The sequence below is a fragment of the Parabacteroides sp. AT13 genome (assembly GCF_002272965.1).
Taxonomy (GTDB): Bacteria; Bacteroidota; Bacteroidia; order Bacteroidales; family Tannerellaceae; genus Parabacteroides; species Parabacteroides distasonis.
Window position 1 is genome coordinate 1,913,775 of sequence record NZ_NQMH01000001.1, and the last position, 57,671, is coordinate 1,971,445.

The 57,671-nt window shown below is 46.3% G+C and carries 39 protein-coding genes (2 of these 39 cut by a window edge); 14 read left to right on the forward strand and 25 right to left on the reverse strand.

The genetic code is table 11. The features are described 5' to 3' along the window. The 4 genes from CI959_RS08020 to CI959_RS08035 form a co-directional block, all read right to left on the reverse strand. A protein-coding gene (locus CI959_RS08020; protein WP_008773254.1) for a DUF3244 domain-containing protein crosses the window boundary here: on the reverse strand, nucleotides 1–134 show its 5' portion. It extends 70 nt beyond the left edge of the window; 134 of the gene's 204 nt are visible here — the first part of the coding sequence; its start codon is at nucleotides 132–134; the stop codon falls past the left edge of the window. A 237-nt stretch (nucleotides 135–371) separates the two neighbouring features. Then, nucleotides 372–737: a DUF3244 domain-containing protein gene (locus tag CI959_RS08025; RefSeq protein ID WP_008773255.1), complete on the reverse strand. Its 366-nt coding sequence runs from the start codon at nucleotides 735–737 to the stop codon at nucleotides 372–374. A 104-nt stretch (nucleotides 738–841) separates the two neighbouring features. Further along, the gene (locus CI959_RS08030) at nucleotides 842–2,569 is read right to left on the reverse strand and encodes a tetratricopeptide repeat protein (protein WP_095231434.1); all 1,728 of its coding nucleotides are present in this window, start codon (nucleotides 2,567–2,569) and stop codon (nucleotides 842–844) included. Between the two features lie 139 nt (nucleotides 2,570–2,708). Continuing rightward, on the reverse strand, nucleotides 2,709–4,277 hold the full coding sequence (locus CI959_RS08035) for an ATP-binding protein (protein ID WP_057317655.1): 1,569 nt from the start codon (nucleotides 4,275–4,277) through the stop codon (nucleotides 2,709–2,711). A 295-nt stretch (nucleotides 4,278–4,572) separates the two neighbouring features. Here CI959_RS08035 and ruvB point away from each other — a divergent pair, with 295 nt between their 5' ends. Both ruvB and CI959_RS08045 read left to right on the forward strand, forming a co-directional pair. Continuing rightward, the gene (gene ruvB / locus CI959_RS08040) at nucleotides 4,573–5,598 is read left to right on the forward strand and encodes a Holliday junction branch migration DNA helicase RuvB (protein WP_010182716.1); all 1,026 of its coding nucleotides are present in this window, start codon (nucleotides 4,573–4,575) and stop codon (nucleotides 5,596–5,598) included. 11 nt (nucleotides 5,599–5,609) lie between these two features. After that, the gene (locus CI959_RS08045) at nucleotides 5,610–7,106 is read left to right on the forward strand and encodes a lipopolysaccharide biosynthesis protein (RefSeq protein ID WP_057317654.1); all 1,497 of its coding nucleotides are present in this window, start codon (nucleotides 5,610–5,612) and stop codon (nucleotides 7,104–7,106) included. On the opposite strand, the gene CI959_RS08050 is transcribed toward CI959_RS08045, so the two are convergent. Continuing rightward, nucleotides 7,103–9,193, reverse strand: a complete 2,091-nt coding sequence (locus CI959_RS08050) for a sensor histidine kinase KdpD (protein WP_057317653.1) — start codon at nucleotides 9,191–9,193, stop codon at nucleotides 7,103–7,105. The genes CI959_RS08045 and CI959_RS08050 overlap by 4 nt on opposite strands. A 132-nt stretch (nucleotides 9,194–9,325) precedes the next feature. Here CI959_RS08050 and CI959_RS08055 point away from each other — a divergent pair, with 132 nt between their 5' ends. Both CI959_RS08055 and CI959_RS08060 read left to right on the forward strand, forming a co-directional pair. Further along, nucleotides 9,326–10,684 (forward strand): TIGR00341 family protein, encoded by a 1,359-nt coding sequence (locus CI959_RS08055; RefSeq protein WP_009016492.1) that lies wholly within the window; start codon nucleotides 9,326–9,328, stop codon nucleotides 10,682–10,684. Between the two features lie 29 nt (nucleotides 10,685–10,713). Then, nucleotides 10,714–12,846 carry a S46 family peptidase gene (locus CI959_RS08060; protein ID WP_349217380.1) on the forward strand — a complete coding sequence of 711 codons (2,133 nt, stop codon included), beginning with the start codon at nucleotides 10,714–10,716 and terminating at the stop codon, nucleotides 12,844–12,846. A 139-nt stretch (nucleotides 12,847–12,985) separates the two neighbouring features. On the opposite strand, the gene CI959_RS08065 is transcribed toward CI959_RS08060, so the two are convergent. The 12 genes from CI959_RS08065 to CI959_RS08120 form a co-directional block, all read right to left on the reverse strand. Continuing rightward, the gene (locus tag CI959_RS08065; protein WP_057317651.1) at nucleotides 12,986–14,155 is read right to left on the reverse strand and encodes an aminopeptidase C; all 1,170 of its coding nucleotides are present in this window, start codon (nucleotides 14,153–14,155) and stop codon (nucleotides 12,986–12,988) included. Between the two features lie 73 nt (nucleotides 14,156–14,228). Further along, on the reverse strand, nucleotides 14,229–15,839 hold the full coding sequence (locus tag CI959_RS08070) for a dipeptidase (RefSeq protein WP_005860559.1): 1,611 nt from the start codon (nucleotides 15,837–15,839) through the stop codon (nucleotides 14,229–14,231). Nucleotides 15,840–16,086: 247 nt separating this feature from the next. Further along, nucleotides 16,087–17,454 carry a TolC family protein gene (locus CI959_RS08075; RefSeq protein ID WP_005860561.1) on the reverse strand — a complete coding sequence of 456 codons (1,368 nt, stop codon included), beginning with the start codon at nucleotides 17,452–17,454 and terminating at the stop codon, nucleotides 16,087–16,089. A 38-nt stretch (nucleotides 17,455–17,492) separates the two neighbouring features. Beyond that, complete coding sequence (locus CI959_RS08080; RefSeq protein WP_005860563.1) at nucleotides 17,493–20,675, reverse strand: efflux RND transporter permease subunit; 3,183 nt, start codon at nucleotides 20,673–20,675, stop codon at nucleotides 17,493–17,495. A gap of 17 nt (nucleotides 20,676–20,692) precedes the next feature. Next, complete coding sequence (locus CI959_RS08085; protein ID WP_005860565.1) at nucleotides 20,693–21,793, reverse strand: efflux RND transporter periplasmic adaptor subunit; 1,101 nt, start codon at nucleotides 21,791–21,793, stop codon at nucleotides 20,693–20,695. Between the two features lie 133 nt (nucleotides 21,794–21,926). Beyond that, complete coding sequence (locus CI959_RS08090; protein ID WP_005860567.1) at nucleotides 21,927–22,826, reverse strand: AraC family transcriptional regulator; 900 nt, start codon at nucleotides 22,824–22,826, stop codon at nucleotides 21,927–21,929. 152 nt (nucleotides 22,827–22,978) lie between these two features. Continuing rightward, nucleotides 22,979–24,754, reverse strand: a complete 1,776-nt coding sequence (locus CI959_RS08095; protein ID WP_057317676.1) for a DEAD/DEAH box helicase — start codon at nucleotides 24,752–24,754, stop codon at nucleotides 22,979–22,981. A gap of 123 nt (nucleotides 24,755–24,877) precedes the next feature. After that, a complete protein-coding gene (locus CI959_RS08100) occupies nucleotides 24,878–25,933 on the reverse strand; it encodes a tyrosine-protein phosphatase (RefSeq protein WP_005860577.1) in 1,056 nt (351 codons plus the stop codon). Nucleotides 25,934–26,006: 73 nt separating this feature from the next. Beyond that, nucleotides 26,007–26,936 carry a carbohydrate kinase gene (locus tag CI959_RS08105; RefSeq protein WP_005860579.1) on the reverse strand — a complete coding sequence of 310 codons (930 nt, stop codon included), beginning with the start codon at nucleotides 26,934–26,936 and terminating at the stop codon, nucleotides 26,007–26,009. A gap of 17 nt (nucleotides 26,937–26,953) precedes the next feature. Next, nucleotides 26,954–27,565, reverse strand: coding sequence for an SIS domain-containing protein (locus tag CI959_RS08110; RefSeq protein WP_005860581.1), 612 nt, complete (start codon nucleotides 27,563–27,565; stop codon nucleotides 26,954–26,956). A gap of 94 nt (nucleotides 27,566–27,659) precedes the next feature. Next, nucleotides 27,660–29,306: a M20/M25/M40 family metallo-hydrolase gene (locus CI959_RS08115; protein WP_005860582.1), complete on the reverse strand. Its 1,647-nt coding sequence runs from the start codon at nucleotides 29,304–29,306 to the stop codon at nucleotides 27,660–27,662. Between the two features lie 4 nt (nucleotides 29,307–29,310). Beyond that, nucleotides 29,311–30,879, reverse strand: a complete 1,569-nt coding sequence (locus CI959_RS08120; RefSeq protein ID WP_011967059.1) for an ATP-binding protein — start codon at nucleotides 30,877–30,879, stop codon at nucleotides 29,311–29,313. 174 nt (nucleotides 30,880–31,053) lie between these two features. Here CI959_RS08120 and CI959_RS08125 point away from each other — a divergent pair, with 174 nt between their 5' ends. Further along, a complete protein-coding gene (locus tag CI959_RS08125; RefSeq protein ID WP_009275529.1) occupies nucleotides 31,054–32,274 on the forward strand; it encodes a pitrilysin family protein in 1,221 nt (406 codons plus the stop codon). Nucleotides 32,275–32,276: 2 nt separating this feature from the next. On the opposite strand, the gene CI959_RS08130 is transcribed toward CI959_RS08125, so the two are convergent. Both CI959_RS08130 and CI959_RS08135 read right to left on the reverse strand, forming a co-directional pair. Next, on the reverse strand, nucleotides 32,277–33,485 hold the full coding sequence (locus CI959_RS08130; RefSeq protein WP_011967058.1) for an acyloxyacyl hydrolase: 1,209 nt from the start codon (nucleotides 33,483–33,485) through the stop codon (nucleotides 32,277–32,279). Between the two features lie 20 nt (nucleotides 33,486–33,505). After that, complete coding sequence (locus tag CI959_RS08135; RefSeq protein ID WP_005863901.1) at nucleotides 33,506–34,906, reverse strand: sodium:alanine symporter family protein; 1,401 nt, start codon at nucleotides 34,904–34,906, stop codon at nucleotides 33,506–33,508. Nucleotides 34,907–35,081: 175 nt separating this feature from the next. On the opposite strand from CI959_RS08135, the gene CI959_RS08140 reads away from it, so the two are divergent. Both CI959_RS08140 and CI959_RS08145 read left to right on the forward strand, forming a co-directional pair. After that, on the forward strand, nucleotides 35,082–37,409 hold the full coding sequence (locus CI959_RS08140; protein ID WP_009016485.1) for a TonB-dependent receptor: 2,328 nt from the start codon (nucleotides 35,082–35,084) through the stop codon (nucleotides 37,407–37,409). Between the two features lie 39 nt (nucleotides 37,410–37,448). After that, on the forward strand, nucleotides 37,449–37,955 hold the full coding sequence (locus CI959_RS08145) for a flavin reductase family protein (protein ID WP_009016484.1): 507 nt from the start codon (nucleotides 37,449–37,451) through the stop codon (nucleotides 37,953–37,955). A gap of 2 nt (nucleotides 37,956–37,957) precedes the next feature. On the opposite strand, the gene CI959_RS08150 is transcribed toward CI959_RS08145, so the two are convergent. The 3 genes from CI959_RS08150 to CI959_RS08160 form a co-directional block, all read right to left on the reverse strand. Beyond that, the gene (locus CI959_RS08150) at nucleotides 37,958–38,722 is read right to left on the reverse strand and encodes an AAA family ATPase (protein ID WP_005860596.1); all 765 of its coding nucleotides are present in this window, start codon (nucleotides 38,720–38,722) and stop codon (nucleotides 37,958–37,960) included. Between the two features lie 35 nt (nucleotides 38,723–38,757). After that, nucleotides 38,758–39,486, reverse strand: coding sequence for a helix-hairpin-helix domain-containing protein (locus tag CI959_RS08155; protein ID WP_057317649.1), 729 nt, complete (start codon nucleotides 39,484–39,486; stop codon nucleotides 38,758–38,760). A 77-nt stretch (nucleotides 39,487–39,563) separates the two neighbouring features. Beyond that, entirely contained in the window at nucleotides 39,564–40,928 is a 1,365-nt protein-coding gene (locus CI959_RS08160) for a sodium-dependent transporter (RefSeq protein ID WP_005860600.1), read from the reverse strand. Nucleotides 40,929–41,046: 118 nt separating this feature from the next. Between CI959_RS08160 and CI959_RS08165 the strand changes: the two genes are divergently transcribed. From CI959_RS08165 to CI959_RS08195, 7 genes are all read left to right on the forward strand, one after another. Beyond that, nucleotides 41,047–42,006, forward strand: a complete 960-nt coding sequence (locus tag CI959_RS08165) for a site-specific integrase (protein WP_005860602.1) — start codon at nucleotides 41,047–41,049, stop codon at nucleotides 42,004–42,006. Nucleotides 42,007–42,617: 611 nt separating this feature from the next. Next, nucleotides 42,618–43,208 carry a DUF3575 domain-containing protein gene (locus CI959_RS08170; protein WP_005860604.1) on the forward strand — a complete coding sequence of 197 codons (591 nt, stop codon included), beginning with the start codon at nucleotides 42,618–42,620 and terminating at the stop codon, nucleotides 43,206–43,208. 18 nt (nucleotides 43,209–43,226) lie between these two features. Next, on the forward strand, nucleotides 43,227–44,687 hold the full coding sequence (locus CI959_RS08175) for a DUF3868 domain-containing protein (protein ID WP_011967053.1): 1,461 nt from the start codon (nucleotides 43,227–43,229) through the stop codon (nucleotides 44,685–44,687). A gap of 36 nt (nucleotides 44,688–44,723) precedes the next feature. Further along, nucleotides 44,724–46,811: an Mfa1 family fimbria major subunit gene (locus tag CI959_RS08180; RefSeq protein WP_057317648.1), complete on the forward strand. Its 2,088-nt coding sequence runs from the start codon at nucleotides 44,724–44,726 to the stop codon at nucleotides 46,809–46,811. A 166-nt stretch (nucleotides 46,812–46,977) separates the two neighbouring features. Further along, nucleotides 46,978–48,096 carry a FimB/Mfa2 family fimbrial subunit gene (locus CI959_RS08185; RefSeq protein ID WP_057317647.1) on the forward strand — a complete coding sequence of 373 codons (1,119 nt, stop codon included), beginning with the start codon at nucleotides 46,978–46,980 and terminating at the stop codon, nucleotides 48,094–48,096. 24 nt (nucleotides 48,097–48,120) lie between these two features. After that, nucleotides 48,121–49,758, forward strand: coding sequence for a hypothetical protein (locus tag CI959_RS08190; RefSeq protein ID WP_172580094.1), 1,638 nt, complete (start codon nucleotides 48,121–48,123; stop codon nucleotides 49,756–49,758). 46 nt (nucleotides 49,759–49,804) lie between these two features. Beyond that, nucleotides 49,805–55,729 carry a hypothetical protein gene (locus CI959_RS08195; RefSeq protein ID WP_057317646.1) on the forward strand — a complete coding sequence of 1,975 codons (5,925 nt, stop codon included), beginning with the start codon at nucleotides 49,805–49,807 and terminating at the stop codon, nucleotides 55,727–55,729. A gap of 16 nt (nucleotides 55,730–55,745) precedes the next feature. Here the strand turns inward: CI959_RS08195 and CI959_RS08200 are convergent, their stop codons facing one another. The 3 genes from CI959_RS08200 to CI959_RS08210 form a co-directional block, all read right to left on the reverse strand. Continuing rightward, the gene (locus CI959_RS08200) at nucleotides 55,746–56,402 is read right to left on the reverse strand and encodes an ABC transporter ATP-binding protein (RefSeq protein ID WP_008778861.1); all 657 of its coding nucleotides are present in this window, start codon (nucleotides 56,400–56,402) and stop codon (nucleotides 55,746–55,748) included. Continuing rightward, nucleotides 56,399–57,115 (reverse strand): ThiF family adenylyltransferase, encoded by a 717-nt coding sequence (locus CI959_RS08205; protein WP_005860617.1) that lies wholly within the window; start codon nucleotides 57,113–57,115, stop codon nucleotides 56,399–56,401. The genes CI959_RS08200 and CI959_RS08205 overlap by 4 nt, the downstream gene beginning before the upstream one ends. Nucleotides 57,116–57,295: 180 nt before the next feature. After that, a protein-coding gene (locus tag CI959_RS08210; RefSeq protein WP_057317645.1) for a glycoside hydrolase family 97 protein crosses the window boundary here: on the reverse strand, nucleotides 57,296–57,671 show its 3' end. Its footprint extends 1,607 nt past the window's final position; only the last 376 of its 1,983 coding nucleotides appear in the window; its start codon lies off the right edge, out of view; the stop codon is at nucleotides 57,296–57,298.

Genomic DNA, 57,671 nt, shown 5'->3' on the forward strand with positions numbered 1-57,671 from the left:
TCTATTCCGTCCAATGGAATGTTGATAATATCGCCTGTTCCTCCGGAGAGTACATTCTCATACATTATATTACCTGTATTATCCATAATATGGATAGCTAGATCATCTAATGCATCTATGAAATGGACACTCAAGATATTTCCTTCTATAGATTATGTATTAGTTCTTGATTAATGACAAACTTAGTATTTCTGTAAGGTTATACTTAGAGTTCCTAATAACATAATTCAATGCAAGCATCCAGGAAAAACGTATCATTGGGGGCACTGTACAGTGATTATCACGTTTAACGATCTTTTTTGGTTAATAGTGATAGATCAACTATATGATACTGTTTAATCCTGAAGCTTGCATATGATAAAGAATAATACCTAATTATTTTGTATGATGAATTCTCCCATAAGCTGCCCTAGGCGATGTTCTAACACTACATAAAAGCATCCTGTGCCAGCCTGATCTAAAGAGATGGATACACATTCACCTGCTTCGCCGGAGACTACTTCGTTATATAGGATAGCTCCTTGTTCATTTACAACTTGAACAGTCAAATCATCTAGAGCATCGATAAAATGTATGCTCAATAGATTTCCGTCGATGGATACTGTTGGAGGAGCAGGAGTGACAGAGCGATAATAATCGTCATGCCATTTGCCTTTAGTTGGTACATTATCTCCATAAACAGACAGTGGCGAAAAGAGGCCAAATAGCATCAATAAGGTTAATAATTTTGTTTTCATAATATTTTGTTTTTCTTTTTGCAAAAGAAAAGCTTTATTCTCTAATAACAATGAACATGGATGAACAATTGGCATTTTCGTTTTTGTTCATTTTCTAACACTGACTATAGGTCATTGATATATAGATCGAAATCGGAGGCTTTTCCTGTTTTGCCGCTCATCTTCAGATAAAGTCTTTTCCGTAAGACTGATATATTACTATGGTTTAATAACATAGAAAGACGTGAGGGTTTCACATGGATTCTCACTAAATAGCATAACCGTTCCATTTGTATCGGTATTTTAGGGTAAGCTTCTTGAAGTTTTTGTGCAAAAGACGGATAAATAGCGTTTATAAGCTGAAACAGCTCTTCCCAATCCTCGGTAGACGGTTTCCATTCCTCGTTTTCATGAAAGTTTTTATAAACAGATGAATTTTTTAGGTTCTGTAATAATTCAATCTGATGTTCTTTTTGGGCATACAATGCTTGGTTCTTTTGTTCGAAGTCCTGTCGCAGCTTCTTCTTGAGCTCTTGCTGTTCCTGGTCTTTCTCTTGTAAAGATCTGTTTAATACCTCTATGATTTGTTTATTATGCTCTATCTGCTCTTTATATTTTAAGACGGTCTTATCGCAAGAGAAACTCTTTTCCCGATCTTTTTCTTGAATTTTCAATAGGTCTTTTTGTCTTTTCTTATATTTAAACAAAAGATAAGTGGTTGGTAGAACTATCAAAAGGCAAATAAGACTGGTTACAACCATCCGTAGGTTTGCATTGGCCGTTTTTACTCGTTCTTCCGCTAGGGTTTTTTGTTTATCCTGTTCATCATAAAGAACTTGTCTGCCTCTAATCGTATTCGTGACTTCTATCTGGTCGAGTGTATCACGCATCATTTCATATCGTTGACTCAACTCCGCATAAAGGATCCATTGTTTTGTCGATAGGGCTATTTGGGATAGATGATAAACAGCCCCCGCTCTCGTGTCCAATCGCACCGCTTTTTCCAAGCATTGTTCTAAATAGATCTTTGCTGAATCTAATTGACCGCATTGATAATAATATTCGCCTAGTGTCAAATAGAACGGATAAATATCATTTCCCAATGCCTGCTTGTTTGCCATGATCTCACGGAGTAGACGTTCCGCTTCCGGGTATGTCTTTGTTTGTACATATAGACTCGATAATTCGGAATAAACAGAGAGCACCTTCCTGCTCACCATCAAATCGAGAGTTTTAGAATAACAGGCGATAGCGCTGTCTTTTTGGTGGATTATCTCATAAATGCGTCCCAGATCTCGAAGTGCATAGACTTGACCGATAGAATCCGATATTGCCTTGAAATGCATGACCGCCTTTTGCTGATAAAGCAAGGCTCGTTCATATACATCTTGTTGGGTATAAAGCATTCCTATACCGTTATTAATCCTCCCCAGTAATGCATGGTCTTCAATCTGCTCCTCATTCTGTAAGGCATTTAAGAAACACTCTTGCGCTTTCAATGGATGATTTAGGTTTTGATTGATCCGTCCCTTATAGAACCAAGCTTTCGCTTTTCGTTCCAGATCGTCTGTTTCCTCATAATAATCCGTCGCGATCGTGATCAGCGAGTCGGTTTCATGCTTAACAAAAGTCTTGTCTTCTGCTTCTGTTAACAGCAAATAATAATGTGCCTTATCTTTTCGGGATAGGTTTTCTTTGTTCTCTATTTGTTCAAGGAGCATTAAGGCGCTATCCGGATGTTGGGGCATAAGGTTCTCTATTTTTCGGAAGTCTATGGTTTGATGGCCCATTCCGTCGCAAGAGATCCATATAATAGGTATTAGAATTAACAGGAAAACAATGTTTTTCTTCATCTGCGTATTATTTGTTGGGGGTAAAAATAATACAAAAAGACGAGAATATCTTGGCTGGAAATCCCGACTTTTTGGATCTATTTTTATTTCCATTATACTTCATCCGCAAAGTAAGTATATATGGATAAAACAGGCTTTTTTATCCAACCAGCCATCGTTCTATATTCCGGGTCTCAGAGGAGAAGTTCACGCCGATCTTGAAGACCTCCCGATTGTCTCCGGAGAAGGGTAGGGCGTAGCCTTTCTCCTCGATCTGCCGCAGGGCTTCCTCGGCGGTTCCGTTGAGCTTGAACTCCATGATATAGATGTATTGGTTGGTTTGCAATACGAGGTCTATACGCCCGTTCGAGGTATGGTATTCCACTTGCGTGTACAGGCCGACCAGCTTGAAGACGATGAAGAGGACGTTCTGGTAATGCAGCTCCGTGTCTCGCTCCGGCTTTTGCCCGGCGATCACCTCGTAGGGTGTGTCGGCAAAGAAGCTTTGCAGGCGGCGGAAGAATGCGTCGTAATTGCCGCTTTCCACTTCTTGAACAAAACGTCCTATCTCGAAGGGTGTCTTTGCGGCGCTTATGCTCGTGTAGAAAGGCAGGAGGTATTTAACAAAACCTTCCTCTACCTCCAAGTTTGGAAAACCTAGTTTATAAATCCCAAAACGGGGATCATAGCCCTTGATGGTTAGGTATCCGCTTTGGTAGATGACGGGTATAGGATTATTAGAGGCGGAATCGATGCTGTTCAGCACATCGGCGTCGGTTTCCGTGTTGGCCATCTCGTAGAGGTCGTAATGGGTGTGCTTGAGCAACTCCACCAGATAAGAGGGGGTACCGGTCTCAAACCAGTAGTCTCCGAATTCCATCTTGGCGAAGGTGTTCAAGAGACTGAAAGGATTGTACATTCCTGCTGAGTTAGCGGTGAAATGGTATCCGTCGTATCGCTGCTTCAGCTTTAGACAGGTAGCCTCATAGGTCATGGCTTGCGCATCAGCCAATACCCTCAATTCGTTTTCCAAATAAGTATGTATCTCTTTCTCGGTGATGCCGCATATTTCTATGTACCGGTTATCCATTGATATATCCATTAGGTTGTTGAGGTCGCTGAACACGCTCACCTTGCCGAACTTGGTCACGCCGGTCAGGAACGCTAGGCGGATATATCCGTCCATGCTCTTCAGAACGCCGTAAAACGCTTTCAGTATAGAGCGGTAGGCCTCCTGTAACTCCGGATTCCCGATCGCCTGTAGCAAAGGCTTGTCATACTCGTCTACCAGTATGACCACTCTCCGTCCTGTTCTCTCATAGGCACGGCGTATCACGCCGGTGAAACGATCGGATGGTGTTATCTCTCTCTCGTCTTTCCCCCACAGGTCTTCCCAAAGGTTCAGATAACGTCGTAATATGCTCTCTAATGCCCCAGGGTCAGAATATCTCTCCGCATTTAAATCCAAATGTAAGATGGGGTATCTTATCCAATCTTTTTCCAATTTCTCCATGGCCAGTCCTTCGAACAGCTCCTTCTTTCCTTGGAAATAGGCCTCCAGCGTGGACAGCAGCAAGCTTTTCCCGAAGCGCCGGGGGCGGCTGAGGAAGTAATACTGTCCGGTAGTAACCAATTGATAGACCAAGGCTGTCTTGTCAATATAGAGATAGCCGTCCTTGCGAATTTTCTCGAAGTTCTGTATGCCGATTGGATAAATTGTCTGGTTCATATCGTCCTATATTTTATGCGACTTATAAGCAAAGTTACATAAAATATAGGAGAGGAACCGTATCTTTAGAAGTAAATTTTCAACAATAATATCTTACTATGAAGTCGATTTATAACTTACTGATAGTAAGATGAATAAATGTGCTTGTCGGATTTCCGTAAAAACACGTACATGTTTTCACGGATTCACGTACGTGTTTTTGGGAATTCACGTACGTGTTTTCCGAAAAACATGTACGAATAAAAAACAAGTCTGGAAAAATATACATTATCTTTGCAAGTCAATGAACGTGAATATGGAAGATGATTTTGATATAAGGGATGCCCGGATGCCGGAAAACGAGCGAGAGTACGAGAACGTGCTTCGGCCGCTTTCGCTCCGTGACTTCAGCGGGCAGGCGAAGGTGGTGGAGAACCTGAAGGTGTTCGTCATGGCTGCCCGCATGCGTAAGGAGGCGCTGGATCATGTGCTTTTGCATGGACCTCCCGGGTTGGGAAAGACGACGTTGTCGAATATTATAGCGAACGAGTTGGGGGTTGGTTTCAAGGTCACGTCGGGGCCGGTGCTGGATAAACCGGGAGATCTGGCCGGGGTATTGACCTCGCTGGAGAAGAACGACGTGCTTTTTATCGATGAGATTCACCGGTTGAGCCCGATCGTGGAGGAATATCTGTATTCCGCTATGGAGGATTACCGGATCGATATCGTGATCGATAAAGGACCAAGCGCTCGCTCGATACAGATCGATTTGGCTCCGTTTACATTGATTGGCGCTACGACCCGTAGCGGCTTGCTGACTAGTCCGCTGCGTGCCCGTTTCGGTATCAATATGCACTTGGAGTATTATGATATGGAGACGCTGACGAAGATCGTGCTCCGTAGTGCTAATATCTTGAATGTAAAATGTGAGTTGAACGCCGCTAGGGAGATCGCTTCCCGTAGCCGGGGTACGCCTCGTATCGCCAACGCTTTATTGCGCCGTGTGCGTGATTTCGCTCAAGTGAAGGGGAACGGAGATATCGATAAGGCGATCGCTTGCTTCTCTTTGGAGGCGTTGAATATAGATCGGTATGGCTTGGATCAGATCGATAATAAGTTGCTGACGACGATCATTGATAAATTCCAGGGAGGCCCGGTCGGATTAACGACGATCGCCACGGCTTTGGGCGAGGACCCCGGAACGCTAGAAGAAGTGTACGAGCCTTTCTTGATCAAAGAGGGCTTTATCAAACGCACGCCCCGTGGCCGTGAGGTCACCGATTTAGCTTATACCCATCTGGGACGTAGCCGGGTGGGGGAACAAGGTTTTTTATTTGATTAGACAGATACGATATGGCAGGAGGAATGAAGCGGCTCGCTAAAGAGACAGCCGTTTATGGATTGAGTAGTATAGTGGGGCGTTTCCTGAATTGGATGTTGGTGCCGATGTACACACGTGTGTTGGCCGGAACAGGGGATTATGGGATCGTGACGAATTTATATGGTTGGACAGCCCTGTTGCTGGTCTTGCTTACTTATGGCATGGAGACGGGGTTCTTCCGTTTCATCAATAAGAAAGAGGAGCAAGAGCCGATGCGGGTGTATGCTTCCGTGCTGTATTGCTTGCTGGGAAGTTCGGCGCTGTTTAGCGTAGCGGTTTTCGCCTTATTGCCATCTATTAGCGCCGGCTTGGGATATGGCGACCATCCGGAGTATATCGGGATGATGGCGGGTATCGTGGCGGTAGACGCTTTTTGCTGCATTCCGTTCGCTTATCTTCGGTATAAGGGGAAAGCATGGCGTTTCGCCGGGATTAAGTTGCTGAGTATTTTCTTGAATATTATCTTGAATATATTCTTCTTGATCACTTGTCCGTGGTTGCATACGCATTATCCGGAGGCGATAAGCTGGTTCTATCGTCCGGATTATGGGGTAGGCTATGTATTCGTGGCGAACGTGTTTACGACACTGATAACCTTATTGCTTTTGATCCCGGATATCTTGCCGGGCATACGGGCGAAAGTAGACGGAACGGTCTTGAGACAAATCTTGCGTTACTCCTTCCCGATCCTCATTCTAGGTATCGCCGGTATCTTTAACCAGACGGCAGATAAGATCCTGTTTCCATTCTTGTTTGATGATAAGGAGTTCGCGAATGAGCAATTGGGTATATACGGCGCATGCTTCAAGATCGCCGTGGTGATGGTGATGTTCACGCAGGCTTTCCGGTATGCCTATGAGCCGTTTATTTTCGCTAAAAACAAGAGCGATGATAATAAGAAAGCCTATTCGGAAGCGATGAAATATTTCATCATATTCGCCTTGTTTATCTTTCTCGGGGTCATGTTCTATATCGATATCTTGAAGTACTTTGTCGGTCCGGCCTATTATCCCGGATTACGGGTGGTGCCGATCGTGATGCTGGGCGAGTTGTTCTTCGGTATTTATTTCAACCTCTCCTTATGGTATAAGCTGATCGACCAGACACGATGGGGTGCCTATTTCTCCACGATCGGATGTGTGGCCACGGTCTCTATCATCTTGCTGTTCGGTCCCTCGCAGGGTTATATGGCTTGTGCGTGGGCATCGTTCTTTTGTAATTTATTGATGATGCTTCTGTCTTATTTTGTGGGACAAAAGAAGTTCCCGATAGAGTACGACTTGAGATCCGCGTTTCTTTATTTCGGTGTGGCGGCGGTGTTATACGTGGCAGGCATGGCATTGTCGATACAGTCTGAATGGCTCCGGCTGGGATACCGCACGATCTTATTGGGCATATTCATCGCGTTTATGGTTAAAAGGGACTTACCTTTACGAGAACTCCCGTACATAGGACGTTTCTTTCGTTAATCGGTAGGTTCGGAGGGCTTGGATGGCGGCGTGGCGATTGGCATCGTGATAACGAAGCGTGAGCCTTTCGTATAAGACGGATCTGTCTTTATCTTACCGTTTAGCCGGTTAACGATCAAGCGACATAGGTAAAGCCCTAGGCCAGAGCCGGGAATGAAATCATTGGTCTTCGTGAAACGCTCGAATATCCATTCCTGTTTGTCTTGGGGGATGCCGCAACCCGTATCTGTTACCGACAGGGTCACTAAATTGGCTCCGTTATCCAGATGGTATGAAAGCGTAATGCTTCCTTTCTCCGTGAATTTATTCGCGTTTGCCAGCAGATGCGAGATGATCAAGCTGAAATAAGCACGGTTGGTCAAGATCATATCATTCTCCTTATCGCCTTCCATCACATAGTTGATCTCCGGCTTCTCTTGATATTTCTTTACCTGTTGCATCTCATGTAAACAAAGCTCATGGATACGTGTGGGAACAAGAGGAAGGGAATCATTGCCGCTATCGAGCTGGGCGATCTCAAGGAGATTGTTCAGCATGGAAGTCAAATGGTAACAGTTCTCGTAGATAATACGGCTGAAAGCCTGTTTCTCGTCCATGGAGATATCGTCGTTGGTGATGAGTTCCGAGAAACCATTGATCGCGTTTAAGGGAGTCCGTATCTCATGCGACATATTCCGGATGAAGGCGGTCTTCATCTCCTCGCTCTCTTGTGCCTTCTGGTTCGCTATCAGGACCAGCTCGTTGGATTTCTGCAATGCCCGATAAAGAGATCTCATCTTGCCTAACCGGAAAAAGATATAGAACACGGCGCATAAGGCTAGAAGCAATAGGGATATATATAGGTAATTCTCCTTCTTGCTTTTCTGCAATTCCAATTCCAATGATTTCTTTTCGATCACCAACTCGTTCGCCCCTTTCTCGATCTCGAGATTCTCCATTTTCTTCCGGAGTTCCTGCATGCGCAAGGTATCTAGCAAGACCGCGTATTCCTTGGATGTCTCATACGCCTCCTTGTACATCCGGAGGCTGTCGTAGGCGGCGGCTTTCGCGGATACATAGGCGATTACATGCTCCTTGTAAAGCGGTATCTGTTTGGAGAAATTGATCAAGGAGTCGCTGAACTCAATGAATTTCTTATAGTCCTTGATGCCTAGGTAATAATTCGCTGAGGTATAATAAAGCTCATATTCCGGTATGGCGCTGGCTGATTCCGGATAAGCCTTCAACAGATTCATGAAGTCACGGTAATAGGAGGTCGCCAAATCTTTTCCGATAGCCTCGGCGCTAATGGCAAGGTTTGAATAAGCGCTTAATAAATGGCGTTTGTTGATCGCGTAAGGACGTTTCCTCATCTCCGGGATATTAGAGTAGCCCAAGATCGTGTTTAGGTAACGGGTCGCATACCGTCCCCGTTCTTGGGAGTCGCTCGCATAAGCGCATAGCATGAAATAGGTATTAGGCAGGAAATTGTATGCGTATCGTATGGGTAGTTTCTCCGCCGTGGTCAGGACATTATCGAAATATTCTTTCCCTTGCTTGAAGTCCTCCTGAAGCATGTTCTCCTCCATGACGCTGTTGCTGACAGCCATGCCTAGTACATAATTGCAGGCTATTTTCTCATAGGGAGACAATTTGTCGGGTTCCTCCAGCTTGAATAGGCAATTCATGAGGACTTTCCTTCTCGGTTCACCGGATGTGTAGAATATGACGCGCGTATCTTGGATCATTTTCATGAACGATACGAGGCTGGTTCTGGCTTCTCCTTTTAGCTCCTGCTCGGCTTTGGCGATATAGACATTTGCGCTATCGGTTTGGTCCGTGTTGATATAATGCCGGAGAATCTCGGTCAATGCCGCTTCCTTATAGTAATTATCATTCGCTTTTAAGGCTTCCTGATAGAGTTGTTTAGCGTTTACTAATATGTCATCGTTTCGTGAGATGTCCATTAAATTGGTAAGGATTTCCAATCTTGAGCGTTCGGAGGTTGCTTTTTGCAAGGCGTTTTTGAGTGAGTCTGGTGTGGTCGTTTGAGATGAAACGACAAAGGACATAAACAATAAGCATAAAAGCATTAGATATCGTTTCATACAAATAGGATCTCTTGTTGTTGTATTGCAAATGCAAATATACGTAATCTCGCCATAAAAAAGCTATTAAATAGTTAGAAAAACAAACAATTGGAATATCTTTGCATAAATATGGGACAAGATTAATACCGCATGGAAAAAGGATTGCTACATAAACAGATTATGGATTTTTTTGTCCGTAATTTCGACGTCAGGCAGGACAAAGAGGATGAACTGGACACGATAGAATCTATTAAGAAGGGAGTCGAATTTAAGGGGACAAATTTATGGGTACTTATTTTCGCTACATTTGTGGCCTCTCTCGGATTGAATACGAACTCTACGGCCGTGATTATCGGCGCCATGCTGATCTCGCCGTTGATGGGACCGATCATGGGATTCGGCTTGGGATTGGGAATCTCCGATTTCGAGTTGATCAAGCGTTCGTTCCGTAATTTCGCTACCGCTACTATTTTTAGCGTGATTACCTCCACCTTATATTTCTTGATCTCACCGATCAGCGAGGCGCAAAGCGAGTTGCTTGCCCGTACGCAACCTACGGTATACGATGTATTGATCGCTTTCTTCGGCGGTCTGGCCGGAATCGTGGCGAGCTCGACAAAGAGTAAGGGTAACGTGATTCCGGGTGTGGCTATCGCTACGGCTTTGATGCCTCCGCTTTGTACGGCTGGATTCGGGTTGGCGAGTGGCAATTTGTATTACTTTTTCGGCGCTTTTTATCTGTATTTTATCAATACGGTTTTTATCAGTTTAGCTACGTTTGTCGTCGTTCGTTTGTTGAAATATCCGAAGAAGGTTTTCTTGGATAAACAAAGGGAAAAGATCGTGACTCGTTACGTGGGTATCATTGTTTTTTTCACGATCGTGCCGAGCCTTTTCTTGAGTTATAACTTGATCCGGAGTAGTTATTTCAATGATCGGGTACGCAATTTCGTATCGGAGGAGTTGACTTTCCCGAATACGCAAATCTTGAATAAGGTCGTTACGGATACGAGCGAGAAAAAGGAGGTGAAAGTAGTCTTGATCGGCCAGACGGTACCGGATGAGATGATCGCTAACGCCCGGGCTAAATTGCCTAAGTATGGATTGAAAGATGTGCATTTAGTCGTGCAACAAGGCTTCGGACAAGAGGCCACGGATATCAATGAGTTGAAAAGCCTCTTGATGCAGGATTTATATAAGAATAGCGAGGAGGTGCTACGTGCGCAGACCATCCAGATAGATTCGTTAAAACGACAGGTTGACAAATATCAGAGTTATAGGCGTTTGACATCCGAGTTGATCCCGGAGATGAAGGTTCTTTTCCCCTATGTAGTCGAGGCTTCTTGCTCGAATACGTATATCGTGAATACGGAGACGGCGAAGCCGGATACGGTTATGCTGGTTTATCTGAAAAGTAAGACGATCATTAAAGATGCGGAACGTAAGAAGATCAAGGAATGGCTGTCGGCTCGTGTGGAAATGAAAAATATTAAATTACTAATCGAATAATTTAGACTAATCAGAGTAGAATGAAGTTGATGAAAAGAGTGTGGGCGGCTTTGTTGCTTTTAGCCGCTTCCGGTCAGTTATATGCCGATGAGGGCATGTGGGTGCTGAAGGAATTGAATAAGCAGAATTTGGCGAGAATGGCCGAGTTGGGTTTTACCCCATCCTATGATCAGTTGTATAGTGAGACGGATCCTTGCGTGGCGAACGCCGTGGTAATCTTCGGTGGCGGATGTACCGGTATTACGGTCTCTAACGAGGGGTTGATCTTCACGAATCACCATTGTGGTTTTGGAGCCATCCAGCAGTTGAGTAGTGTGGAGCACGACTATCTGAAAGATGGTTTTGTCTCTCAAAGTAAACAGGAAGAGCTTCCGGTTCCGGGCTTGACGGTACGTTACCTGAAAGAGACCGTAGACGTGAGCGATCGTATCAACAGCCAGATCTCCGGTATCGAGGATGAGTTCCAGCGTTTATCCGCCGCCGATTCTATCGGTCGTGTGATTTGTGATTCCGTGGGAAATAATGAGTTCCTAGCGGCTGATGTTGTTCCTTTCTATAGCAATAATAAATATTTCTTGGTGGTGTACGATGTTTATCGTGACGTGCGTATGGTTTTCGCTCCGCCTAGTTCTATCGGTAAGTTCGGTGGGGATACGGATAATTGGATGTGGCCCCGCCATACCGGTGATTTTTCCGTATTTCGTGTGTACGCCAACGCGGATAATAAACCGGCGGAATACAACGCGAATAATAAGCCTTATACCCCGAGATATGTAGCTGAGGTGTCCATGCAAGGCTATCAAGATAAAGATTATGCCATGACAATCGGTTTTCCGGGAAGCACGGATCGTTATTTGTGCTCTTGGGGCGTGCAACAGCGTATCGAGAATAGTAATAAGCCCCGTATCGAGGTGCGTGGCATCAAGCAGGGCATCTGGAAAGAGGCGATGTTGGCTAGCGACGCCGTACGTATCAAATATGCCTCTAAGTATGCGGGAAGCTCCAATTATTGGAAGAACTCGATCGGTATGAATAAAGGATTGGCGAATCTAAACGTGATCGAACGTAAACGTGCGGAGGAGACGGCCTTCGCTGATTGGGTAGCGAAAGATCAGGCCCGGGGCGCTAAATATGGCGAGGTCTTGAATTTGCTGGAAAAAGGATATACCTCGACCAATAAATATAGAGAGGCTTTGACCTATTTGAATGAGGCGTTTTCTAGTGGAGCGGAGATTATTCGTTTGGCCCGTATGGTGCAATCGGTGGATATTGAAGGAGCTACCCCGGAAGAGGTTACTGTCTTTTTAGAGGATCGTATCCAACCGTTCTTCAAGGATTACGAGCCGTCTTTGGATCAGAAGGTACTGGCCGCGATGATGAAGATCGCGAAAGAACGTGTATCTCCGGAGTTCTTGCCGGATATTTATACGAGCGTTGATAAGAAGTATAAAGGAAATTATGAGAAATATGCGGCGGATGTATTTAAGAAGACTTCCTTATTGTCGTACGACAAGATCGCCGAGATGTTGAGAAATCCGAAGCAATATGAGAAATTGAGAAAAGATCCGGCGGCGGAATTGAGCTTGTCCGTACTGGTGTCTATCTTCCAGTTACAGCAGTTGATGGGTGATGCGGAGTATGATATCGCTAAGGGAGAACGTTTGTATTTCGCTGGCTTGAAGGAGATGTATCCGGAGAAAGCTTTGTCTTCCGACGCTAATTTCACGATGCGTTTAAGCTATGGTTCTATCGGAGGGTATCGTCCTTATGATGCCGCATGGTACAATTATTACTCAACGGATAAAGGTATCCTAGAGAAAGAGGACCCGACGAGCGATGAGTTCTGGGTACAACCGGAGATACTGGATTTGGTTCGTAGCCGTGATTTCGGACCTTACGCGAATGAAAAAGGGGAATTGCAGCTGTGCTTCCTCTCGAACAATGATATCACTGGTGGTAATTCCGGTAGCCCGGTATTCGATAAGAACGCCCGTTTGATCGGACTCGCTTTCGATGGAAACTGGGAAGCGATGAGTGGCGATATCGCCTTTGAGCCGGATTTGCAACGTTGTATCGGCGTAGATATTCGCTATGTCCTTTTCATGATCGATAAATGGGGTAAGTGCCCGAGGTTGATTGAGGAGTTGAAGCTGGTTCGATGAGAGAAAAAAGAGATGGGCATCCGTGATTTCCGCGGATGCCCATTCTAAGGAGCTTATGATGCCCATCGTAAGGTGCTTTGAATACCTATTGTAACAACCTTACGATGGGCATTGTAATATCCTATACGACAGGAAAGTTCTAAATGCCTAATTTAGACTTGATTGCTTTTGGTATCGCATCCTTATGTACCATGATATAGATCGTCTTGGCACGGACAAAACTATCGGACATGTTCAAGTATCCGCCGAAGGCATTACGCTCGGTTCCCCAAGAATTCTTCGTGATATAATATTTCGTGCCGTTTTGATCCTTGGCGATGCCGGTAAGGTGCATCAAATGATCGTCGGTCGTGACGAACGCCTCGAAGCCTTCTTGACGGACCTGCGGGGTGACGTTTACTTCCGGGAAAGGTTTCTCGAATTTGTAGACTTCCTCCAGACGTTCTTTCTCGTCCATTTTCTCAAAGCGAGCACGGTCGGTAGTCGAGTAATCTTCCACCTTCTTTACCTCAGGGTTGATCGCCACGCCATTCTTGAAAGAGAAGCCTTTCTCGCTCACGTCGCCATCCCAACATACCGTGTAACCGTTATTCAACGCATAATCCGCTACTTCCATCATTTCATTCAATGGTAGGTTATACATTTGCGCATGCTCCCAGTTATCGGGAACCTCTACCTCGAATTTCTGGTAATACGGATGATGCGTGAAGCTTGTCAGTTCGATATAATCGTCCATATTCAACCCTAGGGAGGCGGCGAATGTCTTCGGGGTATATTCCTTGCCTTGATAGGTGAATTTCTCCGGAAGCTTGCCTAGGTAGGTATCGAATAGGTTATCGATTAGTTTGTAATATTCCGGGCTCCGTTTTTTCATATCCACGGCGGTCGTTGCGATCGCCTTGATGTATTTTACCATCTCGGCATGATTGTGCCGGTCGGAATCGTAGTTGATACCCGAGTACACCTCTTCGGGAACGATACCTACTTGGTTGAAAGCGTTCATGAAGGTGTGGGAGAGACTTCCTTGACCGATATTACCTCTACCTTGGCGGACATAATTATCCTGCAACTGGTTCATGTATTTCTGGCGGACGATAAACATCTCGGAGAGATCGTACGTCCCTTTTCCCATACGGAGTAATTCGGACTCCATGAAAGAGGTCGTGGCGAAACACCAGCAGGTTCCCGTGGATGCTTGATTCTTGACTGGCGTGGCGGGTACCTTTACTACATCCGTAAATTGGTAGCCTTGGGCGAATGTGCTCAAGGAGCCTAACGCTAAGGCGCATGATAGAATGAATGTTCTCATTGTATATGAATTTAAGTTTATATTATTATTGTAGAGACGGGGCGTGCCTCGTCTTTACTATCGGATGTGGTGATTAGAAGCCTCTTTCGAATTGGGTCCAGAATGAGTCTCCCATTTCTCTCCAGCGTAGCATCGTGGCTCCGGCGAAATCGGCGGTATATCCGGTTAGGTATTCTTTTGCGGCCTCCTCACCTTGTTGGGTAAGAATCTCTTTGTAACGGCTCTCTACGAAAGGAAGTTCTGTCTGCCCTTTCTCCGTAAAATGGGCGATAGATGCTTTCATACGATCTTTAGTCGCTCCCCAACGTACGGTGGCGAGTTTGTTGGCACGACGGAAAGCCCATACGGCGGCATCTTCCCGGTAACGGTGCTGTCCGCAAACCTTGAAGCAAGCCGGGAGATCTTTCGTCCCACAGAAGATGGGGATGCGGGGGCTTTGTCCGGGATTATCATAGGCCATCCAAACCACGCCGCCTACCGCGTCGGGCAGCCAGTCACGCAATTGGATCACGGTAGAGTAGGAGCATTGCGGCACGGCTACAAGGCGGTAGCGTTTCACGGCATCCGGTCTGAGTCCGTTTAACATGTTTACCATATCCGTAGTCATCCACGGATTCGCTACCGGGCTGATAATGGTATCTGTCTCGTTACTATCTTTTTTCTTGACGGCGACTTTCAGGTTCTTCGTCATATCATATTCCGTCCCCTCATACGTCTCGGAGAGAAGGGCCATCACGTCGGTCACGTCAACCGGTTTTTCCGGTTTTACGCTGATCGGAAGTTCCTCGGCATCATAAGAAAGATGCAAGGATGGCGCCAGCTTATTCAAAATGAAAAACTCACGGATGCTGAAGGATTTCAATTCTCCCGAATAGTTCCCGCCGCCATAGGCCTCCCAGAAGCGGAACGGTTTCTTCCCGTCCCAGAAGCCCATGCGCTTGGCTACCTCGAATACGTTGGCGGAAGCCATGCAATTCTCCTTGTCGCTCGGATCTACCTTGGAGATACGGGGGATATTGGCCGATACGCCCACATGATCGTCGGGGATGCGGATCGCCGCCCATACGCCACCGATCTTATCCGGACCCTCGCCGAAGACCTCGAAATGCCATACCTCTTTCGGATCCGCTATCGTAAGGCACTCGCCCCAGTCGCCATATCCGTATTTCTCGATCAACTCGCCCATTAAGCGGATCGCGTCACGGGCGGTCGTGCAACGTTGCAAGGCGATTCGCTGAAGTTCCTCGATCATGAACATACCTTTCTTGTTGACAAGGGCTTTCCGGCCGGTGATCGTTGTCTCGCCGATACCCAACTGCTTCTCGTTGAGGCAGGGATAGGCGGTGTTGAGGAATTGATACGTAGACCGCGCTTCGGGCAGCGTTCCTTTCGCGATCATCCCCCGGGTTCCCTCGGCGTATTCGGTATGCATACGTCCGGTATAGACCGTGGTTGTCGTATCGTGATCGTACGAGGCGGAAGGTACGATATCCATCCAAGTGCGGTAATTGCTATCGCAGGTGTGGCTGGTCATCACGGAACCATCCGCCGAGGCTTTTTTCCCGACCATGATACTCGTACAACTCTCCGGGTTTAACACCGGCTCCGGATACTGGATCTGTTGCGCCACGGAAACGGATAGGCTGGCGTAAAGCATGATTACATAGGTAAAAAGTTTTTTCATCTTTCTTGTATTTTAAATGTTTGTATCAATTGTCCGAGAAGATTTTTATGACCGTAAATATACGATTTATTTGTTAATTCTTGAATACGATACGACTATAAGCATGGTATAAGACGGAACAAGTCTACTAAAGTCATGAAATTATATATTAGGTGAAAGTGAGAGCGTGCTAAGAAAGGCGGATTGCCCTAAAATCACTTTCTGGGCAATCCTATAGGTTATTTCAAATATGAATAAAACGAATGGCCTATTCACGTCCTCCGCCTAAGGCTTGATAGAGGTTAATAACCCCTTGGATTTCCGTGAAACGATTAGCCACTTGGGTTAGTTGGGCATTTAATAATCCTTGTTGTGCTGTGAGTACTTCTAGATAGGTTGTCGTTCCGTGCTGCATAAGTAGGGAGGTACTTTTATAGGCTCTTTCGAGAGACTCTATCTGTTTTTCAAAGTACACAGCCTTGTCACGTGCTGTATGATATTGCACCAAAGCATCGTTAACCTCGGTTCCTGCGTTCAGTAAAGCTTGCTCAAAACTCAACCGGGCCTCTTCTTGTTGCGCTTTGGTGATTTTCAGTTGTCCTAGAAGTTGTCCTCTGGCAAAAAGTGGCTGGGTGAGTGAGCCTACTGCCGAGGCCAGAAACTTACCCGGATTGGTGATGACTGCACCTGCCGAGTTAGTCCAGCCGGCCGAACCACTTAGGGTAATAGAGGGATAAAAAGCGGAACGGGCTTGATTAGTGGCGTAAAATGCACTTTCCAGAGCATGTTCCGCTGCCCTTACATCAGGGCGGTTTGATAATAAATAGACGGGTATGCCTACTGAGAAATGTTTCGGCAGTTGCTGGTTTTCCAATTCACCTCTTTGTATGGTATGAGGTGTATCAGCCAGTAACAATACAAGGCTGTTCTCTACCTGATTGATTTGTTCTTTCAGGTCGAGGATGGATGTACAGATGCTGTAGTACGTAGCTTCCATTTGGGAAACAGCTGTTTCGTTTACTATGCCTGCATTCATTAAGGCACGGGTGGAATTGACCGTCTCTTTCCAGGAGGAAGCGGTTTGCTCTGAGATCTTCAACTGAGCATCCAGCATAAGCAGGGAATAATAAGTATTAGCTATTCCGGCGATTAGCTGTGTACGTACCGCTTGCCGATAATCTTGACTTTGTGCGTAAAGAGCTTGCGCCTGCTTTTTGGCATTGCGCATTTTACCAAATATATCCAGTTCCCAACTGGCTGTTATCGGAATCGAATAAGTCTGTGTAGCCTTATGGGAGTCGAAACTGCTCACCGCTCCTTGAGGAGCGAAAGCGAAGGCAGGCAGGAAAGCTAGCTTGGCTGACAGTAAAGCTGCTTCAGCCTCCTCTACACGGAGTTGTGCGGAACGATAGTCTGTGTTGTTTGCCAGGCCATGCTCAATGAGTGTTTGGAGCTGCGGGTCGGTGAAGACCTCCCGCCAGCTCATGTCTCCCAAGGATACAGTATCCGTTTGAGCGGTGGCCTCTGAGCCGTACAGATCTGCGGAAACCTCAGAAGCCGGTTTGTATTTTGTATATATACCACAGCTGTTTAACATAACGCATGATACAGCTAGTGTGATGATATGTCGTTTCATTCTTTTTCTATAATTGTAATTAATGGGATTCTCCCGATTTATTTATGATTCTCGCGTTCGTTTGCGCTCTTTTCTTGCTCTTGCAATACTTGTAGGTCTGCCTCTACTTCCATCGGCTTGCGGATCTTCTCTTGTAAGAACTCGAAAGCGATGTAGAATACTGGTACAACGAAAAGCAAGGCCAATGTACCGATAGCCATACCGCCGACTACACCAGTACCCAACGAGGAGTTACCGTTGGCGCCGGCTCCACTCGCAAACATCAACGGAAGCATACCGAAGATCATCGTCAATACGGTCATCAAGATAGGACGCAGACGTACTTGGGCGGCGGAGTAGGCTGATTCGATAATACCCATGCCCTTCCGACGGCGTTCGATGGCATATTCCGTAATCAAAATGGCGGTTTTTGCCAATAGGCCGATTAACATAATTACACCGGTTTGTAGATAGATATTGTTTTCCAATCCGAATAACTTAGCGAAGAGGAATGACCCCATCAATCCGAAAGGTACGGAAAAGATGACAGCGAACGGGATTAGGAAACTTTCGTATAGGCATGCGAGAATCAAGAAAATCAACAGGATACAGATCGCATAGATGAATATAGTCTGTGTACCTCCGGATGCTGCCTCTTCACGCGATATACCTCCATATTCGTAGCCATAACCGGCAGGTAGGCTCTGGTTGGCTACTTCTTTGATTACTTGCTGCACCTCTCCCGTTGAGTAACCCGGAGCTGGGTTCACGTTTACGGTAATGGCACTGAATAGGTTGAAGCGGTTCTCCACTTCTGATCCCATAATCCTCTTAAGAGTGACGAACTGACTGATAGGAGCCATCTCCGTCCCGTTGCGTACGAACATATTGTCTAATGCTTGCTCATCGAGACGATATTCAGGAGAGGCTTGCAACATCACGCGATACACTTTACCGAATTGGTTATAGTTGGAAATATAGGCACCACCGCAATAGCTACCGAGAACATCCAATACGGAAGCGGGCGAGATACCGGCTCGTTTACATTTGGCGGCATCTACATCTACAGAGATCTGCGGGAAGTTCATGGCGTAAGAGCTATAGGCCATCGCTATTTCCGGGCGTTGGTTCAAGGCTCCGAGGAATTGTAATACTGAGTTATAGAAAATCGTCTTATCGCCTCCGGTCTTGTCCTGCATGTTCAACTCAATGGAGTTACCCATGCCGTAACCCGGGATCATACTAGTTTGGAAACTAAAGATCTGTGCTTCCTTGATTTGATGGAATTGTGCGTTGAGCCGGGCAATCACCGCATCGGCGGTGTGCTCTTTTCCCTTACGCTCATCCCAGTCTTTCAGTCGGATGATAACCGAACCGTAAGAGGCTCCTTGTCCGGAGATAAGCCCATAACCGGCAATGCGGGCATAATGCTCGATCTCTGGCGTACTTTCCAGGATTTTTTCTATTTTGGCCATTATTAGCTTGTTTTCTTCTAGCGTGCTACCCGGAGCGATGGACATGTTTACCATGATCGCACCTTGGTCTTCTTGAGGGACCAAACTGGTTTTTGTGGTCATCATCATCCAGACCAACAGCACAAGCGTAGCGATTAATGATACCCATACCATCCAACGATGGTGGATGAAAAACATCACGCCTTTCTTATATTTTTCTAGCACAGCGTTGAACGAGGCGTTATAAGCGGCACGTACACGGCCGTTGATACTCTTGGTACTCTTGTTGCCATCGGATGGACGCATCATAATAGCGCAAAGCGCCGGGCAAAGTGTCAAAGCCGAGATCATGGAGATACCAACGGAAGTTGCCATGGTCACACCAAACTGAGTATAGAAAATTCCGGATGTACCTCCCATGAAAGTTACAGGGATGAACACTGCCATAAATACGCAGGTACAAGAAATGATCGCCATGGTAACATCGCCCATGGCATCTTTAGTCGCTTGATAGGGCGACTTATAGCCGACGTCGAATTTCGCCTGTACCGCTTCTACTACGACGATCGCATCATCCACCACCGTACCAATAGCCAATACCAACGCAAAAAGAGTCAAGATGTTGATACTAAATCCTGCCGCAACCAAGCAAGCGAAGGTTCCGACCAATGAGACAATGATCGAGATAGAGGGAATTAACGTACTCTTGAAATCCTGCAAGAAGAAGTAAACCACTAAGATCACGAGAATGATTGCGACGATTAGGGTCTCCACCACATTATAGATAGAGGCGAAGAGGAAGTCATTGGAACTCATCATAGTCATGAAAGAAGTTCCTTTCGGCAGATCCTGCTCAAGTTCGTTCAGCAAGTTGGTGATCTGTTCGTTCACGGCGGTAGCGTTAGAGCCTGCGGTCTGGAAAATCAAGAAGGTTACGGCTGCTTTACCATCCATTTTATTATCGAATCCATAAGTCAAAGTTCCGAGCTCTACATCTGCGATATCCTTTAGCCGTAGGACTGATCCATCATTTTGTGATCGGATGACGATCTCCTTAAATTCGTTGACATCTTTTAGGCGTCCGCGGTATTTCATCGTGTATTGGAATACGTTTTGTGAGTTCTCGCCTAATTGGCCTGTTGGAGCTTCCAGGTTCTGTTCGCCTAGTACGGCAGTTACGTCTGATGGTACCAATCCATATTGAGCCATACGATCCGGCTTGAGCCAAATACGCATACTGTAAGCATCACCTAACATCATCACATCTCCCACACCTTCGATACGTTTGATTTGTGGAATAATGTTAATGTCCAAGTAGTTGGCAAGGAATGTTTGGTCGTAGCGACCATCATCACAGACTAATGCGTCGATCTGTAAGAAACTCGTCTGGCGTTTTTGAGTGGAGACACCAATCTTGGTTACCTCGGCCGGTAGTAAGCCTTGTGCCTTAGAGACTCGGTTCTGCACATTAACCGCTGCCATGTCGGGATCAGTTCCCTGTTTGAAGAATACCTCGATAGTTGCAGTCCCTGCGTTTGTAGCGGTAGAAGTGATGTACATCATATTTTCCACACCATTGATGCTTTCTTCCAAAGGCATGATGACACTGTTCATCACAGCGTTGGCATCTGCGCCGGTATAGGTAGCTGATACATTTACTGTTGGCGGAGCGATATTCGGATATTGCTCAACAGGTAACGAGAAAAGCGAAATCAGCCCGACTACCAAGATCAGGATGGAAATGGATATAGCCATAACAGGCCGTTTGATAAATATATTCCCTTTCATAATGCACTGATTTCTTTTTATTTAACTTGTGTTCCCTCACGTACCAATCCGGCTCCTTGTGATACGATTTCTTCACCGGCTTTCAGTCCGTCTAATACGACATACTCGCGTCCATCGTTCAATTCAGCTACCGTGATCAAGGATGAGACTGCTTTGCCATCCACTACTTTATATACCATTGTTTTATCCTGTAGACGTATTGTCGCTTCCTGTGGGATTACGATACAATTCTCATATGTACTGGGGATGATTACCGCTCCAGAGGCTCCGCTATGTAGTAGGCGTGCCTCGTTTGGGAAGACAGAACGGACGGTTACCGTACCGGTCTGGCGATCGATCACGCCGCTGATCGACTCGATCTTTCCTTTATGTTCGTAGATGGAGTTGTCATTTAGTCTAAGTTCTACTTCCGGCATGTTCTTCAGTGCGTCATCCATGGAACCATATTGACGGGTCAAGGATAAAAGCTGGTTCTCATTCATAGAGAAATACACATACATGTTCGAGTTGTCGGATACTGTAGTCAATGGCTGTGGAATATTGGCGCTGACTAAGGCTCCGACCCGATAGGGTAACGCTCCTACCACTCCGTCACTCGGACTTTTTACTTCGGTATAAGAGAGGTTGTTGCGGGCGTTTGTCTCTTGAGCCTCAGCTTGTGCCAAAGCTGCTTGTGCGGTGAGATAACTGTTCTCGGAGGTCTTTAGGCTGAACTCTGATACTACTTTCTGGGCATATAGCTCTTTATTGCTGTTGTAGGTTAATTCCGCCGTGGCTAAGCCTGCCTTTGCTGATTTAACGTTGGCTATAGCCGTATTCAAGGCTGCCTTGTAGGGTACTTGGTCTATGACGAAAAGAATTTGTCCTTTCCGGACTTTCTCACCTTCTGTTACGCAAAGGCGCTCGATAGTTCCGGATACCTGTGGATAAATATCGATATCCTGCCGTCCACGGATCGTGGCTGAATAAGAGGTAGAGAATTTCTTGTCACTTACTGTTATTTTCATTGTTGCATAATTGGCATTCATTGGAGCTTGAGGTGTTTGTTTGCAAGACACCAATACTGCCGTAAAACCGACTAATCCTATTAGTCTCATCCATTTTGAACTCATAACCATTTGTATATCCTTTTAAAATTCCGCGCAAAGTTAAAAGGAGATAGCTCATTTTTATATACCAAATGTGCTGGTGAAGTGTTCTGATTGTAATATCTTGTAGTATGGTTTCTCAAAAAGAAAGTATGAGATGCTTTTATAGCTTATTTATAAGATGCTTTCTGTATTGGGTAGGCGACATACCCGTGTGTGCCTTCACGTATTTCCCGAAATATGAGAGATTGGGAAACTCCAAATAATTGGCTATTTCCTTAATGGATTTTTCAGAGTATTTAAGTAGCTCGGTGATATCCTCTATGATAAATTCATTAATGATATCGAAAGCTGTCTTTCCACATACCTGTTTACATATCACCGAGAGATATTTGGTAGTGATAAAGAGCTTATCCGCATAGAAAGAGACGGAGCGTACTTTTACTTTTGATTTAGATAGTAATTCTATAAATCGATTGAATAAAAGATCGCCTTGCTTGAACATCGTGTTGTTTCTGGATATACAATATGTATCCAAATTACCTAGCAACTCATAGAATATAGCGCTGATAAGGGCAGACATGATCCCTTTCTGATAAGGATTGTCTGTTGCTTTTATCCTGGAACCAATTAATTTATGATATAATTCGAAGATTTGTGCTCCCTTTTGTCCTATTGGCAGGACTGGGTTTTGTTCGAGATAAAAAAACTTGTCTCGTGTGCCACCACCCAAGCTGACTAATCTCCTGACTATATTCATGGAGATAGCGATCCCCTTGCATTCCAAATCATCACTACCGATAGCATTGCGAAGTACGGTCAGAGGAAGGCAACACAGAACTTCGTTGGCTCGGATTATCCGTGTCTTGGTATTCACGTCTACTTGCAATGTGCCTTTTGTGCATATCAACAATTTTAATGCGTCAATCTTGACAGGCTTGGCATGGGGCACATGAGGAAGGCGGAGGCGATTGGCAAATGCTATATCTCCATCAATATAGTCAAGCACAGCGTTTTGCGATAAATCTTCTATGGTTAGCTGACGTACTAGTTCTGTTTGCATGTCTTCAGGACTTTTTCCAGTTTTGGCAAAAATAAGGAATTAAGTACCACAAACTTTGTAGGTACGCATAATTTAAGACCTTTATAACCTTAATTAAAAAATGAGCCCGGTTCGATGCCGAGCTCATTAGGAAGGGTTATGAATATCTATTTTTATTTACTGCGTTTTTTCTTTCCACGAGGAGCGTCCTCATAGAATTTACGCTTCGGTTTGTCATCGCCACGGCCGGAACGTCTACCGCCACGGTCTCCACGGTCGCTTTCCCGGCGGCTGTCTCTGCCTCCTCTACCGCTATCCCGTCGGTCTCTGAAACCGTTTCCGCTACGGCTACCTCCACGGCTACCACGACTGCCTTTACCACCTTCGCCTTTCGCTTGCGCCGGTTCTACGGAGATACGTCGTCCGTCTACCTCGAAGCCGTTCATCGAGTCCATGACACGGTTGGCTTCTCCCTCTTCTACCTCGAAGAATGAGAAATTATCACGTAAGTCGATACGACCGATACGAACCTTACCCGGTACACACTTATTAACCAACTCTATAAGTTGAGGAGGTGTAAGCTCGTCTGTCTTTCCAAAGTTGATAAAGAAACGGGTGTAGCCTTCTTCCGCTTCGCCTCTACCACCACGTTTGCCTCTTTCTCTTGGGGCGCTCTCGTCTACAACCTCGATATCATCGTTATCTTTATAATAGTCGATCATCCGGTTGAACTCCAAGGATACGACACGCTTGATGATATCTTCCTTATCCAGCCATTCCAATTTACGGTAGATAGAAGGCATCAAACTAGCGATTTCCTCCTCGTTCACTTTCACTTTCTCGATCTGGTCCACCAAGTTGAACAATTGCTTCTCACAGATTTGCTCACCGGTAGGCATCTTGCCTTTATCGAATTTCTTGTTAATGATTCGTTCGATCTCGCGGATCTTGCCTTTTTCCCTTACGTGGCAGATAGAGATAGCGATACCCGTTTTTCCCGCACGGCCCGTACGTCCGCGGCGGTGGGTATAAGATTCTACCTCATCCGGCAGACCGTAATTGATTACATGGGTTAAGTCATCCACGTCCAAACCACGTGCGGCTACGTCCGTAGCGACCAATAACTGGATATTCTTGATACGGAACTTCTGCATCACGTAATCACGTTGCGCTTGGCTCAGCTCGCCGTGCAAGGAGTCGGCGTTATAGCCGTCTTGAATCAATTTATCGGCGATCTCCTGTGTCTCCTTACGGGTACGGCAGAAGATGATACCGTAGATGTTCGGGTAATAATCGGCTAGACGTTTCAACGCGAGATATTTATCCTGCGCACGAACCATGTAATAGATATCGCGGATATTCTTGTTTCCCTCGTTCTTCCTGCCAATGACGATCTCTTTCGGGTCCTTCATGTATTTCTTGGTGATAGAGGCAATCTCTTTCGGCATGGTAGCGGAGAAGAGCAGCATATTGCGGTTTTCCGGTATAGCCGCCAAGATCTCGTTGATACTGTCGGTGAAACCCATGTTCAACATCTCGTCCGCCTCATCAAGAATGACGTTCTTTACGTTGCTTAAGTCAACCGTCTTGCGGTTCATCAAGTCGATCAAACGTCCCGGGGTAGCCACTACCACGTGTACGCCTCTCTTCAGTGTCTTGATCTGGCTCTCTATACTGGAACCTCCGTATACAGGGAGAACCTTCAGGTTATCGATGTATTTAGAATAATCGTTCAAATCGTCCGCTATCTGTAGGCAAAGCTCGCGTGTCGGACAAAGGATAAGCGCTTGAGGCTGATATTGAGAGACATTGATCTTTTGCAGGATCGGCAGGCCGTAAGCGGCTGTCTTGCCGGTTCCTGTTTGTGCCAATGCGATTACGTCGTTATCTTCTCCCAGTAAGAAAGGAATCACTTCTTCCTGTACGGGCATGGGCGATTCGTAGCCCATCTCTTGGATTGCCTTTAATATCGGTGCGGCAACTCCTAATTCTTCAAATGTTTTCAAAATGCGATTGTGTATATATGATAATATTCAGTGGCCGCAAAGGTACGTAAATAATTCGGATTCATATCAATAAAGTAATATATCTTTTAGCCTTTCACGTTTCTTATCAGTAAGACGTAATCCTTTCGACAAATATTTCTCGGTGGAACCGTACTCTTTCTTGATTTTATGGAAAGCTAGGTCCATGAGCCCCTCGTTGGCCGTAAGGAATACCGTAATGCTTTCTTGGGCGTCTGTGGAGAGATGTTTCACGATATCAGCTAAATGACTCGTATCGATATATTGATTGGAAGTCAAGTAGTCCTCCATGATGGCATCCCGGGGAATATCCAAGGCGGCGAGTAACATGGCGGTGAGAAACCCGGTACGATCCTTTCCGTAGGAACAACTGATGAGAATGGGGTAATTATCCTCGTTCTGGAACTGTTCCAGTACCTTGGCGAACTGATCGGTATTATCTGTCACGAATTGCAGGTACTCGTCTTCCATATATACCCCGGCGTCTCCTTTCCGCATTCGTCCCTCGATAACACGTTGGGGGGCATCGGCGATCTTGCCGACCGAGATGGGGATTTGCAGGATATTTGCTTTCGTATATTTGATAGGGGCGGTGAGGGTTTCTTGGTTCGTACGGAGGTCGATGATGGTCTTGATCCCTAGATTATCCAATCGGATGGAGTCCCATTCGCTCAAGCTGCTTAACTCGCCGGAGCGAAATACCTTGCCCCATTTCACCGTCTTCCCGTTTGTAGAGGTATAACCGCCTAGATCCCGGAAATTCTGTACGCTATCCATAACCGCCGAGCGTGCCCCGATGATCCGTGGGTATTTATCATTAAAAGAAAGGCGGAAATACTTACGTGATATATTATCGTTCGTGATGTAAGTAGCTACGCCATCCTTGATGTTGGCGTAAATGATCGGGGACTCGTTGGTGAAAAGATCCGGGTTGTCGGACACGGTCATCTTGACAATCCCCTCCATTACCGGATCGGTTTCCCATTTTATCACGTAATTTCCGATGTCATCACGTAGGCAAATAGCTCGTATGTCGGGTGCGTTAGAGGAACAACCCACTAACAGGATCACACTGGCGAATAGAGAGAGAATCTTTCCTAACATTGTCTTCTATGATAATAAGCTTTCCTTACAAAGATAGTAAAACAAGTTTTTCCCGCTTCTTCATTAATGATATTTAAGACTGACTAACATACTTCGCCGCGAACTCCTTGGATATATAATTATCATAGCTTTGGCAAACCTCGGAGGCGAGGTCCATTCCGCAGCGGATGATTTTTCCCCAAGTATCCTGATCCAGAGAGGGAAGGTCGGCATGGCGTACGTCATACTTTAGAAGTCCGTAGATAATACCCGCGTTAAAATTGTCGCCGGCGCCGATGGTACTAAGCGGCTGGATTTGCGGGGAATCGAAATGTCGTGTGAAATTACGGGTGTGGAGATTGACTCCGTTTGCCCCGTGAGTTGTTAAGAAACGATCACAATAAAACTGAATATGCTCTTTGTAAACCTCCTGTGCGTCGCTCTTGCCATAAAGGTTCTGGAAGTCCTCGTCCGAGCCCCGGACGATGTCGGCGAATTCCAGATTTTCCAGTACGGTAGGCATGAGGCGGATCGCCTCATGAGCGTGTGCCTTGCGGAAATTGGGATCGTAATAGATGATCGCTTTCCGTTCTTGGGCGTATTGCAGAAATTCTACCATACGAGTCCGCAAGACCGGGTTCAGGGAATAATAAGAGCCAAACACGAAAATATCGTCTTTCTCGATCTTAGGCAGGGGCACCTCCAGCCGTTGCGCCGGGTAATCCTTGTAGAAGATATAATTAGCGTTCTTATCGTCGTCCAGAAAAGCGAGTGATATAGGACTTTTCCCATCGGGGAAACGGTCTACGAACTCGGTCGTGATGTGGTTATCTTCCATGAAATCCCGAATCATGTCGCCAACCCGGTCGTTGCCCAGCTCGCTGATAAAGGATACGGGGACATTCAATCGACCTAATGATATCAATCCGTTGAAGACGGAGCCACCGGGAACGGCCTTCTGTGGTTGGTCGTTCCTGAAAATGATATCGAGGATGGTTTCTCCTATACCAAAGACTTTTCTCATGACTATATACTGGTTTGTTATTCGTTCTTGCTTAGCTCACGGCTCTTGGAGCCTAAGTAGCCCCCGTGATGGCGCTTGGCGTAATCCTTGTTGGTGAAATGGATACGCTTCATGGTTCCGACCACGAGGATATCGCCTATTACCGTCATGACGGTCGTGGAGGTAGTCGGCGTAAGGCCTAACGGGCAAACTTCCTTGGGAGCGCCGGTCAACAGGCATACGTTCGCCTCGGCGGCTAGAGGACTATCCGGGTTACTGGTGATAACGATAAATTTCATGTCTGGCACCAAACCCCTCGTGAGATCTACCAATTCCACCAGTTCACGTGTCTTTCCTGAGTTGGAGATCAATAACATGATATCGTTCTTGCATACGATTCCCAGATCTCCGTGTTGTGCCTCGCTGGGATGTAAGAAAAAAGCAGGTGTACCGGTCGAGCTAAAGGTGGTAGCGATATTCAAGGCGATTTGCCCGGCTTTACCCATTCCACTCATGATCAGTTTTCCACCTAGGTCGTGTACATGTTTCACTATAAGCGATACCGCTTCCTCATATCCGGGTGTAACGGGTATGTTGCGAACCGCTTCCGCTTCCTGCTCCAATAAAGAGGTGATATTTTCGTTTACCATATTGTTGATTGATTGTTTTACGGCATTCCTGCCTGAATAACGATCGCGAAAGTATTTATATTTACTGATATTGGCATCATCTATTTCAGACAATTTATCTTTTTAAGACGTTTGCGAATTCGGACTTCGGCTTCCATTTCGGGTATCCGGTATCTTGTGCCAGTTTATAACCGAGGTCGAAGAATAATTGTACTTCTTGTAACAGACCACTGTAATCATCCGTGTCGGGATGGGTCTGGTCGGTCGGTTTGTGGTAAGTTTCCGCCCAATAATGTGCGATATGCTCTTTGGCCCACTCCTTACCCTGTTTGCGGTTGTCGTTCCAACCTTTGGCGAACATGGCCGGGATGCCTTTTTGTACGAAAGGGAAATGGTCGGAGCGATAGAACATCCCGTTATAAGCGTCGGGGTCGGGCATGATGTAACGGTTGTATTTCTTCGCTAGCTCGGCTAGGGTATCATCCAGCTCGGAGTTGCCGTATCCGGTGATCGTGACATCGTTGTTCTCGCCCCATAGCGGGAAGACATCCAGATTGATTACGGCGGCTATCTTATCAATCGGGAACAACGGGTGCTCCACATAGTATTTCGTACCGAGGAATCCGGTCTCCTCGCAAGTAGGGGAGAGGAAGACGATATTCCGGCGGGGTTTCTCTTTCAAGGCATTGAAACAACGTGCCATCTCGAGCATCCATGCGATGGCTACGGCGTTATCGGTAGCGCCGTTGATGATACTGTCGCCGTTGATCGGTGCTCCATAGCCTAGATGGTCCCAATGGCCTAGATAAATAACACTCTCATCCGTGTTCCCGCTACCGGGAATATAACCGATTACGTTGGGGCTTTGCTGGCGGTCGAAGGTGTTCCTCATCGAGACGGTTACCGTAGATTTCAAGGAGATGGGCTTGAAGTCTGGCGATTTAGATTGCTCGATTAGTTGGTCAATGTCGTAGCCATTATCGGCCAGCAATTGCTTGGCGGCATTGAATTGGATCCAGCCGTTTAGCGGGCAATGATAGGCATCGCTATCGCTGTCCACATACATCTTAGATTGGGCGGAAGCTCGTACGACCGACCAAGGATAGCCCGCTCCCCGGTCTTCATGGATGATCAAAACTCCTTTTAATCCCTGTCGGGCGCCCTCCTCGAATTTATACATCCAACGACCGTAATAGGTCATGATATCACCGTTAAAATAATCCGTGTTGTCGCTTCCGAGTCCCGGGTCATTTACGATAACGACCGCTACTTTATCCTGCGGGTTCTCGATTCCCTCGAAATCATTTTTCCCATACTCGGGGGCTACGATCCCATAGCCGGCGAATACCAGTTCTGCGTTGTCTATATCGATCTCCGGCTCGATCCGTGCGGAGAAAGCGGTGTAACCTTCCAACCAATCTAAGGGGATTTTCCCTTTCGGGGTCTTTAGGACCATCGGGTCCGGGCATCGTGTGCGTGAGGATATGATATTAACCTGTTGGAAATAAGAATCGCCGTTGATGGGTTTCAGCCCAACCTCTTTCATTTGGTGAGCGATATAGTTCACCGCACGGTCGGCCCCTTCCGAGAATGGTTTACGGCCTTGGCAGGAGTCATGCGAGATGGCCTCGGTGTATCGCTTTAAATGTTCCGTGGTCGCTACGCTTTTCGCTTTCTCTATATCATTACTTCCTCCTCCACAAGCGGTAAAAACCAAGGAAGTGATTGTTAGTAAACAGGTTATTATTTTCATGTTTCTCATAGAATTACAATGTTTTTTCAATCAGCCATTCACCTAAGTTGCGAGTGGCTGCGTCGAAAGCGACCCCCACTTTGACTACTTCCCGTTCGTCGGCCGTATAAGGAATCAGATAGCCTCGATCGTCGATTTGCCGAATCGCCTCTTCCGCCGTACCTCTCAGCTTAAACTCGAATACGTAGATGTAGCGAGGAGTTTTTACAATGGCATCGGCACGTCCTTGGGCCGAACGTACCTCGGCCTCGGTGAATTGCCCTAGTAGCTTGAATACGATGTAGAAAACCACTTGGTAATGACGCTCGGTCCGGTCATTCAGCTCGTAGGGTATGTCGGCGAAGAAAGCCTTTAGGCGGGTGAGGAAAGCCTCGGTGTTTCCGCTTTCCAGCTCTTGAATGAACTTTCCGATATAAAAGGGAGTCTCGGTTTCCGGTAAATGCGCATACATGGAGGCAACAAAATTCAAAAATCCATATTTAACTTCCTCATTCGGGTATCCTAACGTATATAACCGAAAACGTTCATCGTAGCTTTTGATTGTCAAATATCCGCTTTGATAAATCATGGGCACGGGATTATTGATGTTCGCCCGATCGTCCGAAAGGGATACCTCGGATACCTCTATCCCGTCCAGCTCCCGTATATCGTAATTCGTTTTCCGTAACATCTCCGCCAAGAATGTCGGGGTACCGGAAGCAAACCAATAGTCGTAAAAGACCTGTTTACTCAACACGTTCAATACGCTAAACGGGTTATAAAGGGCGATACCGCTGCGGAAATCAAAATGGTAGCCGTCGTATCGGCGTGTAATTTTCTCGATGGTATCTTCGTATGAAAGCTTATTCGCCTCGGCCAAGGCATAAAGCTCCGGCTGGAAAGTCGCCTCGATCTCGGGCAATGTCATGCCACAAAGGGCCGCGTATTGCGGGGCTAGGCTGATGTCGTTCAAATGATTTAGGTTGCTGAAAATACCGACTTGCGCGAACTTGGTGACACCGGTTATGAATACGAAGCGCAGCCAAGGATCGGCATCTTTGAGGACCGTATAGAAAGCGGTCAATAATTCCCGGAACTCGTTCTGTAGCTCTTCGTTGTGCAGGTTCCTAAGTAATGGCTTATCGTACTCGTCGATCAGTACGACCACCTTCCTTCCGGTTATCTCCGCCGCCCTTCGTATGATGGTCATGAACCGTCCGGAATAGGTGATACCCTCACCTCCGGTATCATATATTTTTTCCCATTCCCTCAACTGGCGTTCCAGCATATTCTCCAATGCCTTGCGGCTATCGTACAACTCGGCGTTGAGGCTGAAATGAAGTACCGGATGCTCTTTCCACTCGGTCTCTAGTTTCTCTATGGCTAATCCCCGGAACAATTCTTTCTTCCCCTCGAAATAAGCCTTGAATGTCGATAGCAGCAAGCTTTTCCCGAATCGCCGGGGGCGGCTTAGGAAATAAGGGACACCTTGGTATGCCATTTGATAAATGAACTCGGTCTTGTCAACATACAAATAGTTCTCTGTACGTAGTTTGTCAAAACTCTGTATGCCTATCGGTAATTTTCGGACGATATTTCCCATAGCCTTATCTGTTTAATTTACACAAATGTAGGTATTTTTTCCAAGGAGGCAAATAGATCGAAAAAAACACGTACGTCTTTTTCCGGAAACACGTACATGTTTTTTGAAAAAGACGTACATGTTTTTCCGGAAAGTCTTTCGTACCTTTGCGGGCTGATACAAACAAGAAGGAAAATGGATTATATCGCTCATACATTGCCGAATGGACTTCGCATGGTACATCTCCCGGTTAATTCCCCGGTTTCTTACTGCGGTTTCGCCGTGAACGCCGGTACACGGGATGAGAACGAGGATGAATTTGGCTTGGCGCATTTCGTTGAACACATGATCTTCAAAGGTACGGAGAAACGGAAAGCGTGGCATATCCTGAATCGTATGGAGAACGTAGGAGGGGAGTTGAATGCCTATACTACGAAGGAAGAGACCTTTGTTTATTCCATTTTTATGGAGGAGGATTTTGGCCGGGCGTTTGAGCTATTGACCGATCTGGTTTTCCATTCCCAATTCCCCAAACAGGAGATCGAGAAGGAGGTAGATGTCATCTTGGATGAGATCAATTCGTATGAGGATAGTCCTTCGGAACTTATATTCGACGAGTTTGAGAACTTGCTTTATAAGGGTCATGCCCTCGGGCATAATATCTTAGGGGATGAGGGATCTCTTCTTCGCTTTGACTCCGAGTCCGGTCGTTCTTTCATGCGTCGTTTCTACGCCCCGGAGAATATGGTGTTCTTCTCGATGGGACGAAAAGACTTCAAGAATATCTTGAAATCAGCGGAATCCGCTTTAAGCGATATCTCTTTCCCGATGGCTGAACGGATCCGGAAAGCTCCGGACCCCATCGAGGCTTGCGTACGCCAGATCCATAAAGATACCCATCAAGCCCATGTACTGATCGGTGGCCGGGCTTTCAGTATGCACGACAAAAAACGTATCCCTTTGTTCTTGTTGAACAATATCTTAGGTGGTCCGGGCATGAATAACCGCTTGAATGTCTCCTTGCGGGAAAAGCATGGCTTGGTCTATAACGTAGAATCCAATATAACCTCTTATACCGATACCGGACTAGCCAGTATCTATTTCGGGACAGACCCGAAGAACCGTGAGAAAGCGATGCGTTTGGTGCATAAGGAATTGGCCCGTTTACGTGACGTAAAGCTGTCCGCCACTCAATTAGCCGCCGCCAAGAAGCAGGTAATCGGTCAACTGGGCGTGTCGGGCGATAACCGGGAGGGTCTTTTCCTTGGCTTAGGAAAAAGCTACCTCCATTACAACCGTTACGACACCCTCCCTGAAGTATTCGCCCAGATCGAGAAAATAACCGCCGGGCAAATCCTAGACGTGGCGAATGAGGTGTTCGCTCCGGAACGGTTGTTTTGCTTGATTTATGAGTGAGGCTAATTATGGAACCTATACCCAACCCCCAACATCAAGTTATTCGGATTATGAAATTTGTGCAGTTGGTATCCGACATGCAGGAATAAATTTCGTGTAACCGATACCTTGAGGGCTAGGATCTGGTATAATCCTTTCAGGTCGCCCTTGTTGTAAAATAAATTATGTCCGACTCCTATATTGATCGAGAAGAATGGCATGGTGAATTCGCCACGGGCAGAGAGGCCGATACCGATTTGCTCATGGAGGGGCGGGCGGTAGAATCGGGGTTCTTCGCCGACTTGGATGATCTCGTCGGAATAAATATTTGCGCTTTCGTCATATTGGCCGTCTAGGGAGATACCTGCTTTTAGGAACCGGTTGAATTTGTACATCGGGTTGAGGTTGAATCCGAGGATGCCGAACTGACCTGGAAAAATATGGGCCTCATCACCTAGCATAACCCCCTTAGCACGGGTCGCACCATATAGGATGACATCGTAACTGACACGTTGCCAAAAGCTGGAGAGGTATAATTGATTTGCCGGTAAGGAACGTGCGGTACCTATCTCATGATGGCTTTCCTCGATAGGATTGAGCGTGTAGACGAGTCCGATCCGGCCACCAATCGTATTCAATCCCGCATTCGGAAGATGAGTATTTCCGTTTGAGTAGTGCGTTAAATCCGCCCCGACAAGCAGGTTGCAATAACGGGATAGTTTCGCGTTGAGGAAAAAGCCCAGATTGATATAGGCATTGATCTTAGAACCGATGATCTTATTGCGGTAATTATTGTTATCATCATACGGATGCCAACCAAATGAGGCTCCGAAATTCCACTCATAATCGAAGGATAGCCGGGAAGAAATTTTGGCGATGCGGGAGCTTTGGAAAACATACGCCGCCCAAGGATTACCAACTTCCTGCCGGTTTCCAAAGGTATTATAAGAGACGCCTATTCCTTGGTAAGTGTGCGGATAAAGCTGGCCCTCCTTAGAGTTAGGATTCAGTTGGAATCCGTATTTCAAATGGAATGAAGCCGCCTTACGTAAAGTAAGCCCGTTTCCATAGCCGTCATCTTTGAGGAATTTACTAGTAGGGGCGACATACGAGGGACGTACGTCGAATCCTATTTTGTGGATAATGGATTTATCATCATCTTGAGCTTTTACCGTACAGGTCCATATCATCATGACCGCTATGTAAAAGCTTATCATCTTGCTTTTTATCATACTTCAATACGTTTGTCTGATCACCAACACTGCGCTTTGTCTTTCAACTCGGGTATCTTGTTCTTATCGAATACAGGGCTTTTAATACCCGCTTTCTTTTGGGCTACGTAATCCTGTAATAATAGGAACGCTTGACGGCTCAACAATGAGATCGCGATCAAATTGCAGATCGTCATCAGTCCCATGGTCACGTCCGCTAGGCTCCAAGCCAAGTCTAAACTAGCCAACGCACCGAACATGACCATTCCACCGACTAATATACGATAAATAAATAAGACACTTCTCTTGGACGTGATAAAACGAATATTCGCTTCTCCGTAATAGTAATTACCGATAATACTACTGAACGCGAATAAAAGGATCGCTAAAGCGACAAACGTACTACCGATGCTACCCACCTCGTTACTCAAAGCTTGTTGCGTGAGCTGGACTCCATTGATGGAGCCGTCTAATGGCGCTCCGCTAAACAAGATGATGAACGCCGTGCAGGTACAGATAATCAGCGTGTCGGTAAATACGCCTAATGCTTGGATCAATCCTTGTTTGACTGGATGGGAGACATGCGCCGTAGCCGCTACATTCGGTGCCGATCCCATACCGGCCTCATTACTGAATAGACCTCGTTTAATCCCTTGCATCAACGCCGCTCCGACACTACCGCCTATCGCCTGTTCCCAACCAAAAGCGTTTGACAGAATGGTTTCTATAACAGCGGGTAGGCGGGTAATATTAAACAGTACGATTCCCAACGCCAATGCTATATATCCTAATGCCATGACCGGTACGACAATACTGCTTACTCTTGCGATGCGCTGAATACCTCCGAATATGACGATTAACGTAAGTACCGTAAGAATCGCTCCGATCCAAGCATGATCGATGCCAAAAGCGCCTTCCCAAGCTGCGCAGATCGTATTGCTTTGTACGGAATTAAAGGCAAAGCCAAAGGTTATCGAAATCAATACGGCAAATAATACCCCCATCCATCGTAACCCCAAACCATGTAGCATATAGTAAGCGGGACCGCCAATGAACGAGTCTTTCCCTTTTTCTTTATATAATTGAGCTAACGTAGACTCCACGAATGCGCTGGAAGAACCAAGTAAAGCGATCAGCCACATCCAGAATACGGATCCGGGTCCGCCGATCGCTACGGCTGTCGCTACACCGGCTAGGTTTCCGGTCCCTACACGGCTGGCTAAAGATACGGCGAAGGCTTGGAAAGAGGAGATATGCTTTTCCCCTTTTTCTCCTTTCCCGGCAGAATCGCCTAATAATCGGATCATCTCGCCAATCATGCGGAATTGCACGAACCTACTTTTTATCGTAAACCATACGGCGCATCCCAATAACATGATAATAAGGATGTATGACCATAATATATCGTTGACTCCGTTGATCCAATTATTCAATAGCTCCATGATTTATAATCTGTTGTTTGGTTACAAAGATACGTATCTACGAAGCAAATTCATCGAAATATTATTTTTTTATCATTTTCTTGTAACGTTTTCCAAACGGCTGTCGTCTTATAGTTAGAAACAAATGATAAGCGGGAAAGGCCACCCTGCTATATTCGGAAAAAATACGATAAAAATGAAACGGATGATGATTTGGATCATACTGCTAGGCGGTATGGTACAGGGAGCTTTTGCTCAGAACTTGGAGATAAAGGGAATGGTGCGGGACGCTCGCAACAAAGAAATCTTGGAATTTGCAAATGTGGTATTGCAAACAATGGACTCTTCTTTTGTAGCGGGTACGACTACGGATATGAAGGGGCATTTTTTATTAAATAAGATTAAAAAAGGGAGTTATATTCTATCTGTCTCTAGTCTAGGCTTTAAGACGGAGTATATTTCCTTGGAAGGCTTGTCCAAGAATATTTCTTTGGGAGAAATATCCTTAAATGATGATGCGGTATCCTTAGACGGGGTGACGGTTAGCGCCTCTGCCCAGACGAGCCATGCCGATAAAAAAGTGGTCTTCCCATCGGATCGCCAGATGAAGGCTTCGGGAAACGGTATGGATTTGTTGCAGCAGATGATGCTACCGAGAGTGCAGGTGGATTTGTTGAACAACGAGATCAAGGCCACGGGAAATGGGGTAGTCCAAGTGCGTATCAATGGCGTGAAGGTGGAACAGGATGAGATCAAGGCCTTGAATCCCTCGGATATCATCCGTATAGAATATCATGATAACCCGGGCTTACGTTACGGCAATGCCGATATCGTGCTGGATTATATTGTTCGCCGGCCGGATACGGGAGGTAGTTTTGGTCTGGACATGGCGCAAGGTATCAATTCCATGTGGGGTGAACATAATGCTTGGGGAAAGATCAATCATAAGAACTCGGAATGGGGCGCTTCTTATCGGATCGGTCCTCGTGATTTCTATGGAATGAAACGGAATAACGAGGAAGAGTTCCATTTAGCGAATGGAACGACCTTGAACCGTGTGGAAATAGGCGAACCTTCGCGCGCTCGTTTGTTCATGCATAACCTGAATGTGAACTATAGCTATCAAAAGCCGGATAAGTATATGTTTAACGCCACGTTCCGCTACCGGAATAATCATCAACCGCATTGGGATTATCAAGGAGTCTTGATGAATAAGGCGAATCCGGAGGATAAAGTGGATATGATCGATCTATCGGGATCAGCCTATCAAGCTCCTGCGCTGGATTTATATTACCAACGGGATTTGAAGCATAACCAGACCTTGGTGTTTAACGTGGTAGGGACTTATAACCAAACGAAATCGACCCGTATCTATCAAGAGAGTAAACATGAACAATTGTTGACTGATGTAAATAATGTGGTGGATGGTGATAAATACTCGATTATCGGCGAGGCTATCTATGAGAAGAAATTAACGAATGGTAATCGGTTGAGCGGCGGTTTACGCCATAACCAATCTTTCTCGGATAACAGTTATATCAATGGGCATAACTATAAGACGCATATGGAACAGATGGAGAGTTCCGTATATGCGGAGTTCAAGGGAAAGGTGAAAAAACTGGATTACTCGTTGGGTGTGACCGTGAATCGCTCGTCTTATAGTCAACGGGGTGAGGATGCGGATTATGAACGTTATACGGTGAGTCCCCGGTTGACCTTGTTTTATGCTTTGCCCGGGGAGTCTTCCATCCGTTTGAAATCAACGATGGGGAATGTGACTCCTTCTTTGGGTGAGTTGAGTGCGATTGACCAAGTGATCGATTCCTTGCAAATACAGCGGGGTAATCCCAACCTGAAGTCTTATATGAGTTATTATACGGAATTGAATTACGAGTTTCGCAAAGGTCTGTTTTACGTGAATGCCTTGGGCGCTTATGAGTATCAGCCGGACGCTATCATGGACGAGAAATATCTGGAAGGAAATAAGATCATCCAGACTTGGGATAATCAGAAAAACTGGCAACGGGTTGTCGCGTCTGCCAATTTGCGGGTCGGTCCGATCAAGGACATCTTGCAATTTTCTGTCAATGGTGGTATGAACCATTATATGAGTAACGGTAATACCTACACGCATCGATATACGAACTGGTGGTGCGAGGCGAATGTTTCCGCTACATGGAAGAAATGGTCGCTTTGGTATATGGTAATGACAAATTGGAACTGGTTTAAGGGCGAGACGATGAGTGGGGGTGAGAATATCCAAGGAATTCAACTCGGTTATCGGCATAAGGACTTGATGGTTGGCCTGCGTGTCATCAATCCGTTTACGGATAATTATAAGCAGGAGACGGAGAACTGGAACCAATACGCCTCTTTCCGCCGTTCAAATTATATCAAGGAAAGTTCTCGCTTATTCATCGCGACGATCTCCTATAATTTCTCCTTCGGCCGTAAGTTCAGCGCCGGCCAGAAGAAGGTGAATAACGCTGATAATGACTCCGGTGTGATGAGTACCGGTAAGTAAGGGAATATTTTATATCTTTGAGGAAAAATAAAATGAGATATGAAAGCGATTAATCCGAATGAGATCAAAGACAACTTTATCGAGTTGATTGGTAAGGAGTGGATGCTGGTAAGCGCCGGTGATAAGGAGAAGTTTAATATGATGACTGCCAGTTGGGGCGGCGTGGGAGTGTTATGGAACCGTCCGGTGGTGTTTGCCTTTATTCGTCCGGAGCGTTATACCCGTGAGTTTATCGATGCTAGGAATGAATTCACGATTACTTTCCTAGGACCGGAGCACCGGAAAGCCCATAGCATTTGTGGCTCTAAATCCGGACGGGAGATTGATAAAGTGGCCGCTACGGGGTTGACGCCGCTCTTTACGGAGGCCGGCAACCCGGTATTCGAGGAAGCTCGCCTTACGTTGGAATGCAAAGTGGTCTATAAGTCCGAGATCGAGGAGGCCAAGTTTTTAGATCCTACCGTTTTCCCTCGTTGGTATGATGAGAAGAACGGTAATGCGCATATCGTTTACATTGCCGAGATCTTGAATGCTTGGGAGAAATAATATCACCCAAGCAGTTCTTTCATCATTTGCTCCGTATGCGTGAGGAAATATTTAGTGAGTTGGTAATGCTCGGTTTCCTCATACGGGGTGACATGCGCTCCGGTATCATCGATGGCGTAAATGTCCGCGTTCGGATAAGCCATCAGGATCGGGGAATGCGTGGAGATAATCAGTTGGCAACCGTTATTCACCAGTTCGTGGATACGCACTAAAAGGGCCAGCTGCCGTTGTGGGGAGAGTGCGGCTTCCGGTTCGTCTAATATAAATAATGTATTGCGGCTGGCATAATTCAGAAAAGCGCAGAGAAAGCTCTCGCCGTGCGATTGCTCCAATAAACTCCTGCCACCGTAAGCTTTATAGGCGTAGATCCGGCTGTACTTACGTAATTCCAGTTGGGCTTGCCTATCCAATTCGGCCGCATGGTTAAAAAAGGATTCTGCCCGGAAGAAGAAATGCTTTTCCGGTTTTTGGGTCTCGATCAGTTTAATATGCTCGGGTAAGACATTGGCGTAAATCTTGTATGCCTCGGTTCCGTCATATAGCATACCCGGTTCTTCCTCATCCCTTTCCTCATATTTACTCATCATCGCTTCCAGCAGGGTGGATTTTCCCGCCCCGTTCTCCCCGACAAGGAAAGTGACCGGCTTGCGGAAAATGAATGATTCCGTGAAACGTACTGCCGGAGCTTTATAAGGATACTTTAGCTCCTCGGGATCGCCGGCTACCAAGTCCGGGTCCAGTAATTTTACTTGCTTCAGATAGATCATACAGAATATGTTTTGTTACAAACATAGTGAAAATATCAATGGAATGAAAGATAATATCGTAATCGTTGTTGTTCGTGCTCCGGAAACTCTTCCAATAGGGATAAATCCTCCCAACCTTGTAATTTCCCTTTTTTCCGGATCATTTTTTCGATGATCCTAGCTTGTTTATAACTGACATATGGGTGACTGGCTAGTTTTTTAGCTGACAGTTGGTTGACAAATAGATGACTAATAACTGACGGGTCCACGGAAAACCACGATTTCATCGCTTCATAACGATCCTCGTCAATACCATATACTTCTCCTAGTTGTTCTACGGAATAAAATCCTCCTAATAAGTCCCTGTATTTAATGATCCGCTTGGCAAAAATGCTACCAATTCCCGGAACCATTTTAAGGGCGGTGGTATCAGCCGAGTTTAATTCGACAACCGTTCCTTGCGGCCATTTTTCTGCTTTGGGATAAGAGGGAAAATGGGGCTTTGATTCCCTTCGGATGCGTTTGGATTTCCCTTCGGAAGGGATTTTAGTTTCGTTCGAATGGGATTCTTTTTCTTTCCGAATGGAATTTGAAGGTGTTTTATTCGAATAGATCTGTGAGGAATCTTGTTTGATTCCGGTGTTTACCAATGGAACTGTTTGAAATTGGGAACGGTAGAAATCCGTCCCGATAATTGCGATCCATGCCATCGCTATTAAGGAAAGGAGTAGGGTAAGAGCCTGCCTTTCCCCCTTGGAGAAATAAAGTAAATCATGCCATTTCATAGTCTTATGTTTTGATTTGTGGAACTTCCACCGACAAAGGTAGAAGTTCCGTTTCTATTGACAAGGAATTCTCGGTATTATTTACCGGTGATCCATTTCAAGATACCTAATTCGTTCAAGAATACGATACCGATGGCGATTGGGGCCACGTATTTCATAAAGAATACGTAAGCGCCGAAAAGACGGAACTTAAGAGTCCCCTCATTGGTCAACTCGGCTTTCAATACTTTTTTATCGACACGTGTACCTACGAAAATACAAGTGAGCATACCTCCCAGCGGTAGCATGATCTTGGCGGTCAAGTAATCCAGCGCGTCGAAAAAGGCCAAGCCTCCAACCGTGAATCCTTTCATCACCCCGAATGAGAGAGAACTGAAAATACCTAAGAAAAATACCCCTAAGGAAACGATCAAAGCCGCTTTCTTGCGTGTCATGTGGAACTCCTCAAGAACGTAGGCCGTAGCTACCTCATGTAAAGAGATCGTGGAAGTCAGTGCTGCCATCGCTAGCAAGATATAAAAAATACAGGACCACAAGCCACTCAGCGGTAATTGCCCAAATACGTTCGGTAACGTGATAAACACGAGTTCCGCACCAGCAGAAGGGGTGATGCCGAAACTGAATACCGCCGGGAATATCATGATACCTGCCAATACGGCGACAAGCGTATTAATGATTGTCACCTGCCAAGCGGTGGCCTGCATATTCGTATCTTTCCCGAAGTAAGAGGAGTAAGTGATCAGGCAGCCCATACCCAAACTCAAAGAGAAGAAAGCCTGTCCTAGTGCGCTCAAGACCACTGAGGAAGTCAATTTGCTAAAGTCTGGCTTGAAAAGGAAAAGCAATCCGGCCTCAGCGTTCGGTAAGGTCACGGAACGTACGCACATGATCAGCAAGATCAAGAATAAAAGCGGCATCATGATCTTAGAGGCCCGTTCGATACCTTTTTCTACACCCGAGACAATCACGAAGTGAGTTAACCCGATAAAAGTGCCCATCCAAAAGATCGGACGGAAGACATTGGAGGCGAAATCCTGAAAATCGGCCGTATAGTCTATATCCGGCTGTCCATACAAACGGCCACTTAGCGTTTGCCAAACATATTCAAGCGTCCAACCGGAGACAACCGAGTAATAACTTAATATCAAAAATGCGGCCAAGATCCCGTTGTACCCGATCCAGCACCATTTTGTTCCGGGAGCCATCTTCTTGAAAGAACCCACCGTATTACTACGGGAATACCGGCCAATGAAAAACTCGGTTACCATCACCGGAATGCCCAAGAATATCATGAAAAGTATGTAGACCAGTAGGAAGGCCGCACCTCCGTTCGCTCCCAGCATATACGGGAAGCGCCATACGCTTCCCAATCCGACGGCGCATCCTACGGTAGCTAGTACTACGCCCAATTTACTACCGAATGTGACTCGATTGTTTGCCATATTATTTATTGTTGCTTTTATGCTTTTAATTGTTACCTATTTTCTTATTTTCGGGAGCAAAAGTAATAATTTGAATTAATTTGTTCGTGTAAAGTATAAATAATTTAGTGAAAGGAGTATGAAACGAGGACGTAAGAAAAAGTTAGCAATCTCATTGATGGATTATATGGGAAAACGAAGAGACATGAAACGGCAGTTAAAGAAAGAAGGGACAGCTGAGTTGTATGAGGTGGCCGTAAGGCATTTTTTAAGATTCGTGAAGAACCCGGGGTTCTGTTTGGCCGATTTGAATCGTGCGTTGGTGATAGATTTCATCACGTATCTTCAGGGAAAAGGATTAGCTACTAATACGGTAAATACGTATATCAGTAGTTTGCGGGCGCTTTATAATATGGCTTGCCAAGAGTCGTTGGTTCCTGCGTCATATTATCCGTTTGAGAATTTGAAACTCCGGCGTGCGATGACGGCGAGGCGTGCGATTCCCGCATCTTTGTTCCAGCAAATCGCTCAGATCAAGGTGGCGGATGACCCGCAAGTGGAATTATCGATAGATCTTTCCCTATTCAGTTTTATGGCTTGCGGGATGCCTTTTGTGGATATAGCGTACTTGACGAGGCAGAATATCCGGGGGAATGAGTTGGTATATCACCGTCATAAGACAGGACGTATGATCCGGTTGGAGATAACCAGTAGTATGTTGCAATTGATCCGGAAATATGCGGATCGGCAGCGAGCGACCGGATCGTCGTATTTGTTCCCGATTCTTCCGCCCGGGAATCCGGACCATTTGAGGTATAAGCGTAGCTTGGCTCAGCATAATGCCCGGCTGAAACGGATTGGGCAAACTTTACGGTTACCGAATCCGTTTACGTCGTATGTTGTTCGCCATAGCTGGGCATCAGAAGCTTTACGTTGCGATATGCCGATGGCCTTGATCAGCCAGGCGTTGGGGCACTCGTCGGAGAAAACGACTCGTTTTTATCTGGAAGAATTGGATATATCACGTTTGGCTCATGCGAACATGAAGGTGATAGGCTCTGTAAATCGGATTTTAGAGAAAAGGATGGATGGTTTGTGAACTTATTTATGGAATAAGGAGTTTTAGCGTTAAAATAGTAACTTTCTCCCTATTAGTTCACAAAAATACATAATAAATATTTTATTATCACAACTTTTCTGCATTAAAATTGTCAAGTTCTTTTCACCAAATAAGGAATTTAGGGGAAGCTATGTCTTTAAAATGAACCATATTCACCTTTATTGATTCACTCTCTCAACTAAAGAGGAATTTCTATACTCTACAAATTCCTCCTGAATATCAAAAACAAATAATACAATAAGCTCGTTTGGATAGGCCTATATGTAAGCCATTGATTGGCAGCTGTATAGAAACACCATAATATTTATTGGATTTCATGTACGTGTTTTCCAAAAAACATGTACGTCTTTTCAGGAAAACATGTACATGTTTTTCTGAAACGTTCCGTGTGGTCTATTGATATACTATATAAACGACAATAAAATGTTGTTTAACGTTTATTCTCCGCTGACGTTTTTGAAACGCTAAACCTTATTCCATAAATAAGTCCACGGGCCATTCTTGCCGTTAGTTGATTTTAGGAAGTTGGGTCTTGAGGGGGCAGAAGGGTGAGAAGATATAAGATTAACAACCATAATGAATAAGAAAGAATGAAGAAGACGATTTTCATGCTATTCTTGTTGGCAGTCCCGTTTCTTTCGAGAGCGCAGGGGGTACCGGCCGAAGGGAAAGGCTCCATGATTGGGATCAAGAGTAATATTCCTTATTGGGCTACTGCCACGTTTAATTTGGGGGCTGAAGTTTATCTCGCCCGTCATTGGACGCTTGAGTTGGAGGCAGGCTTGAATCCGTTCAGCGGCAAGAACGATGATGGGAGTTATGGCCGTTCACTGAAGCATTTGCGTCTGCACCCGGAGTTGAGGTATTGGTTTTGCGAGACGTTTAACGGCCATTTCCTCGGCGTGCATACTCCGTACCTATTATATAATGTAGCCGATATCAAATGGCTGGGTACAGAGGGCGAGCGTCACCAGGGATGGGGCGCGGGAGCCGGTATCAGTTATGGATACTCGTGGCTGCTGTCTCGCCATTGGAACTTGGAGGCCACGGTGGGCGTGGGCTATCTGTACTTGAAGTCGGACAAGTATCCCTGCGCAAATTGCGGCCGCAAGCAAGAAGGGATCAAGAAGCATTACTTCGGGCCTACGCAGGCGGCGATCAATCTCATTTACCAATTTTAATCGATGGAGGACTGAAAAATGAAGAATCTACAAGGATGGATGATACTTGGGATCGCCTGTTTGGCCGGTTGTGTGGGTACTACGATTCCCGTACAGGCGCAGCAGACGGCTACCGCCATCGTCGTGAAGGAGCGGTTGGTGGAGCATGTGGGCGATCGCTTGATAATTGATATGAAACTAGCGTTGGACGAGTTGTCGCTACCTGCCAACCGGAGTTTGGTCTGTACGCCGCTGATCGAGCGGGGCGATAGCGTAAGGGCTTTGCCTCCCGTGATCGTGAACGGGCGCAACCGCCAGATCCAGTACGAGCGATCCAAGCGTGATGCGACGGCGAACGGGGAGTTTGTCTTACGCCGTCACAATGGGAAGGAGCAGACGTTCGATTACCATGCCTCCATTCCTTTCGTTAAGTGGATGGAGCGTTCGGAGGTGTCGCTGGTAGCCGATTTTTGCGGTTGCGGCTGGGAGGCGTTGAGTAATGATAAGTCACCGCTTTTCCCGATCCGAATCGCAGAGCCTGTGGTATTGCGGCCGCTTTTGGCCTACGTCACGCCGGAGGCAGAGCGTGTGAAAGAGCGTGTGAAGGAAGGAAGCGCCTTCCTCGACTTCCCGGTAAACCGCACGGAGATATATCCCGAGTATCGCGACAATCCCTCGGAGTTGCGCAAGATCCTCGAGACCGTCTCGTCGGTGAAGGATGATCCTTACGCTACCATCACGGAGGTATATATCAAGGGTTTCGCATCGCCGGAAGGTACCTATAAGCATAACACTTATCTGGCCGAGCACCGCGCCAAGGCGTTGATCGAATACGTGAAGGGCCTTTACCACTTTGAGCAGGCCCGTTTCACGGTGGATTTCGAGCCGGAGGACTGGGCCGGATTGGAGAAACGGGTGGAGAACTCCTCGCTTGCGGACAAGGAGGAGTTGCTGGCCATCATCCGTGCGGACGAGCCGAAGGATTACGACCGCCGCGAGGCGAAGCTAAAGGCGTTGAACGGGGGGGCCTCGTATCGGGTACTCTTGCGTGATATTTATCCCGCCTTGCGCCATTCGGATTACGCGGTGCGTTATACGATCCGTTCGTTTACGGTAGAGGAGGCCCGTGAGTTGATCTATTCGGACCCCAGGCAGTTGAGTCTAAACGAGATGTTTCAGGTGGCGCAGACGATGGAACCGGGTAGCGACGCTTACCGCGAGGTCTTCGAGATTGCCGTGCGTATGTATCCGGAGGATCCGGTGTCGAATCTGAACGCCGCCCTTACGGCGATCGACGCGGGTCGCTTGGAATCGGCCCGCCGTTATTTGGCGAAGACTTCCAATTCCGCGGAGCGTACCTTGGCGGAGGCGGCCATCGCCATGCTGGAGAACCGCTTGGACGAGGCGGAGGCCCTGCTGGGTAAGTTGTCGGACAATCCTTCCATGGCCTCGCAGGTGGAGGAGAACTTGAGGCAGATCGCAGAGAAACGGCAAGAGTAAAAATAGGATAAGATAACAGACAAAAATTTTAATATTATGAAAAAGAAAAAATGGTACGTAGCGATGGCAACGGCACTTTTATTGGCGGCCGGTTGTTCCGATGATCTCGACAACGGAAAAAATAACACCGGGGCGGAAGAGGATGGCGAGAAGGTCTATATGACGGTGAACGTCTCTACGGTTTCGCAAGGAACGCTAACGAAAGCAGATACTACTCCTTCTAATCCTAATCAGGGGGGAGCCGGTTGGGGCGAGGATGGTAATGGTTCTCTTGGTGAGCTTTCCGGCTCTAAGGAGGGTATGGTATATGATGTTAATATATTCTTGGTGCCAACAGATGAAGAGTCTTTGGGGGATGGCAATCAGCTAGAGTTACTAAATACTGACAATGGTAGTAGTATACAGATCGCAGGCCAAGGTTATTATTCGAATCTGGAAGGTATTGATGCGAGTTTAGGTGGAACTGAGCCTGGTCATGGTGACGGAAAGGTTACGATGAAAGTAACCATGAAGAATCCTCTGACACAAGATAAGAGCAATTATCAGGTATTTGCCGTTATTAATGCGGGAGGAAGGTTGACTGGTATTAGTACGTTGGCAGACTTGCGCGATAGAGTTGCCGCAAACGATAGGGCATTGTGGACTCCTGCTAGTAATATGGCGGAGTACCATCATTTTGTAATGTCTACACATAAGATGATAAGTGGTGCTATTCCTTCTAACGGCAGTTCTATCGTTGAACTTTCTGCTGCGAATATGGATGAGACATATCCGGCTCGGACAACGGTGTTCGTAGAACGTTTAGCCGCTCGTATTGATTTGGCATACTCCTCGAATTTAGATCTGACTAATATACCGGGAACTTCTCCTGTAAAGAATAAGGGTACGTTCACGTTGAAGAGGTATAAGGTAGTGAATCAGTGGAAGGGCGAAAGTTATCTTTTTAAGCAAGTTTCTCCTACGGTACAGTATAACTATGGTGCTAATGCGGTATTGCCGGCAGATGGTACCAACGATCCTGTTCGATATTTAGGTGATGAGAAATGGATATGGAAGAATAATGACACTGGTGCCGGATCGTACAATTATGTGTTAGATCCGAAGATCCGGGAAAAGAAATTGCCGGAAGGGGAAAGTTCTTCTTGGGATCAATTTAAAGATTCATATGTCAATTATTTTAATCCGAGCAATTCAACTGATTTGAATAACTTGGATAAGATGGTGTCTATGCCTACTTCTGGATTAAACTATACACAGGAAGTAAGTGGTGATAGTCGGACATATTACCCGGTTGTTTATACCAAGGAAAATACGTTGGATCTGAACTCGCAGGTACATGGCTATACTACTGGTGTAATCTTCGAGTCTGAATTTACTCCGAGTAACGACTTTAAGGTGAGTTCCTATGAAAATGGGGAGATCAAGTCTGTGAATTTGCCTAATGGTGATAAAACGTTTCTTTCCGCAGCTCATTATAATAGTAATGGTTCTGTGTCACGTCTTGTTTATAAAGATGTGAAGAGCGTTGCCGCCCGTGCGTTCAATTTGGAAAACGACAAGAAAAATTTATTGAAAGGCTTTATGGATGGTTGGGACGATATAACTGCGGATGTCAATGCTGTGAAGAAGGCGGTTCAAGATATGTCTTCTCAAAATGGATTAGAAAGCGCGTTTAAGGAATATTTGGATGGGATTTTGACTGGTAAAGCAACTCTTGATGAGGATCTTAAACAGAAATTGACTTATGCGGCTTTTAGGAGACAAGCTTCGCATCTTCCTTCTAATATTACCCCTGTATCTCAATTCAGCTCAGAGCAGATCGGCAATTTATACCAATACTATAATGTTTCCCTATACAAAAGCGGAAGAAGCTATCACAAGTTTTGGATCCGTCATAACGATAACGGAAACGATGGTCTGATGGGCGTGATGGAATTCTGTATCGTACGCAATAACGTGTACCAGTTGTATGTGAAAGGTATTCGTGGCTTGGGCGATCCGTTACCTTATACCCCGGGTAAGGATGATCCCGGTACGCCCGATGAGAGTGATGATGTCACTATCGACGTGACTATCTACGTGAAGGATTGGGTAAAACGTACGAACAAAGACATTATCCTATAACTTTACCCTTCGGGGGATTCTTACGATGGGCATTGTAAGCACTTTATGCTGCCCATCCAAGCAACCTTACGATGCCCATCATAAAAACCTTATAATGGGCATCATGGTTTACCTCCATCTCCGGTAGTACGGGCGGAGGATTACTGTGTATCTTAATAAAATGATTATGAACCGTTTATTTCATACCTGCAAACAGTTGATTGGCATAGCCGCCTTGTCCGTGGGGCTATACGCTTGCGATTGGATACACGACGACTCGCTGCCGCTTTGCGAGTTCCGCCTGTATTTCAAGTACGACTATAATATGAAATTCGCCGACGCTTTCCAGCATGAGGTAGACTTCGTTACGCTCTTCGTCTGCGACCAAGAAGGGAACTTCCTTTTCCAGCGGCGGATCGAGAAGAGCGAGCTGGACGAGCGGAACTCCATCGCCCTCGACATGGAGCCGGGTACCTATCAGGTAGTCACTTGGGCCGGACTGGACAAGGGCAGTTACGCATGGAACGACCCTGCCGAGACGTCGCAGGCTGTCGAGAGGGCGCAAGACGTCAAGGTACGTACCTTGCGCGAGGCCAATACGACACAGCCCAACGAGCTGCGCCCGCTTTGGCATAGCCTCGATACCTTCACCGTGACGCGCGACATGCCCGAGGCCGACACCATCTCACTCGCCAAGAATACCAACAAGCTGCGGGTCGTGCTGCAAAACGTGATGGGTGAGGACATGGACGTGAACAACTTCTCCTTCCGGATCGTGGCCGACAACGGGTATATGGATTACGACAATTCCCTGCTGCAAGATCCCACCATCCACTACCTGCCTTATTATACGGAGAACGTGGAGTTGGGAGCCGACCCGACCCCCGGCGCTACCGTAGGCGGGCAATACGTGGCCGTGGCCGAGATGAACACCATGCGCCTGATGGCGGGCCGTAACTACCGCCTCATCATCCGTCATCACGGATGGGAGAAGGATGTGCTGAACGTGAACCTCAACGATTACCTCCTTCTCACCAAGATGGAGGGGCACCGTATCTCCCCGCAGGAGTATCTGGACCGGCAGGACGAGTATTCTATCATCTTCTTCCTTACACCGAAGGTATGCCCCGATTGTCCGGATAAGCCTACGCCTCCGGATCCTCCGGGACCTGATAATCCTGACAATCCGGATAACCCGGATAATCCCGATGGTCCCGATCCGGAAGACCCTATGATCGTGGGGTACGCCTGCTTCAAGATACAGGTGAAGGATTGGGTGATTCGTATCAACGATGGCATATTGTAAACAGAGATTTATTAAATATCGCTAATGATGAGACGCTATACCATATATAACCGATTGACGGCGGTCGCCGCTGGTCTTTGCCTCTGTTGGCTTTTTATGGCTTGTGGTGAAGACCGGGGGGGCGATCTCCCGGATGACGACCCGAACCATTGTGTTGTAACTATCACTTTGCGGACATCCCGTTCGGTACGCCCGCCGCAGACGAAGGCCGGAGGGATGATGACGAAGGCGGATGAAACTACTGAGACGGATTTCTGGGCAAAAGATGAAGAATACGAGCGAGACATCACGAACTGGCTGGTGGTGGCCTATGATGAGAATGCGGATTTGGCCGGATATATATCCGGCAAAGATGGAACATGGACTCCGGATATCAGTAATGAGGATTCTCGTACTACGGTGGAGATGAAACTACCCTTTGGCACATACCATTTTTATGCGTTCGCCAATTTACAATCGTTGGAAGACGGTACATCGTTGTATCAAAAAATTACCGAAGCCCATTCCTTGGCGGAACTGTCGGAGGTGAAGATATTGGACTCGGGAACGAGTATTGATACAAGGAATGAGGAGAAAAAAGGTAAATTCGGAGGCGAGGAAGCGTCTCGAAAGCGTATTCCTATGAGCAGCTACGCCCAAAAGCATACGGTATTGCCCGCTCCGGCAGAGAACAAATTCGAGATTCCCTTGATCCGCATGATCGGCAAGGTGCAAGTGGAGATAACCAATAACTTAGATAAATCCATAACCGTAAACCAATTGGACATCATGAACCTCCGCAAGGGAAGCCTGCCGATCTGGCTCTTGCCTTGGGGAAATGAGAATTATTTGGAGTTTAAGGATAACAAGGACTTGGAAGAGCCTTTGGCTCCATCTTTTCCGAAAGATGCGAATCCTCCTGTAGTAAGTCTAGAGGATCTTTATACTGAATCTATCAAACCCGGTGATAATGAAAAAGAAATACAAGCCAAACCTGTGGACGGCGAGAACGGTAGTAAACGAGCTTATATTCGCTACATTCCTGAGACCAATGCAGCCGTCGGAGAGAACGGCGGTGGCATCCACCTCGGTGTAGAGATCGAAGGCCGCCCTCGTACGGAGCACCTCACGGGCTTCGACTTCGTACGCCGCAATGACCTGCTGGTCATCCCTGTCTTGATAACCAACATCACGACGAATTTGGAAGTAGCCGAGCAACGCCTCCCCATCGGGGTCTACCCGACCGCCTTGGTCTATGGTGAGAAGACGGGCGTGCAAATACTGACGCCTGTTGAGCATACCTTGCAAGCCGCCGGCGACTTGTCGATCCGTTTCGAGATATCTAGCATAGAAGGCGTGACAGGAGATTTCACGATCAAAGGTCTCCCGCAGGAGGGAACGGTTACGGAAACAGCGAAAATCAGTTCGATCCAAGTAAAAAGCGACGAGAAACGTCTCATTACGGCCGTAAACGGAGAGGATTGTGACAAGAAACAGCGTTTCTACCTTCCCGAGGCTTCGATCAAGGAAGGAAAGAAAGGTTCCTTCACGATCCGCACTCGGGAACTGGGTGGAAACGTGGATGCTACAGTCATCCTCACGCTCATTATAAACTATTATGTGGGTCAGGAGAAGCAAGAGATGCAAATCCCCTACACCATCAAGATAAGAAACTACAAATAACAACCATAATATAACAACAATAAACTAAAAAAGGAGGACCTGACGGATGAAACCATCAATCAACCTACGATATAAATCCTTGTTATTAACTTCCTCGTTAATTTTTTCCGCTGGTGTGGCTGCGCCAGTGTGGGGGCAGACGTACACGATCAATTATAAGAATGGTTCACCCCAAACCGGTATTACCGAACGTGTGGATACGGTGTATGTGGCAGATGGGGAAGAGAGGGAGTTGTTTATTCCTGAGTTGAGAAATAATGATGGCTTTTATAATGCGAACTATCGGTGGTATGTACGTTGGTATCAGCTTAATGAAGGTAATTTAAGTTGCGAAAATATAAAAGGTAAGGCTATAAATCCTAAGTTAGATGGTTCTTTTGTACAGGGTGGTGCCTTACAGGATCTTATAAATCTCTATCCAAGCTCGTTGAGAGACGCAGGTACTTCTTTATTTTTTTATAAAGACTTTTATAAGATAGAAGGTACAATTGCTATAAATAGCTCTGTCCCTCTCGGAGCCTCTACGGTTGAATATTCAGCGGTGAATGTAAAAGAAAATCTTGTTGTTTGTGATGTGAGTTTAAATAACAATTATAAGGTGGATGGGACTACATTCACTGAACCTACTTTGTCCATACGTTATAAATTTGTGATTCGTCCGGCAAGCGAAATTGCGAATCGCATAAAAGACTCTAAAGCGGATGAAACCACTCCTTTTATGGATGAAACCATATATGTCCCGCAAAATAATGGAACGATTAATATACAATTGGGTAGGATCGCTAATAATTATGCGTGGTATGACGGAGATCAAATAGTACAGGGAGAAACTTATCAATATAAGAAAGACAATGGCGAATGGAAAGATTTGGGTAATCGCTGGACACAGATTATAAATAATTTGATAACGGTTGGAACACAACCTGTAAAATTAGAAATTCGGGCGGTGGGTAAAGATAAGACGAAAGCGAGTCCTCTGTTGGTGCGATATAATCTTATCTCTGGTGATCATGGTTTCATGTTACAGGAAAAGCAAGAAAAAGATTCTGACCCAAGGCGTAATCCGGATAACTATCCGGAGTTTTATGAAAGAATAGGATATATAAATTTTGACCGGAATGATTCGATATCTGTAGACGATTTGAACTCTGTTAATAATATGGCAAAAATTGGTTTTTCTGATAATAAAGAGGATAAAGGTAAATGGTTGGATCCGGAGATCACGGGATATGCTCCATTTAATTATCAAATTCAACCAAATAAGGATAATCGGATTCAGACCTTACAAAACCAATATGGTTTGTTTCGAACAGCGGATGTGGAAAAAGTATCAACGAATAATGAAAAGGTTGAGGGAAAGACTTATTTTTGGTTTGCAAGTGCCCAAAGTAAGCCCAAAGTGGCAATCTATGACCGGACTTATTACAATACGGGGAAAAAATCATTGGGATATTTCTTTTATGTGGATGCGGCCAATTTGCCGGGACGTTTGGTGAAAATTCCGTTGGATGGTAATATCTGTGCGCATACGGGTATTTTAGTGAACTTTTGGGTGAATGATATGACGACATGGAAAGATACTCAAGCCGAAGGAAAACCTCTACCTCCTAATGTAAACATGAATTTTATCGGATTAAAAGCAGATGGTACAGAAGTTGTTTTACATCGTTTTACTTCAGGGGATGCACTGACTGATTATACCTCGACTTCGGAAGGGCGGCCGGCTAATAACAATATTGGTAAATGGCAGCAATTAATGTACTCATTTTCCTTGTCACAATCGCTTGATGATTATGTAGGATATCATCTGGAGGTACAAAACAATACAGCTCATTCATATGGTGCGGACTACGCCATCGATGGTCTGCGTATTTATCGCTCCATACCGCAAATCGACGTAAAGCGAGTAGACGTGTGTTCTTCTGCCAGCCTGACCGTTGCCACGGATTACGAACTTCTGCTCAAGAATATGGGTTGGAGCATTAATCCGGATGTATTGTCCGATCTGAATATGGGGAATAGCATAACGGAAGATTCAAAGCATATATGGAAATACCGCTATGGTTTGATGGGTGGAGATCCAAGGAAAAGAAATGAGAATCTTAATAAAACGATCGGAAATGTTTATATTGGAGCTACCGATAAAAAGGAAAATGGGGATATAAAGAAGCCTGAAGATTGGATTACATTAAATACGGATTTGAAGGATTATAGTAATGAGCGCTATAACAACCGAAGCAAGGTGTATCGTATTATCGTTCCGACTAAAGAAGGGTTGAAGCATCAAGGATTTGAGGATCTGACAAATCATGAAACTGCGATGCGACGACAAATTGTCGTAAACCTGCGTATGATCAATGATTTCTTATATGATGCCGCTGAGCATAAAATTTGGCAAAAAGACATACTAGATCATGCCCAAAAAACAAATGGGGATAAATTCCCGGAAGAAGAGTATATTGCGTACTTGAAACAAAATTTGAGTGTACTCTGTGGCAAATCGGATTCAGAGTGGGACTATAAGATTCCGGAACCGAAAGACCTATCTAACCAGATAGATAGAATAATGGAGGGGAATGACAATAATCTGTACGAAGAACTGATACGGGCCGTTTGTTCGGTAATGGGTATTTCTCGTCCTCGTATGCCTTGGTGGGATGAAGGAAATAGCAATACCATCCATTTGAGTGCCATTGATGTGGACAAGACTGAGTTGAAATATAAAGGGGAGCAAAATTTCGGAAGTAAAGAGAATGCCGCCTCCGGTAGGTATGATGTGGTAATCTTTAGTGCGGCCACGACAGTTACTAGTGATGAAATCGTGGATTTCCCGAATGCCCATGCGGGAGATAGTTTCAACGATCCTTGCTTGCTGACTACCCCTTTCACCGTACTCCCTTCCTTCACGGTCGTGGCAAAGACCAAGACAGATTTGCCGGAGGGCATGATCGCTTGCGAGGGACGGATCAGCCAGATTGAGGAGGCAACCATGTGGGTTGAAAGATATGATAAGGACAACAACTTGATGACTGGAGAGACAGATAAGTTTGTAGATAGATATAAGGGTTATTCATATACGTTCGACTGGTTCTTGGGAGACTCGCTGGAATTTGCTGCGTTCTATGATGAATATGGATTCTCTTTAGAAGAGATATTGAAGTCTTATAGAAATACCCTTCCCGATGCCGAGAAAGCTTTGTCTTTCCCCGCGAAAAATTTGATTGAGTATTATGAAAAATTAGACGCATATAAAGATAAGCCTGCGCTTATTGCGAAATTGAAGACATTGCTTTTAGGTGATGTAGATACAGAGCCGAAATTGGTGATTGGCGGGAATTTGGGATATGCGGAGTTTCGTTGGGTAAAAAAAGTGGTAGCGATTCCTTATCTACCGGAGAGTATTCCCGAGAAGGACAGACTTTGGCTTTTCTGCGATAGACCTCAAGAACGATCACTGAAAGCCGCTCCCGCCCCGAAACTACTTGTTGGTTTCCCGGACGTGAAGTATCCGGAAGGAATGGAGCATTATCCCAATGTTCCCCTGCGTATTGGCTTGCCGAATATCATGGAGAAAAGCATAACCAATATTCCTATCCAAAGCAATGGCCTAAAGATGGGTATGACAGAATCCAATCAATTAGGTCTGCCCGAAAGCAATACTACGGATATCTTCTTGCGGCAAGGGGCTACTTATACAAAGGTGGGTAATTTGACAAAGTTGTCTGCGAAAGCTAAAAGTAAAAATGAGGCAGGTGAAACTGACTATGGCGGTGGATTATTCTCCATGACTTTTGACGATAAAGCTTATACAAATTTTGACGAAGGCCAGATTTATGCCCTCTATATCCCATTCGGTGAATATAAGGACGAAGCTTTCGTAAAAGGCTCTTGCGAAGGATACGCTACCTTACTTATCAAGATCGTGCCGGAATATCTGACTTGGAAGGGTACGAACACCGGTGAGGACGCTGAGGCATGGTATAATGACGCAAACTGGCATCAGTCTACGAAAGGGGAATTGTACATAGATCCAAACGGAGAAGATAAAACAGACGCCAACGGCAATGATGCAGACTTGACCGCCGCCTTCGCCCCGCTTCATTTCACCCGTATCACGATCCCGGAAAAGCAGATGCTGGAATTGGAAGGCTTGGAGACGAAAGATCATTTGTTACAGATTCCCGAAGCGAACTCATCAAAGGCTACCGAGTATATCCAATATGATATGGCGGTAGACAAAGACGGAGATAATACGATCGTAACCCCGTACTATATAAATAAGGTAAAGGCTATCTATTTCAAACCCGAGGCGCAGTTACGCCGTCAGCAATTCCTGACGTACGACACTGCCCATGTGGAATTCGAGATGACACCTGATGCGAAATATTGGATGGCATCGCCCCTGCAAAGCGTATTCGCCGGCGATATGTACACCGTGAAGAACACGGGCCGTCAGAACACCTATGCTTTCGCCGATATCACCTACAGCACGGCTGACAACGACCGCCAAGCCCCAGCCTTCTACCAGAAAGCTTGGGACAAGGCGATCACGATGTACGTGCCGAAGAGCGAAGCAGATCAAATAGTTTCTTTTCCGGAGAATGGTTTGGATACAACTCATTACGAGGTAGTCCAATCCAACTGGAGCCGTGAATATAACGATGTGAATGTGCCCTACGCTTTAGGAAAGGGATTCTATGCCAGCGTAGAAAAGAAGAATGCGACCGGCTTAGGTGAGAAAGTATTGGTACGCCTGCCGAAAGCGGATGACTCCTACAAATATGAACCGTGGAAACCGGATACGAAAAGCGCTACATTGAGAGCCGCCATGACCAAAGCCCCGACTTTAGCAAATCGGATCAATGCTGGTAAACTGGCAGATAACAAGTCGATCAAGGTGGTATTGACAGATGTGAATGGAACGGAAGATTGGTGGAATACGGATAATGGAACCGTCCGTGTTATTGCTGATGGTGACGGCAAGCACTTCCTGTTGGGTAATCCTTATATGTATCCGTTGGATATCGTTCGTTTCTTGAAAGAGAATGAGGCTATCTTAGAGCAAAAATATTGGACATTGGATGTGAAGGAGGGGCTTGTTGTCGGTACACCTGATGTGGCATGGGAAGGTGGAAATGTTACTGATGCTACATCCGGAGCCGTTATCGCCTCCATGCAAGCCTTCTTCGTAGAGCTGAAAGATGCGGCTCAAACGAAAGCGGAAGGTACGGCAACCGGTACCGATCTGAAGGTGGTTCATTTCGATCCCTCCATGATGCAAGGAGAGTCGGAGAAGGTCTCTTCTTCCTTACGTACCGCTACGGCCAAAAACCCGGTATTGAGGCTGACAGCAGAGCGGGATGCATATCGTAGCACGGCCTTGTTGATGCGGCAGGATGATGCCGCGAATAGCTATGAGGCAGATAAGGATGCCGTAATCTTGCTGGATACGGAACTGGAGGAGATCCCGCAGGTGTACACTATCGCCGGGACTCGTGCCGTGGGTGTGAACGTAGTACGACGGATCGACCAAGTGCCCCTTGGCGTATATGCCGGCGAGGGTAAGGGGGAGGTTACACTGACGATAGAGGGTATCGGCGATTGGGCGGAGACGCTTTACCTGTACGATGCCGTGACCCGTAAAAGTACGGAGTTGTCGGACAATACGTATACCTTGCGTTTGGACGGCAGCAGCCATGGACGTTACTTCCTAAGTGCGGGCTCGCCTACCGGTAATGAGGGGGTGGACAACGTAGAATCTATCTCTGTCTATTCCGCCGTATCGGGTAGGATAGTGGCCAGTGCTAGCGAGGCGTTGAAGCGGATACAGGTGTTTACGCCGATGGGTCGTTTGGTACGTACCTTATATCCCGCCCGTCCGACTTATACGTTCGATCTCCCGGCAGGCATCTACATTATCCGCACGGAGATCGCCCACGACCAAAAGACGGTGAAACTACGGGTATTGTAAATAAACCCCCTTGTTGTTAGTTCGTTTCTACCACTCCATCCTTGATATGGATCACCCGATCCGTGTTTGTGGCCAGCTGTTCGTCATGCGTCACGATGACGAACGTCTGGTTCATCTGGTCTCTTAACTCGAAAAAGAGGGCGTGCAATTCTTCCTTGTTCTTGGTATCGAGGCTTCCCGAAGGTTCGTCGGCGAGGATAACCGCCGGGTTATTGATAAGCGCACGGGCTACCGCTACCCGTTGCTTTTCTCCGCCGGATAGCTCGGCGGGCTTGTGTGCCATACGATCGGAGAGTTTCAAGAAGTCCAGCATCTCTTTCGCCCGCTTCTCGGCTATGGCCGATTTCTCCTTGGCGATCAGGGCTGGGATCATCACGTTTTCCAAGGCCGTGAACTCCGGCAATAATTGATGGAACTGGAAGACGAAGCCGATATTCCGGTTGCGGAAAGCCGCCAATTCCTTATCGCCCAATCGTCTTGTCTCCGTGCCATTGATAACCAGTCGCCCGCTATCCGGTGCGTCGAGCGTGCCGATGATTTGCAACAAGGTTGTCTTACCCGCCCCGCTGGGGCCTACGATAGCGACAACCTCGCCCTTGTTTATCGTGAGGTCGATGCCTTTCAATACTTGTAAGGCACCGAAACTTTTCGTTATTCCTTCGGTTTGTATCATATCAAGTTTCTTAGGACGTGCGAGGCAAGGAAACAACCGAACGTTGCCGGCATATAAGAGACCGTTCCCGTGGTCGTACGTTTACATGTTTCGTTTTCAACTTCGATCACGGCGTCCGGATCGGCGAACTCGGTGGAAAATACGACGGGAATCCCCTTGCTTACGCCTAGAGGACGCAACCGTTTCCGCACCGCTTTCGCGAGGGCGCAATTGATTGTCTTGGAGATATCCGCTATCCGTACCAAGGATGGGTCTACCTTAGCGCCCGCCCCCATGGAGGACACGATGGGGATCTTATGGATATATGCTTGGTACATCAGGTATACCTTGGGACTTAGGGAATCGATGGCATCTACCACGAAATCGAGAGGGGCCGATAAGAGTACCTCCTCCGTCCGTTCGTCTCGCAGGAATTCATTCAGGACGGTTAGTTGCAACTGGGGATTGATATCAAGCAAACGCTTGGCCACGACCTCGGCTTTCGGCATCCCTAGGGTGGAATGAAGGGCGGGCAATTGGCGGTTGATATTACTCTCGTTTACCGTATCGGCGTCTATGATCGTCATCTTTCCTACTCCGGCCCGACAAATCTGCTCGGCGGCATAAGCTCCCACACCTCCTAGGCCAACTACCAATACATGGCTACGGGATAAGCGCTCCATATGCTCCGCTCCGAACAAAAGTTCCGTCCGTGTATTCCAATTGTAACTCATTTATCTATTTTTGAGCACAAAAGTAATCAATTGTTCCGGTTCCTCCAATACTTGCTTTTATCCGAAAGCTTTGTGTCTTGTTACTGCACGGGCGTTGCAGCGTTACTGTATGGGCGTTGCAGTATTACTGCATCAGCCTTGCAGTACCACCGCAACCCAGGTTGCAGTGGATGAGTTACGTCAGATGGGTTGAATATGAAAGACTGATCCTCCGTCGGAGGCCAGCGGAAGGGTGATTTTATCCCTGTAGGTGATCTCCTCAACCTCTTTTACGAGTTTGTTCGAGTCTATATTCGTATCTTCAGCATCTTTATAGATCGTTATCTTATATTTCTTGTCCTTATCCAAGAACTTGAGGTCTACATCGATACTGCGTGCTTGGCTGTTATTGATCGTACCGACAAACCAATCCTCTCCCTTTTTGCGGGCGATCGTTACGTATTTATTGACGGAAGCGTTCGGAACGACTGTTTGGTCCCAAGTCGTAGGCACGGCTTTCAGGAACTCGAATCCCGGTTGTCCTTCGTAAGCCTCCGGCGTATCGCAAATCATGCCG

What these genes read in the sequence shown, in the direction of transcription:
- CI959_RS08025 (WP_008773255.1), bottom strand. Translation starts at nt 737, where the DNA reads ATGAAAACAAAATTATTAACCTTATTGATGCTATTTGGCCTCTTTTCG.
- CI959_RS08030 (WP_095231434.1), bottom strand. Translation starts at nt 2,569, where the DNA reads ATGAAGAAAAACATTGTTTTCCTGTTAATTCTAATACCTATTATATGG.
- CI959_RS08035 (WP_057317655.1), bottom strand. Translation starts at nt 4,277, where the DNA reads ATGAACCAGACAATTTATCCAATCGGCATACAGAACTTCGAGAAAATT.
- ruvB (WP_010182716.1), top strand. Translation starts at nt 4,573, where the DNA reads ATGGAAGATGATTTTGATATAAGGGATGCCCGGATGCCGGAAAACGAG.
- CI959_RS08045 (WP_057317654.1), top strand. Translation starts at nt 5,610, where the DNA reads ATGGCAGGAGGAATGAAGCGGCTCGCTAAAGAGACAGCCGTTTATGGA.
- CI959_RS08050 (WP_057317653.1), bottom strand. Translation starts at nt 9,193, where the DNA reads ATGAAACGATATCTAATGCTTTTATGCTTATTGTTTATGTCCTTTGTC.
- CI959_RS08055 (WP_009016492.1), top strand. Translation starts at nt 9,326, where the DNA reads ATGGAAAAAGGATTGCTACATAAACAGATTATGGATTTTTTTGTCCGT.
- CI959_RS08060 (WP_349217380.1), top strand. Translation starts at nt 10,714, where the DNA reads ATGAAAAGAGTGTGGGCGGCTTTGTTGCTTTTAGCCGCTTCCGGTCAG.
- CI959_RS08065 (WP_057317651.1), bottom strand. Translation starts at nt 14,155, where the DNA reads ATGAGAACATTCATTCTATCATGCGCCTTAGCGTTAGGCTCCTTGAGC.
- CI959_RS08070 (WP_005860559.1), bottom strand. Translation starts at nt 15,839, where the DNA reads ATGAAAAAACTTTTTACCTATGTAATCATGCTTTACGCCAGCCTATCC.
- CI959_RS08075 (WP_005860561.1), bottom strand. Translation starts at nt 17,454, where the DNA reads ATGAAACGACATATCATCACACTAGCTGTATCATGCGTTATGTTAAAC.
- CI959_RS08080 (WP_005860563.1), bottom strand. Translation starts at nt 20,675, where the DNA reads ATGAAAGGGAATATATTTATCAAACGGCCTGTTATGGCTATATCCATT.
- CI959_RS08085 (WP_005860565.1), bottom strand. Translation starts at nt 21,793, where the DNA reads ATGGTTATGAGTTCAAAATGGATGAGACTAATAGGATTAGTCGGTTTT.
- CI959_RS08090 (WP_005860567.1), bottom strand. Translation starts at nt 22,826, where the DNA reads ATGCAAACAGAACTAGTACGTCAGCTAACCATAGAAGATTTATCGCAA.
- CI959_RS08095 (WP_057317676.1), bottom strand. Translation starts at nt 24,754, where the DNA reads ATGGGCTACGAATCGCCCATGCCCGTACAGGAAGAAGTGATTCCTTTC.
- CI959_RS08100 (WP_005860577.1), bottom strand. Translation starts at nt 25,933, where the DNA reads ATGTTAGGAAAGATTCTCTCTCTATTCGCCAGTGTGATCCTGTTAGTG.
- CI959_RS08105 (WP_005860579.1), bottom strand. Translation starts at nt 26,936, where the DNA reads ATGAGAAAAGTCTTTGGTATAGGAGAAACCATCCTCGATATCATTTTC.
- CI959_RS08110 (WP_005860581.1), bottom strand. Translation starts at nt 27,565, where the DNA reads ATGGTAAACGAAAATATCACCTCTTTATTGGAGCAGGAAGCGGAAGCG.
- CI959_RS08115 (WP_005860582.1), bottom strand. Translation starts at nt 29,306, where the DNA reads ATGAGAAACATGAAAATAATAACCTGTTTACTAACAATCACTTCCTTG.
- CI959_RS08120 (WP_011967059.1), bottom strand. Translation starts at nt 30,879, where the DNA reads ATGGGAAATATCGTCCGAAAATTACCGATAGGCATACAGAGTTTTGAC.
- CI959_RS08125 (WP_009275529.1), top strand. Translation starts at nt 31,054, where the DNA reads ATGGATTATATCGCTCATACATTGCCGAATGGACTTCGCATGGTACAT.
- CI959_RS08130 (WP_011967058.1), bottom strand. Translation starts at nt 33,485, where the DNA reads ATGATAAAAAGCAAGATGATAAGCTTTTACATAGCGGTCATGATGATA.
- CI959_RS08135 (WP_005863901.1), bottom strand. Translation starts at nt 34,906, where the DNA reads ATGGAGCTATTGAATAATTGGATCAACGGAGTCAACGATATATTATGG.
- CI959_RS08140 (WP_009016485.1), top strand. Translation starts at nt 35,082, where the DNA reads ATGAAACGGATGATGATTTGGATCATACTGCTAGGCGGTATGGTACAG.
- CI959_RS08145 (WP_009016484.1), top strand. Translation starts at nt 37,449, where the DNA reads ATGAAAGCGATTAATCCGAATGAGATCAAAGACAACTTTATCGAGTTG.
- CI959_RS08150 (WP_005860596.1), bottom strand. Translation starts at nt 38,722, where the DNA reads ATGATCTATCTGAAGCAAGTAAAATTACTGGACCCGGACTTGGTAGCC.
- CI959_RS08155 (WP_057317649.1), bottom strand. Translation starts at nt 39,486, where the DNA reads ATGAAATGGCATGATTTACTTTATTTCTCCAAGGGGGAAAGGCAGGCT.
- CI959_RS08160 (WP_005860600.1), bottom strand. Translation starts at nt 40,928, where the DNA reads ATGGCAAACAATCGAGTCACATTCGGTAGTAAATTGGGCGTAGTACTA.
- CI959_RS08165 (WP_005860602.1), top strand. Translation starts at nt 41,047, where the DNA reads ATGAAACGAGGACGTAAGAAAAAGTTAGCAATCTCATTGATGGATTAT.
- CI959_RS08170 (WP_005860604.1), top strand. Translation starts at nt 42,618, where the DNA reads ATGAAGAAGACGATTTTCATGCTATTCTTGTTGGCAGTCCCGTTTCTT.
- CI959_RS08175 (WP_011967053.1), top strand. Translation starts at nt 43,227, where the DNA reads ATGAAGAATCTACAAGGATGGATGATACTTGGGATCGCCTGTTTGGCC.
- CI959_RS08180 (WP_057317648.1), top strand. Translation starts at nt 44,724, where the DNA reads ATGAAAAAGAAAAAATGGTACGTAGCGATGGCAACGGCACTTTTATTG.
- CI959_RS08185 (WP_057317647.1), top strand. Translation starts at nt 46,978, where the DNA reads ATGAACCGTTTATTTCATACCTGCAAACAGTTGATTGGCATAGCCGCC.
- CI959_RS08190 (WP_172580094.1), top strand. Translation starts at nt 48,121, where the DNA reads ATGATGAGACGCTATACCATATATAACCGATTGACGGCGGTCGCCGCT.
- CI959_RS08195 (WP_057317646.1), top strand. Translation starts at nt 49,805, where the DNA reads ATGAAACCATCAATCAACCTACGATATAAATCCTTGTTATTAACTTCC.
- CI959_RS08200 (WP_008778861.1), bottom strand. Translation starts at nt 56,402, where the DNA reads ATGATACAAACCGAAGGAATAACGAAAAGTTTCGGTGCCTTACAAGTA.
- CI959_RS08205 (WP_005860617.1), bottom strand. Translation starts at nt 57,115, where the DNA reads ATGAGTTACAATTGGAATACACGGACGGAACTTTTGTTCGGAGCGGAG.